This is a genomic window from Mucilaginibacter sp. P1_A3, assembly GCF_056406855.1.
On sequence record NZ_JBFTZJ010000001.1, the window covers coordinates 922,741 to 980,411 of the forward strand.

Consider the following 57,671-nt stretch of genomic DNA (forward strand, 5'->3'; position numbering starts at 1 on the left):
TCAGCAAGCAATTGTTATCGCCCGCGAGGATGCCGCAGGACAAAAACGCTTATTAGCTTACCTTGTATCATCAACCAATCAACAAAACACAGCAGCAGTAAGAAAAAGTCTTGAGCAGCAATTGCCCGATTTTATGCTGCCTTCTGCTTACGTATGGATCAAAGACTTACCAAAAACAAGCAGCGGCAAAGTTGATAGAAAAGCATTGCCTAATCCCGGCCTGGAAAGGCCTGATCTAGCCATTTTATACAAAGCGCCATCCACACGAATAGAGAAGAATATAACAGCGGTATGGATGACGTTGCTGCAATTAGAAAAAATTGGTGTTGATGATGATTTTTTCCTATTGGGTGGAAATTCTTTATTAGCGTTAAAAACTGTTTCGGCGTTAAAACAGGAATTAAATTTAGATGTACCCATCACCAAACTATATCAATACCCAACCGTAAGCGGCTTGGTAAGTTTTTTAAGTGGCAGTGATAAATCAGCCATATTTCCTTCAAAAAGGAAAAATAAAGATAATAGCGCGGATCATGATATCGCCATTATAGGCATGGCTGGAAGGTTCCCGGGGGCAAATACCATTGATGAATTTTGGAAACTACTTTCGGAAGGACAGGAAACCATTAGTTTCTTTAGTGCCAGTGAAATAGATAAATCGATACCGGATAACGTTAAAAACAATCCCGCGTATGTAAAAGCACGAGGGCTTATTGATAAAGCAGATGAGTTTGACGCGGGATTTTTCGGTTTTAATCCCAGAAACGCCGAACTCATGGATCCGCAACAACGGGTGTTTTTAGAGATAGCCTGGGAAGTTTTAGAAAAAACGGGCTATTTACCACAAAAATACACCGGCCCGGTTGGCGTTTTTGCCGGCTGCGGATATAATACCTATTACAATAACAATGTATTAACAAATCCCGAAATAGTTGAGCGTACGGGGCATTTCCAGGTCAGGCTTTTAAATGAGAAAGATTATATAGCCACCAGAACCGCTTTCCAGTTGAATTTAGAAGGACCAGCAGTTGCAGTTTATGCAGCCTGCTCTACCTCACTCTTAGCCATAGCACAAGCAGTAAGCAGTATCCGCAACGGGCAATGCAATGTGGCTATAGCAGGAGCAGCATCTATCACCTCCCCCATCAAAAGCGGGCATTTTTACGAGGAAGGCTCCATCATGAGCAGTGACGGGCATTGCCGCCCGTTTGATGCGGCAGCAACAGGCACCGTATTTAGCGATGGTGCGGGTGTAGTACTATTAAAATCATTAGCGGATGCCAAACGCGATGGCGATAACATTTACGCCGTTATAAAAGGCATCGGTATCAATAATGATGGTGCCGCCAAAAGCAGTTTTAGCGGCCCAAGCGCTCATGGCCAGGCTGGCGCAATAGCGATGGCTATTGATGATGCCGGTATAGATGCCTCAAGCATTAGTTACATAGAAGCACATGGCACAGCCACCCCGCTTGGCGACCCGATAGAAATTGAGGGACTAAACCTTGCTTTTGGTCTGCAGGATAAAAAACAGTTCTGCGCAATTGGTTCTATCAAAAGTAATATGGGGCACTTAACGGCTGCATCCGGTGTTGCGGGCTTGATGAAAACAGCTTTGGCTTTGCAGCATAAGCAGATACCAAAATCGTTGTTTTTTGAGCAGATAAATCCCAATATTGATATCGCTGATAGTCCTTTTTATATTAACAATGAATTGAAAAACTGGGAAGCAGATACAGTTCGTCGTGCCGGTGTTAGTTCGTTTGGTGTGGGTGGAACCAACGTACACGTGGTATTGGAGGAGTTTGAAACTGAGCCTACCCCTATATCAGACGGCAAACCCTTAAAACTAATTAGTTGGTCGGCTAAAACAGAAAGTAGTTTAAACAATTACGCCGGCAAGCTTAGTGGCTTTATCAAACAAAATAAAAACGCCAGTCTTGATGATCTGGCTTATACCTTGCAAACAACCCGTGCCGATTTTAATTTTCGCCGATTTGTTATTGCTGCCGATAATGACGAGTTACTTATAAAACTTAATACACCTCAAACCGAGCCATCAGCTTCAAAGAATTTAAAGAACAAAGCTGAAGGTGTTGTATTTATGTTCCCCGGTCAGGGTTCCCAATATGCCAACATGGGAATTGATCTGTATAAAACCGAACCTGTTTTTGCCGCTGCTGTTGATGAATGCATCAACCTGCTAAAGGGTACAGTACATGAAAACTTACTTGAGGTATTATACCCTATAGTAACTGACAACCAATCAATTGAAAAAATAAAACAAACACTTTACGCGCAACCTGCCATATTTATCTTAGAGTATGCAATGGCCAAACTGTGGATGAGCTTTGGCATACAGCCCGAAGTACTGACAGGCCACAGTATAGGCGAATTTGTTGCGGCACACTTAGCGGGAATATTTAGTTTGGCCGATGCTTTAAAACTGATTTCGGAAAGGGCCCGCCTTGTAAATGGCGTGGAAAAGGGCAGTATGCTTTCGGTAAGGTTAGAGGCCGAAAAACTGGAAGCCATATTACCATCAAAACTATCGATAGCCGCAATTAACTCACGCAAGCTTTGCGTGGTTTCAGGCCCATCAAATGCCATCAATTCCTTTTCGGAATTATTGGCTGAACAGGGCATCCCAAGCAGGTTATTGCTCACCAGCCACGCCTTCCATTCTTCCATGATGGATAGCATAGTTGAACCTTTTGAGGCGGTTGTAAGATCGATAAAATTAAATCAACCCGTAAAACCCATCGTTTCAACAGTAACCGGTAATTGGATGAGCGGCGCTGAAGCTACCGACCCAACTTACTGGTCGCACCATCTCAGGAAAACAGTTCGTTTCGCCCACGCCATTGATACACTACAGGAAAATGAAAACCGACTTTATTTAGAGGTGGGTCCGGGTAATATATTGGGTACATTAACCCGCCAACATATTGCCGATAAAAATGTAACAGTTATAACCGGATTTGAGAAAAACGAAACAAATTCGGAGTATTATCACGTATTAAAAGCATTAGGACAATTATGGTTAAGCGGCGTTGAACCTGAATGGACTGGCATTTATAACAAACAGCAAAACAGCAAAATAGATCTGCCAACTTATGCTTTTGATCATAAACGTTATTGGCTGGAACCGGCCATAACCTATAATACAACGGAAACAATTGCAACAAACCTTATACCACAGCCACAAATTACTACCAACCCAATTATGCAGACAAGGAAAGATATATTAATTGATAAGCTGAGAGCAATATTTGAAGATGCATCGGGCATTGAGATTGATAATTCGGGCACCGATCTGAGCTTTATTGAAATCGGCTTTGATTCCCTGTCTTTAACACAGATAGCCACAAATCTTAAAAAGCAGTTCAATATACCTATCACTTTTAGGAAATTGTTTGAAGAGTATAATAGCCTGGTATTACTGGCCTCCTATCTTGATGCTAACCTGGCCCCCGATGTTTTAAAACCGGAGACCATTGCCCCCCCTTCTGTAGTAGCCGCAACAACTACCGTTCAACAGATATTTAATGCGCATACTCCATCAAGTAACGGTGCAGGCACAAACAATAACGATCTCATTATTAATTTAATATCGCAGCAACTTCAACTATTAAGCAGCCAGTTATCTTTAATTCAGGGCGGTAACGGGCAGGCAGTTTCTGCTCCTGTTTACAGTGCGGCGGCACCTGCAATTACCGCAGTTAAATCGCAACCGGCAACGCATGACCTTACGCCCGAGGAGCAGGTAGAAATAAAAAAACCTTTCGGCGCTACGGCCCGCATCGAAAAACAAACCCTTGTTCTTGACGAAAAGCAATCGGCTTTTTTAAATGATCTTACCATTAAATACAACGCTAAAACCAAAAGCAGCAAAGCTCAGACTCAAAAAGATCGCCCGTTTATGGCCGATCCACGCGTGGTTAGTGGTTTTAGGCCGCTTACAAAAGAGGTGGTTTATCCGTTGGTGGTTAATCGCTCAAAAGGCAGCCATGTTTGGGACATAGATGGTAATGATTATGTAGATGCGTTAAATGGCTTCGGATCCAATCTTTTGGGTTACCAGGCTGATGTACTTAAAAAAGCGGTGCTGGACCAAGTAGAAAAAGGATATGAAATTGGTCCGCAGCATGAGCTTGCAGGTGATGTTTGTAAGCTGATATGTGAGTTTACCAACTTTGACCGCGCCGCGCTTTGCAATACCGGTTCAGAAGCAGTGTTAGGCGCTATGCGTATTGCACGTACGGTTACCGGCCGCTCAATTATCGTTGCATTCAGCGGATCATACCATGGTATTAACGACGAAGTAATTGTTCGCGGAACTAAAAAATTAAAAACTGTACCTGCCGCTCCCGGTATTATGCCGGAGGTAGTGCAGAATATGCTGATTCTTGATTATGGCACCGAAGAATCGCTTAAAATAATTGCCGAAAGAGCGCACGAATTTGCTGCAGTATTAGTTGAACCTGTACAAAGCAGAAGACCTGAATTTCAACCGGTTGAGTTTCTGAAAAAGGTAAGGGAAATTACCCAAAAATCTGGAACGGTTTTAATATTTGATGAGGTAATATCAGGCTTCAGAATGCACCCGGGCGGTGCGCAGGCCATGTTCGGCATTAAAGCAGATTTAGGTACCTATGGAAAAGTAATTGGTGGTGGTATGCCTATAGGTGCCATAGCCGGCATCAGTAAATACATGGACGCCCTTGATGGTGGCAACTGGCAGTTTGGCGATGATTCATCACCTGAAGCGGGTGTAACTTACTTTGCCGGTACATTTGTGCGTCATCCACTGGCCCTTGCTGCAGGCAAAGCCTCCTTACTTTACATGAAAGAAAAAGGACCCGCCCTACAGGAAGAATTAAACGCCAGAACCAAACGTCTTTCTGATGCTTTAAATGCGATATGCGAGAAAGAAGGCATTCCACTATACTCACCATCCTTTGGCTCATTGTGGAAGATAAAATTCAAATATGAACTTGCTTATGGCGAACTCCTGTTTACGTTGATGCGTTATAAAGGAATTCATATATGGGATCTTTTCCCATGTTTTATAACGGCGGCACATACAGATCAGGAAGTAGATCAGATAATTACAGCATTTAAAGAAAGTGTTACTGAATTGATCGAATCCGGTTTTATACCATCAGAAAAAAACAGGGAAACCAATAGTGATCCTATTAAATTACCCGCGGAACCTCCTGTTGCGGGTGCCAAACTTGGCCGCGATAATCATGGCAATCCCGGCTGGTTTATCAATGATATTAATAATCCCGGAAAATTTTTACAGGTTAAATTAAGCAGTAACTGATTTGGACACTTCTTTTACATTCGATATAAGCCCTGTAGATTTTGACCCGTTTGCCGGTCCGGAAATACAATTGGTTGCGCCTGCTACAGAATCCCAGCTGGAGATCTGGACATCATGCCTTATTGGAGGGGATGAGGCCAATTGCGCCTACAATGAGTCATTCTCACTGCTTTTAACAGGCCTGTTTAATTACGATGCCATGCTCCGCGCATTGCAGGATATTACCAACAGGCACCAGGCGCTACGCTCGGCCTTTAGCGCTGATGGCAAATATATGTGCATTTATAAAGAGCTGCAATTAACGGTTGATTACCATGACCTTTCGGCACAAACTGCTGCCGGGCAACAGCTTTTTATTAGTAAGCAAAACACCCAGGTGGCTCTAACGCCGTTTAACCTGGTAACAGGGCCGTTGTTTAAAACTGCTTTAATCAAGTTAAAGGAAAATGAATACCTGTTAACCTTTATTGCCCACCATATTATTTGTGATGGTTGGTCAATAGGGATTATGATGCAGGACCTGAGCAAATTCTACTCAGCTTATGTCAAAAACGAGCCAGTCAAGTTAGGCGATGCTGCTCTTTTCAGCGAATATGCAACGGAACAGCTTACATTTGAGCATAGCCCGGAGTTTAAAGAAACGGAACAATACTGGCTTGATCAGTTTAAAGGCAGCAATCACTACTTAAACCTGCCAACAGACCTACCCCGCCCTGCAGTGCGCACTTACAAAAGCCACCGCGAGGATTTTAATTTAGATACGCTGCTGGCGCTTGACCTTAAAAAGCTTGGCAAAGCAAACGGATCGAGCTTTGTAACTACCCTGTTGGCCGCATTTGAAATATTTTTGCAGCACTTAACCGGGCAGGGCGAGATCATTTTAGGCTTACCAGCCGCCGGGCAATCGGCTACAGGCAATTACAGGCTTGTAGGGCATTGTGTTAACTTATTGGCGTTAAGGAGCCATCCTACAGGAGACCAATCCTTTAAAACCTATTTAAAGATCCGTACATCAGCCATCCTAGATGCTTACGATCACCAACAATATACCTTCGGCAGTTTACTTAAAAAGCTGAATATTGCCCGTGATGCCTCAAGAATACCATTAGTACCCGTGATGTTTAATATTGATATGGGTATGGATGACGATGTTGACTTTTATGGCTTGCAGCATCTATTGCAAAGCAATCCGCGTGAATATGAAAGCTTCGAGATTTTTGTAAATATATCCGGCCGTGATGAATCGCTGGTACTGGAATGGTCATACAATACCCAACTCTTCCAGTCATCCACCATTCACCACATGATGGATGAGTTTGAGTTTTTACTGAGGCAGATCGTCTCTGATCCAAATATCCTGATCAGCAGCATCGAATCAAAAAATGCAGGAGCACTCCTCAATGAGTTAAACACCTGGAATAAAACAGCTGCTCCTTACGATAAAAATAAACCGCTGCACCAGGTTATCAGCGAACGCGCTAAGGAATTTAGTGATAACATTGCTATAAAATTCAATCAAGCTACCCTAACTTATAAGCAGTTAAATCAAAAAGCAAATCAGTTTGCTGCTTTACTACTTGCACAAGGCATTAAAAAGGGAGATAAAGTAGCTTTCGCACTGGACAGATCGGCAGAAATGGTTGTGGTGATGCTGGGCATCATGAAAACCGGGGCTACTTATATCCCGCTTGATCCGCAGTTTCCATTAGGACGTATCAATTATATGCTCTGCGATTCTGGCGCGGCGATATTGTTTGCATCCTCAAAATATAAAAACCATTATCAATCTGGTGCCAAAGAGCTAGTTTTAGAGGACGAATGGCTTAAACTTAACCAATACCCGGTAACAGATCCGGCTGTTGAAGCAAGTGGGGACGACCTGGTTTATATCCTTTATACATCAGGCTCTACCGGGAACCCTAAAGGTGTACAAATAGCGCATAGCAGCCTTGTTAACTTTTTGTACAGTATGCAAAAGGAGCCCGGCATAACCGCTACTGATAAGCTATTGGCGGTTACTACAGTGAGTTTTGATATATCTGGCCTTGAACTGTTTTTACCGCTGATAAGCGGCGCCCAGGTAATTATTGCAAATAGTGATACCGCCAAAGATGGCAGGGACCTACTTGATATTATCAAAACCGAGGGTGTAACCATCATGCAGGCAACACCTTATACCTGGCGAATTATGCTTGAGGCTGGCTGGGATAGCAGTAACCCGATAAAGGTTTTATGCGGCGGCGAAGCCCTGCCTAAAGAACTGGCGAATAGAATTCTTAAACAAGCTACCAGCTTATGGAATGTTTATGGCCCTACCGAGACAACCATTTGGTCGACAATTAAGCAAATAAAGGCGAATGAGGAGACCATTACTGTTGGGCGGCCAATTGACAATACATCAATTTACATTTTAGATAAATTCCTTCACCCGCTGCCACCGGGAACTGTAGGTGAAATTTATATTGGTGGCGATGGTGTTGCCAGGGGTTATCTTAATCGCCCTGAATTAACAAACGAGAAGTTTGTTAACGATCCATTTTCATCAACTTCCGGCGCTAAAATGTATAGCACAGGTGATATGGGTAGATTTAAGGCAGACGGCGAAATAGAATGCCTTGGCCGTATTGATACACAGATCAAAATTCGTGGTTATCGTATAGAGGCCGGCGAGATTGAACACCACCTGGTAAACGAATATAATATTAAAGAGGCCATTGTAATAGCTGTGCCCGATAAAAATGGCATTGATAAACTGGTAGCCTATATCGTTATAAATGATGCTTACCTGGCCGAAAGCAGTACAGCACAAATAAAGGGGTGGCGGGATAACCTGCGATCTTTAGTGCCTGATTATATGCTGCCTGACGATTTCATTACCGTGCCGGCAATGCCATTAACACCCAATGGTAAAATTGATAAAAAGGCATTAGCAAATCAAAACAGCAAACTTGCAGAAAGTATCAATGTTTTCATCGCGCCACGCACCGATGTAGAAAAGTTGGTAGCTGATACCTGGTCTGAATTTTTGGAGATCGGGAATATTGGCATCTATGACAACTTTTTTGAATTAGGAGGGCATTCGCTGATTGCCGTACAGGTAATGACCCGCATAGAGAAGCTCACCGGTAAACGCCTGCCGCTTGCCACACTATTTGAAAACTCCACGGTTGAAAAATTGGCGCTAATGCTGGAGATGGATGGCAAATCCATTGTGTGGGATTCCCTGGTACCTATCAAAACCACCGGCAATAAGATGCCATTATACATAGTTCATGGGGCCGGGCTAAACGTTTTGTTATTCAATACGCTTGCATCAGGCATGCATGCCGACCAGCCCATTTATGGATTACAGGCAAAAGGCCTTAACGGAATTGACGAACCATTGAGCAATATCATTGACATAGCCGCGCATTACAATGCATCCATCATGGCGCAAAACCCTACCGGGCCTTATGCGCTTGCCGGGTATTCTTTCGGCGGTATCATTGCTTTTGAAATGGCCAAACAATTTCAGGCTATGGGTAAAGAAGTAAAAATGCTGGCTATGTTTGATACTTATGCCTACCGCTCGCCATATCATGATCCGTTTGTAACCCAATATTATAAACGGGGCAAGTTTTTTATGCGAAAGCTGGTTTATAACTTATCGTTTCATGAAGGTATCGGGCATACTATAGCGCATAATAGTACCGGCATAAAACGCAGGCTAACCAAAGTGTTATGGAAAATATCAAATGACGAAGAGCAGCAGGGCTTTTTTGGATACTCCAATAGAATTGATGAGATGAATATCCTTGCCGAAAAACGCTATCAGCTGCAACCTCATAATATAGCTGTAGAAGTTTTCAGGGCAGAGCAACGTACATTTTACCTTGATGACTTTGAAAATATGGGCTGGAAGCAATATGCGTTAAAAGGTGTAAATGTGCATAAGATCCCAGGCGGTCATAATACCATATTTAAAGCGCCAAATGATAAAATATTTGCAAGCATACTGCAAAACTGCCTGGATGAGGCAGCCAAAAAATAGCTATTAAAATGGGGGCAGTTACGGTTAACATTCAGTTTTTAGATGCTGTTACATGGTTAAATGAAACTGAATGTACATTTCAACTGAACGATGAGGTTGACCTATGGCGCGTCAACATTTCGGCAAATCAGTCAAATATCGCCAAACTGTTATCGTTGCTGCAACCCGATGAAATTGCCAGGGCCAACCGTTATCTGCAGGAAAAAGATCGAACAAGATTTATTGTAAGCCGTGCTGCATTAAGGCAAATCCTGGGTAAATACACCAATCAATCCGCTGCCGATATAAAATTTAGTATCGGCACGAATAAAAAACCGTATATCAGTGGCACTGATATCAAATACAATGTATCCCACTCGGCCGATTGGGTGCTGATCGCGATAGCAAATACAAATGTGGGAGTTGATACAGAAACAATTAATCCCCTATTTGATTTCACCTTCATACTGGAAGATAATTTCAGTAACGCGGAAATTGATTTTATAAGCCAATCGCCCCAAAACTTCTTTTTACTCTGGACACGTAAAGAAGCCCTAACCAAGGCCACAGGCCAGGGTTTAGATGAGAATTTGAAATATATGCCTTCTTTGGATGGTTTGCATCCGGCGGAGGACAGGATACTGCTAACTGATAGAAACTGGCAAGTAAAAAGTTTCAAAATAGATGGAATGAACTGGGGAAGTGTGGCGTTGGAATCAAAAATTCAGCAATTGAACTTTTTTGATCATATATAATCGCCTTGCAAAATAGTCCTTCGTTGCGTTACCTGCTCTTAAACAATCCGTATTTCAAAATACAGTAAATAGCCCTTACGCCATCTTTCCATCCTATTTTTTTACCCTCCTCGTAGGTGCGCCCGTAGTAAGAAATACCCACTTCGTAAATCCTGATCTTTGGCACCCTCGATATTTTGATGGTTACTTCAGGTTCAAAGCCAAAACGTTTTTCGGTTAGTGAAATACCCTGGATTATCCTGGTATCAAATAATTTATAACAGGTTTCCATGTCAGTAAGGTTTAAATTGCTGAACATGTTTGATGCAAACGTAAGCCACCTGTTACCTATGGTATGCCAAAAGAACAATATTCTGTGCGGGTTACTGCCCATAAACCTTGATCCATAAACAACATCTGCAAAACCATTCACAATAGGTTTCAACAGGTCATTGTATTCTGTGGGGTCATATTCCAGATCGGCATCCTGGATGATAAGATATTCGCCGGTAGCTTTGGATATGCCAGTATGCAGGGCTGCGCCTTTACCTTTATTCACTTCGTGTTTAAAGTACTGAATATCGAGATCAGGATTGGCTTGTTGGTAAGCTTTAATGGCCGATTCAGTATTATCGTTCGAGCAATCGTTTATGATGATCACTTCTTTTTGAATATCATTTGTGAGGCTAACCAATTTAATTTTATCCAGAATTAAATGTATGGTGTTACCTTCGTTATAAGCCGGGATAATAATTGATAATTTTTGTATGCCCATTTATTGTATTTTATCAAGCAATATCCTGTTGCGGATAAGGTAGTAGTATAAAGCTTAGTTATATCTTTATTGAAAATATATTAATGCAAGCCGTATTAAAGCGAATAAAAATTTATTTACAAAAGCCAAAAGTAATATTTCTGCTTGTATTCTTAGTTGTTTTAACCTTGCTGTTTTGGTTTTGTTTGCCCAGCCCGCTGTTTAAAAGCCCAACATCCTATGTAATAGATGATGACGAGGGGCAATTATTGGGTGCATCCATTGCACAAGACGGCCAGTGGCGTTTTCCGTATAATGATAGCGTGCCCCAAAAATTCAAACAATGTATCATTGCTTTTGAGGATAAACGCTTTGAAAATCACCCTGGTTTTGATGCACTGGCATTTAGCAGAGCTATTAAACAAAACATTTCATCAAAAAAGGTAACCAGTGGCGGTAGTACTTTAACCATGCAGGTAATACGGCTTGCAACCCGGCACAAACGTAACGCATGGAACAAGCTACTCGAAATTTTTATGGCGCTGAGGCTTGAGCTCACCTATAGTAAAAGCCAGATATTGGCTCTTTACGCCAGCAACGCGCCATTTGGTACTAATGTGGTAGGTCTGGATGCCGCATCATGGCGATATTTTGGTCGTAATCCTGATCAGCTTTCCTGGGGCGAAACGGCGGCTATGGCGGTTTTGCCAAACTCTCCATCATTGGTGCATCCCGGTAAAAACAAGCTCATCTTATTAAAAAAACGAAATTTATTACTAACCAGGCTTTATAAACAGGGCGTTATTGATAGTTCAACGGCTGCCCTTGCACAGTTGGAGCCCGTGCCCGAAAGACCAATGCCCCTGCCCTCGCTCGCCCCTCACCTGTTGCAGCGTTTTAAAAATGATCATCATGCCAAACCATCCGGAGATACCAGGATACAGACAAGTATAAAATCGACTTTACAGCAACAGGTAAATGATATATTAGAGCAGCATCACCAGGTTTTAAAAGCCAATGACATCAATAATATTGCTGCCATTGTACTTGATGTAGAAACCGGCCAAACCCTTGCCTATGCCGGTAATATCACCCACCACGAAGACCCGCAGATGGAAAGTGATGTTGATGTTATCGATGCTCCCCGCAGTCCGGGTAGCACACTAAAGCCCCTGTTATATGCTTCTATGCTGCATAGCGGGCTGATACTGCCCAATAGCCTGATTCCTGACGTGCCCACACTCATAGCAGGGTATCATCCCGAAAACTTTGACCTGGGTTATGATGGCGCTGTACCTGCTTCGAGGGCATTATCGCGCTCGCTGAATGTGCCGGCGGTAAAAATGTTACAGCAATTTAAATATGAGCGCTTTTATGATTTTTTACGGAAGGCAGGTATCACCACATTAACGAAACCGGCCGACCATTACGGACTATCATTGATATTAGGTGGCGGCGAAAATACCCTTTGGGAACTAAGCGGCGCTTATGCCAATATGGCCAGGGTGCTTAATCACTACTATAAATATAATGGCAAATATGATCCGGCTGATTTTCATAGTCCGGTTTATTACAGGCAGGATATAGCAAAACCAACTTTGGAAAGATCGGGCTTGCTGGATGCGGCTTCTATATATTACACTTTTCAGGCGATGGAAGAAGTAATGCGCCCCGGTGAAGAATTGCTATGGCAGCAATTTAGCTCCACGCAGCGGGTGGCCTGGAAAACCGGCACCAGTTTTGGCTTTCGGGATGGTTGGGCAATAGGAATTACGCCTAAATATGTTGTGGGTGTGTGGGTAGGCAATACCGATGGCGAAGGAAGGCCGGGGTTAACAGGGATCAATACAGCCGCACCAGCCCTGTTTGAGATCTTCAGGTTGCTGCCTGTTTCCCGTGATTGGTTTGAGATGCCGGTAGGCGAAATGGTGAAAGTTAACATTTGCCGGCAAAGTGGCTACCGTGCCGGCCAATATTGCGATAACGTAGACGAAATGCTGGTACCTAAAAGTGGTTTAAAGGCTCCTGTTTGCCCCTACCACCAACTGATTCATTTATCTGCCGATGGTAAATACCAGGTTAATGGCAATTGCGAATCACCTGGTAATATGATCAACAAAAAATGGTTTGTACTGCCCCCCTCCATGGAGTATTATTACAAAGCACGCGACTACCAATACCATGTATTGCCGCCATTTAGGCCAGGATGTACACAGGCCGAAAACAGCAACGCCATGGAAGTGATCTACCCAAAAGATGGTGCTAAAATATATGTACCACTTGAAGCCGATGGCACCCGTGGCCGGATGATATGCAATGCCGCCCACCGCTTACCCGGAATGAAGATATTTTGGCACCTGGATGATCAGTACGTTGGCGAAACAAAGGATTTTCACCAGATGGCTCTTAATCCACCGCCGGGTAAACACATCCTTACTTTGGTTGATGGCAATGGGAATACGATTAATATAGGGTTTGAGATACTGAGTAAGTAAACGCTGGGTACCCGGTTGTAACTGCTGTGTAATCTCATCGGGCAAAACCTGCTACTCAAAACTTAATTATTATATTGCTCCATAAAATTAATATAGCATGCTTGAGCAGTATGATCTGCATAATTTATTGGTGCTTGATATTGAAACGGTACCGCAATATGCCACTCATGATGAGGTGCCCGGGCATTTCCAAAAGCTATGGGAACTAAAAACTCAATATCAACGCAAAGATGAAACTCCAGAGGAGTATTATCAGCGCGCGGGTATATGGGCCGAATTTGGCAAGATAGTATGTATTTCTGCCGGGGTATTCACCAAAGGAAAAGAAAACGTCGGTTTAAGGATAAAATCATTTGCCGGGCATGATGAAAAAGATCTGCTTACCCGGTTTTCTGCAATGCTGTTCAATCAGCCAGCCAATTTAGTATTGGTTGCACATAATGGTAAGGAATTTGATTTTCCTTATATCTGCCGCCGGTTACTGATCAATGGTCTGCCCTTTCCGCCACAATTGCAGCTTGCAGGTAAAAAGCCATGGGAGATAATCCATCTGGATACAATGGAACTATGGAAGTTTGGCGACTATAAAAATTACACGTCGCTAAACCTGCTTACCGCTATTTTTGATATCCCTACACCTAAAGATGATATTGATGGCAGCATGGTTAGTCATGTTTATTGGAACGAAAACCAGCTTGAACGTATTTGTACCTACTGCCAAAAAGATGTTGTAGCCACCGCGCAATTAATAAGACGCTACCGAGGCGAAGAATTAATTAAGGATGAAATGATAACCATAGTAGGGCAATAATGCTGAAAGTAAAAAACCTTGGGATTAGTTTTAAAACAGGAGACGGACTATTTAATGCCGTAAAAAATGTATCCTTTAATTTAAAAAAAGGAGAAACTATAGGCATCGTTGGCGAATCGGGCTCTGGTAAATCTGTGACATCACTTGCGCTGATGCGTTTGCTAAATGAAGACAAAACAGTAATTAGCGGCGAAGTACTTTTAAATGATGTAAGCCTCTGCAAAATTTCTGAAGCTGATATGCGCGATATACGCGGCAATCGGATGGCAATGATTTTCCAGGAACCCATGACCTCTCTTAACCCGGTACTTACCTGTGGTTTTCAGCTTACCGAGGCCATACAACTGCATTTAGGCTTATCAAAAAAAGAAGCAAAAAAGAAAACCCTCGAACTTTTTAACGAGGTACAGCTCCCGCGTCCCGAGGCTATTTTTGACAGCTATCCGCACCAGATTTCGGGCGGGCAAAAGCAACGGGTAATGATCGCCATGGCCCTATCCTGCAATCCGGAGATATTGATAGCTGATGAACCTACCACCGCGTTGGATGTAACAGTACAAAAAACCATCATTGAACTTTTGCTCAACCTTAAAGCCATCAGGCATATGAGTTTGATATTCATATCACATGATTTGGGTGTGATAAAAGAAATTGCTGATCGCGTTATGGTGATGTATAAGGGCGAAATTGTGGAGGAAGCCAAGGTTACCGACTTATTTGAAAACCCTAAACATCCATATACCAGGGGCCTGCTGGCTTGCCGCCCCTCACCTAATCAACATTTAAAAAAACTGCCGGTTGTGGCCGATTTTTTTGACGCGGATAACACTGGTAATAAGGCATCTGTAACGATAGAAAACATCAGGGCTTTATACAACTATCCCGACAAGGAAATTGCCGAAAGAAAAAAGGAATTGTATAAGCAGCAGCCTTTACTTAAAATAGACCAGCTTTCTACCTGGTTCCCTGTTAAAAATGGCTTTTTTGGCGGGTCGCAAAATGTGGTTAAAGCTGTTAACAATGTAAGTTTTGAAGTTTATCCCGGCGAAACGCTTGGCCTGGTTGGCGAATCTGGCTGTGGCAAAACTACTTTGGGCAGATCTATTTTAAGATTAATAGAACCAACCGCGGGCAATATCAACTTTGAGAACACGGATTTGCGAAGTTTAAAAAAGAATGACCTGCGCGAAATCCGAAGGAATATCCAGATCATTTTCCAGGATCCCTACTCCTCTTTAAACCCACGCCTAACGGTTGGCCAATCAATAATGGAACCTTTACAGGTTCACCAGTTTTATGTAAATAACACCAAACGCAAGAAACATGTCTTGGAGTTACTGGAAAGAGTGAACCTGTTGCCAGAGCATTTCAACCGTTTTCCGCACGAGTTTTCGGGTGGGCAAAGGCAACGGATAGTAATTGCCAGAGCTTTGGCCCTGCAGCCCAAATTCATCATTTGCGATGAATCAGTTTCGGCGCTGGATGTTTCGGTACAGGCACAGGTACTCAACCTCATCCGCGAATTACAGCAGGAGTTTAAACTGACTTATATTTTTATCTCGCACGATCTGGCCGTCATCAAACATATATCCGACCGGATGATGGTAATGAATAAAGGAGAGATCGTTGAAACCGGTTATCCCGATGATATTTATTACCACCCCAAAGAGGAATACACTAAAAAACTGATAGCGTCTATACCGCAGGGATGATCTGTTATTGAGTTATAAAACAGTTTATAATTATTATTGCTTATTGAAAGTAAACGTTGTCCCTGATGAGGTTAGTTTTAATACTTTCTTTGTCGCATCTATCGTTCCGCTATAACTCTTTACAGTTTGATCATCAAATACCAAATCAAAAGTAAATGATGTGTTGTTAATTTTGCTATTGTTAACCGTTCCGTTTCTCCCCCCAAATTCCCCCGAGCCTCCAAGTTTGCTATTGTCGTCCTGAAACGTAAATGAATCAGTACCGCTTTGCCAAAAACCTATAAGGTCGCCCAAAAGAACTGCAATACCACCGCCACCGCCGCCACCACTAGACTCTTTGCCGCAGGATGCGGTACAAATAAATGTAATAACGATTAAAATAGTATAGAGTGATGAATTTAACTTTTTCATAATTTATATATTTTAGTTATTAGTGAATATTAGTTTTTTAACCTACTCAGAAATTGTTTTACACGCAGCTCCATAGCATTAAGCTGATCTGTAATACCAGGAACCTGTGCCTCTATCTGTGATTGAATTTCCTTTTTAACCTTGTCCTTATCCTTATCAGGTACCTGGTTTTGAAAATATTTATTGATCTGATTTTTCAGGTCATTTAAAGGGACGATCTGATTTTTTCCAATACCATAAATTAATGAATCAGCTATACCTTCAAATGTTTTTTGGAGTGATGGGTCGTCCCAGTAATCGCCTATTTTTTTTGAATAAGTAGGATAATTGACATACAATTTCTCAAACGCCTGGTTGAACCCGCTTTGGGTTTGCGCGTATTGGGTAAGCGCGTTGATATTAACGAAGGCATATACCCCTATAAATTTAAAAGCAATCATTAAACTTTGCGCCTGCAGGATATAATTTTGCAGGGCACCGCTAATCTCGGGGTAAAACAGATCGATGCCATCCTGCCTTTCCCGGGCCATTCTCAGATCATCATTGCTATAACCTGCTTTTTTAAGATTGGCAGCGATGGAATCAATTTTTACTTGCAACGCTTTTGTTTCGGATTGCCCTTTTTTGGCTGCGTCTTTTAATTGGGCCAATGTTGCCAGGTAACTTTTGATCTGGTCGTTTGACTGAAAACCTTCCAGAACAATCTGCGTCAATAATAATGGATCTTTAGGTACCAGTACCCTTCCACCCGTTGGATACGAAATGATGTAATTTTTATCAGACGGCTGAACGGTAAGTTGGTTGGCGCTGCTGCTTATAGCGGTTGAAAACACGCCCGAATCGTCTGTTGTTGCCGGTTTTCCGTTTATAATTATAGTATAGTTTTTAAGCACCGAGTTGTTGGCCAATAGCTGGCCCTTAAAAACAGTAGTTTGACTATAACCGCTAAACCCGGCCACACATAAGCTTGATATGCAGATGATCGCTTTCATAACTCTTTCAACTGAAGGGTAAGCGGTATTTTTGATGAAAAAATTTGCGTGTTGTTATAACGCAACTTTTTTTCACGGTAAACCCTTACCGGAAACTCGGTGCCATCTTTTACCGGTAAGATAAAACGGAAATTGCCTAAATTATCAGCACTGGTTTTATATAGCCCATTAGCCAACACGATCAACACATTCGGCACAGGTTGACCTCGCATATCTACTACCAGGCCGCTTATAGTTAAGGATTCAGCTTGTTTTTTAAGATGCACTTCAATAGGCGTACGCCCGTCAACAGGAATAGTTACCTGTTGGCTTTGCCGGTAATAACCAATCACGGCGGGAGTAACAGAAATGGTTTTGCCTAACAGATCGGTGGGCAGCTCGGTAAAGGTTACAACACCATTTTCGATCCTTGCAGAATCGGGTTTGTTGAATAAAACCTTCAAAACACCACCGTTTACAAGCTCATTTTTGCTTTCATCACCAAAAACTATGAACTTGATATTAAATGAGTCTGCCTGTGGAGAAAGCTTTAGGCCGAAATATATGATAAGGCAAAAAATCACTGCAGGTCCGCCAAGTTCTAACGTGCCATTATTTACATTGCCGCTATATTTAGCATGCGCTTTTAAAGCGCCAAATAAAAAACCTGATGCAATTAAGGCCACAAAAACCAGTAAAAAAAAATAAACCTGCGGACTTAAATTTGCAGCTTTATTGCTAAAGATCATTAGTATTACTGCGGCGGCCACAAACAACACGAAGCCCAACCCGGTTATAATAACCCAACTTAAAGGTGAAACAGTTTTATTGGTTTCGACTGACATTGTAAGTAATAGGCTGTGTATTATAAAGTTAGATATATTTTTCTATTTATATAATACAAATTACTGATTTCCAATTATGAGTGCATGACAAAGTCAAAAAGCAAATGAGAACGCCAAACGCTGACGGTTATTCACCCTTCAGAGTTTGTACGCTTTCAGGCATAAACAAACCCGCTAACAATAGTGGGCCGGCACATCATATCCTCCCTGTTAACCCCGCTTCCCAAACGCCGAAATTCCGTATCTTTGATCAAATACTTCTGTATGTCTAAAAAGAAAAATAATTCTTCTATAGTTCAGGTACTTACACAAATGGTACTTGATATATTTGAACAAAACGGTAATACCCCACTAAACTATAAACAGGTTTCTGCTAAATTAAACGTTCGCGATCCCGAATCGCGCGAGATTATATTTGATATTTTAAAGGATGAGGCCCAAAAATCAGTCCTTAAAGAAATTGCTCCTGGCAAATTCCAGCTGCTTGAATTAAAAACATTTATTGAAGGCCGGGTTGACCTCACCAACGATGGATCGGCTTTTATTGTTACCGATGACGAATTTGAAAGCGACATTTTTGTTGCACCACGCAAACTCCGTAACGCCTTACATGGCGATAGGGTTAAAGTTTACGTATACGCCATAAGCAAGGGTAAGCGCAAAGAGGGCGAGATCATAGAAATACTGCAACGTGCCAAAATGGAATTTACGGGAATTGTAAAGCTATCAGAACGCTTTGCTTTTTTTATTCCGGATGACCGCAAAATGATGCATGACATTTTTATCCCGATGAGTGAGCTCAACGGCGCCAAAAACGGAATAAAAGCTGTTGCAGAAATAACCGACTGGCCCGCCGAAGCAAAAAACCCAATTGGCCGGATAAAACATATTTTGGGTGCCCAGGGCGAGAATGACACCGAAATGAATGCCATCCTTGCCGAATATGGCTTCCCTCTTTCATTCCCGGCAGAGGTTGAGCATGAATCTGAAGAAATAGGTGATATTATCACCAAAGACGAAATTGCGAGAAGGAGAGATTTCAGGGATATCACAACCTTCACTATTGATCCGTTTGATGCTAAGGATTTTGATGATGCTTTATCTTACAAATTACTCGAAAACGGTAACTACGAAGTGGGTGTTCACATTGCCGATGTTTCGCACTATATCGTGCCCGAATCTGCTTTGGATAAGGAAGCGCTGGAGCGTGCAACGTCTGTTTACCTTGTAGATAGGGTTATACCGATGCTGCCGGAACGCCTGTCAAACGGATTATGCTCTTTACGCCCCAAAGAAGAAAAGCTTTGTTTTTCGGCGGTATTTGAATTGGACGAGAATGCCTACATTATCAATGAATGGTACGGTAAAACCATCATCTACTCAGATAGGCGCTTTACTTATGAAGAGGTTCAGGAAGTTATTGAAACCGAGCAAGGTGATTTTAAAGATGAAATATTAAAACTAAACGCATTGGCGTACAAGCTACGTGATCGTAAGTTTAAGAACGGCGCCATCAGCTTTGAAACTACCGAGGTTAAATTTAAGCTTGATGAAAAAGGCAAACCCACCGGCGTATATGTAAAAGAACGCAAGGATGCGCATAAGCTCATAGAAGATTTTATGTTACTGGCTAACCGTAAAGTGGCGGAGTATGTAAACAAGATGGGCAAAGGAAAGCATAAATACACCTTTGTTTACCGTACACACGATTCGCCTAAACCAGATGCATTGGCAAACTTTGCGCAATTTGCAGCAAGGTTTGGATATAAAATAAATACCAAATCGGATAAAGAAACGGCCAAATCACTCAACTTCCTGATGGAAGATGTGGAAGGTAAAAAGGAGCAGAACGTACTTACACATTTGGCAATCCGTTCAATGGCAAAGGCAATATATACTACAAAAACAAGTAGTCATTATGGTTTGGCATTTGATCATTATACGCACTTCACCTCTCCTATCCGCCGGTATCCGGATGTGATGGTTCACCGTTTGCTTTTCCATTATTTAAATGGCGGGCAATCTGCCAATGCAGAGCATTACGAGAAACTATGCAGCCATAGCTCACTAATGGAGAAAAAGGCGGCTGATGCGGAACGCTCTTCAGTTAAATATAAACAGGCCGAATACCTGCGCGACCAGGTTGGAAACATGTTTACGGGTATTATTTCGGGTGTTACCGAATGGGGTATGTATGTAGAGATAATAGAAAATAAATGCGAAGGTATGATCCGTTTACGTGATATATCTGATGATTTTTATACTTTGGACGAAAAAAATTATTGTATCATAGGTCAGCGTAAAAAGAAAATTTACCAACTGGGTGATGAAGTAAAGATCAGGGTTAAAAATGTTGATCTCACCAAAAAACAAATTGATTTTTCGTTAGTACAGGACTAAGTTGATGGGTTGATTAATTTAATCAGCCTGGTCAACCACACAACAAAAAAATGAAACAACTTACAGACCTACAGGTATTGATTAGTAAAGCTGTAGACGCGCTAAAATTCCCTGACTCTCCTGCCGAACTCTATGAACCAATAAGTTATATATTGGATCTGGGTGGTAAACGCCTTCGCCCCAGCCTGCTTTTGATGGCTTGTGACCTTTTTGGGGGTGATGTAGATAAAGCTATTGAGCCGGCCCTGGCAATAGAGGTATTCCATAACTTCACGCTGATGCATGATGATATTATGGATAAAGCTCCACTTCGCCGCGGCAAAAAAACCGTACACGAAAAATGGAACGCTAATGTGGCCATCCTATCCGGAGATGCTATGATGGTAGAGGCCAATAAGCTGATGATGAGGGTTGACGACGCCATTTTACGCCGGGTGATGGATGTATTTAATGAGACAGCCACAGGCGTATGTGAAGGCCAGCAGATTGACATGAGCTTTGAGCAGCGCAATAATGTGCTTATTGACGAATACCTGGATATGATCAGGCTTAAAACCGCCGTATTATTAGGCGGAACTTTAAAAATAGGTGCCATTATAGGAGGTGCTTCCTTAAATGATGCTCAGCTGCTTTACAGTTTTGGCGTTAACCTGGGCATCGCTTTCCAATTACAGGATGATATCCTGGATGTTTACGGCGATCCTGAAAAGTTTGGCAAACAGGTTGGCGGAGATATCCTATCCAACAAAAAAACATACCTGCTTATTAAAGCGCTTGAACTGGCCCGGGATGAGCAAGCCGATAATCTGAACAGCTGGCTAAACCTGGAACAATTTGATGCTGCAGAAAAAGTATTAGCAGTAACAGCAATTTATAACCAGTTAGATATAAGGCAATATGCCGAATATGCCATGCAAACCTATGCAGAAAAGGCTTTTGACGCGCTTGATCAGATCAACCTATCCGAAGACCGTCGCCAATACCTGAGGCAGTTTGCCGATAGTTTGCTGGTGAGGGAGTATTAATTATATTTAAGGGATGAAAAGGATACTATTTATTATAATTGGAATAGTTGTTTGCCAATCTGCAAAGGCACAATTTATTGACACTACAAAAACGACACATACAGAGAAGGTTATCCATTTTATAATGGATCCTGAATTTCCTGGTGGTCCGGATAAGATGAATCTTTGGATAAGTAATAATATAAAGTATCCTGAACAAGCAAAAAAAGACAAAATTAAAGGGAATGTAATAGTTACTTTTATCGTTTACGAAGATGGTAGCCTGAATGATATTAAAATAGTACAAAGTCTTTCTAAAGAGACCGACGAAGAAGCAATTCGAGTTGTGAGCCATATGCCAAAATGGAAACCAGGCATGAAAGATCGAAGGCTAATGAAATATCTATATACTTTACCTGTGAAGTTTAAATAGCATAGTTAGTGAAGCTATTGCAGATAGTTTGCTGGTGAGGGAGTATTGATTATATTTAGGGTATGAATAGAATACTATTAACTATAATTGGAGTAATTGCTTTTGTTACTACAAACGCCCAAACCCTAACCTCCGGCGGTAAACTCAAACCCGAGCAAGCCATTATGGATGTAAGGCATTACACCATTGCCTTAAATGTTGATCCGGCTCAAAAAACTATTGATGGTTATACTACTATCGATGTGATCATGGCACAACCTACTCACGTATTGCTTTTTGATCTGTTAGATTCCTTACAGATCAGCAATGTGTTAGTCAATGGGAAAAAAGAGGCATATACTTATAAGAACAACCTCATCACCATAAACACAACGAAAGAATTGCCTGCCGGTAAGGCAAATATAAAAGTAATTTACGGCGGTAAACCGCATGTGGCCCGTCGCCCGCCTTGGGATGATGGCTTCATTTGGTCAAAAGATTCCACAGGGCACCAATGGATGGCCATTACTGCCGAAGGAACGGGTGGCAAATTATATTTCCCATGTAAAGATCATCCGTCTGATGAGCCTAATGAAGGCGTAGATATGATTATCACTGTTCCCAAAGAACTCGTAGTTGCAGGTCCGGGTTTATTACAAAAAGTCACAAAGCAAAACAACACCGCTACTTACCATTGGAAAACCAATTACAGCATCAATAACTACAGCATAATATTTAATGCCGGCGATTATAAAGTAGTAAGCAGACCATACAAAACCATTGATGGGCATATAATACCCATCCAGTTTTATGTATTAAATGAGGATGCGTCAAAGGCTAACCGTCACCTGGATATTTTTGAACGTACAATTCACATCCAGGAAAAATATTTTGGTGAGTACCCATGGGTTAAAGAAAAAATAGGAATAGTTGAAACGCCGCATTTAGGTATGGAGCACCAAACCATGAATGCCTATGGCAATAAGTTCAGGTATTCGAAATTGGGTGGGCAGGATTTTGATTGGCTGATGCACCATGAATTTGGCCACGAATGGTGGGGCAACAAAGTAACAGCCAAAGATTGGGCCGATTACTGGATTCACGAAGGGATCTGCACCTTTGGTGATGCTATGCCAATAAGGGAGCTGGAAGGCGAGCAAGCCTACATCAAACACTTTCAGCAGGCCGCATTAGCATTTGGTAATAAAATCCCCTTAGTGATAGGTAAAGATATTGATGAAGAAGCCGCCTACAACGGCGATATCTACGGCAAAGGAGCATTCTTTATGCACACGCTGAGGTATATCATGGGCGACACCGTCTTCTTCCCTACCCTGAAAGGTTTCGTAACTGATCCTAAATACACGTACAGCAACCTGGTAACCACTGCCGATGTACAGGAATATTTTAGTAAAGCGGCAGGTATTGATCTGAAACCATTGTTTGATTTATACATCTATTCTATCAATAAACTGGAAGTGCATGTAAAAGCGCAGCGTGGCGATAAGTATCTCATCCAGCTTTTAAATATTGATATGCCCTTACCAATAGATATCACCGCTGATGGCGTTACAAAACGTTATATATTGGATAAAAAAGGAACAATCATTGTAAGCAAAACTATGCCGGCTATTGATCCGGATACTTATTATTTAAAGAAGCTGATCTTAGAATAATCCTTAGAAGCTGTTTAAAAATAGAGAAAAAGATCGTCATTGCGAGGCACGAAGCAATCCCCACCTTACAGAGTAGCTTTACAAATCCGATCTGCACAGTTTGGGATTGCGAGTTTTACTATCCGGGGGATATTGAATGGAAAATGACGTTTGAAAAGTTCGTGATCCTGAGGAACGAAGAATCTATTAGCAGACTGTATCCGGCGAATAACAGATCCTTCACTGCGTTCCAGGATGACAAAAGCTTCTTAGTAAATATGTCATAGGTAGGTACGAAATTTCGCGAAACCATCTGTTCGCGCCAAAATTCAATTGCCCAAAACAAATTAACCAAAAAAAGCCCTGATCAAATTGACCAGGGCTTTTCTATATTCTTAAAGCGCTTGCTAATTACTCAGCTGCTGCTTCTGTATCTTCTTTTTTAGCTTTTGGAGCCGCTTTTTTAGCTTTTGGAGCTTCTTCGGCTGCAACTGCTGCAGGTGCTGCTACTTCAGCAACTTCTTCTGCAAAAGGAACAACAGAAACGTATGAACGGTTGTCAGCTTTCTTTCTGAAAACTACATGACCAGCAGTTAATGCAAATAATGTATGATCCCTGCCGATACCTACGTTAACGCCTGGGTTGTGTTTAGTACCACGTTGACGAACGATGATGTTACCTGCAATTGCTGGCTGACCACCGAAAATTTTGATACCTAAACGTTTGCTATGCGACTCGCGGCCGTTTCTGGAACTACCGGCCCCTTTTTTGTGTGCCATTTTTTAATATCTTTTATGGAATTGAAGAACAACTCCGGTTAAACTTTAAATTATAATGTAATACCGGTGATCTCGATCTTGGTAAATTGTTGACGGTGACCGTTTTTCTTTTTGTAACCTTTTCTTCTTTTCTTTTTGAAAATGATCACTTTATCACCCTTTAAATGAGACAAGATCTTAGCTGAAACTTTAGCACCTTTCAAATCAGAACCTAATTTGAATGAACCTTCATTTTCTGCTAACAATACACTGTCAAATTCAATACTAGCGCCTTCGTCACCTTGTAACCTGTGTACAAAGATCTGCTGGTCTTTTGCAACCTTGAATTGCTGTCCGGCTATACTTACTATTGCGTACATGTTTGTTAATTATTGTTTTAAAATTCGAGGTGCAAATATAGGGATTGATTATTTAATAAACAACATACCTATACTTTATTTTTTCAGCCTGTTTTCGGCTGTTGTTAAACTTTGATCTATCTCCTTGATCAATTGTTTGTTGGCATCAATTAATTTAGGGTCGCCAGCAAAATTTGAATCAAAGGTAACCTTCTTGGTTTTGGTTTTATATTTAAACTCAATAATATAACGCGTAGGTTTATCTGCAGATGTAGTATCGCCTCTTTCATTTGCCGGGAAGTCCCAAAAGCCCAGGTCTGCCGCTTTGTGGTGCAGGTATAACAGATCATCATCAGTAAGTCTGATATGTACTTTTACTAAGGAGTCCCTTTTGTTAAGGTATTGATAATCTCCTGTTTTTGAACTGAATTGATTGATCAAACTATCTTTAGGGCCATACTTAATAGATATCGACTGAAAATCAGAATATCGGTATGGTGCGTTCTTAATCATCATACCATAATAGTAAAAACAGTATAACAGGAACGGAACTACAATTGTAAAAATTAAAAATATTTTTTTAGTACGACTGGTCATATATCAATTAGTGAATTTGCGAGTTAGTGAATTAGTGATTTTAGAATTATTTATTATATTTTAATCGTCATTGCGAGGTACGAAGCAATCTCTAAACCATACAGAGCGGCTCTGTTAATCGGGGATTGCTTCGTACCTCGCAATGACGCTTTATTATTTGCGTTGCGGGTATTATTCCAGCTCTCCCTCCCATTTACTTACCACTGCAGTTGCCATTGCATTACCCAACACATTTGTAGCCGATCTGCCCATATCCAATAATGGGTCAATGCCTATCAGCAGGAACAACCCGGCTTCTGGTATATTAAACATCGATAAGGTGCCCGCAATAACAACCAGCGACGCCCTGGGCACGCCAGCTACACCTTTACTGGTAAGCATCAGTACCAACAGCATAGATAATTGGTTCCCCAACGACAAGTCAATATCGTAAGACTGCGCCAAAAACAACGAGGCAAAGGTCATATACATCATTGAACCATCGAGGTTAAATGAATAACCTAATGGTAAAACAAAGCTTACAATTTTATTGCTGCATCCAAAGCGTTCCAGTTCAAGCAAAACCTTGGGATAGGCAGCCTCGCTGGTTGAGGTACTAAAAGCAACCAGCATAGCATCCTTAATATTATTTATCAACCTAAAAACCGGCCTGCGTAATACTACAAAGCCAGCCAATATAATGATCAGCCAAAGTAACACCAGCGAAAAATAAAATTCACCAATAAAAATACCATAGGTTGATAACACACCAAGTCCCTGTTTAGCTATTACTACCGTAATAGCACCAAATACAGCAACGGGCGCCAGCTTCATTACATAACCTGTTATTTTTAAAATAACATGGGCAATGGCATCCATGGCTTTGATCACTATTTTCCCCTGTTCGCCAATAGCAGCGGTAGCAACACCAAAAAACAGGGAGAACACTACTATTTGCAGTATTTCATTATCGGCCAAAGCTTTAATAAAACTTTGAGGAAATACGTGCCCTATAAATTCGGTTAATGACAATGCCGATTTTTTTATACCGGTAGTTAAATGACTATCCGGCAATGGCAGGTGCATGGCTTTACCGGGTTGAAACAAGTTTACCAGCAGCATACCCAATAACAACGAAACCAGGGTAGCGCTAACAAACCAAAGCATGGTTTTACCGCCAATACGGCCAACCTCCTTTATATCCCCTACCTTGGCAACACCAACAACCAATGTGGTAAACACCAACGGCGCTACAACCATTTTAATAAGATTAAGGAAAATCTTACTTAAAATAGTGTACAGTTCCAGCTTGTCCTCGCGAAGGTTATTGTTATCCAGTTGTATTTTTGCCTGCGTTTTTCTTTGTAGCTTTAGGTTTCTAAAAACTTCGGTTGTTGTATCTGTAGATGCAAGCAGGTTTTTATCGATGGTTTTTATAGCAGCATCTGCAGTACTGATGTTGGCATTGATGGTGTTAATTACATTTGTATTGTAAATATATCCCATTACAACACCAGAAATAAGAGCTATAAAAATATAGAGCGTTAGTTTGCTTTTTTTTTGCATCGATTTTATTGAGGGTGTAAAAGTACAAAATTTACTGTTTTAAGAGTTATGAATCAGGACACAAGAATCAAAGCTTTTAAATTAAGCCGGTTTGCTTGGGGAAACTTGTCCGTAGCTTAATTCTTGTCTCTTGATTCTAATTAGTATTTTGCCTAACTTTTAACACAGTATGACGGTTACCACTTACGGATTACAGCACATAAAAAAAGAAATTCAGCACATGCCGCTTGAGCAGTTGTCTGAGTTAATTCTTCGTTTGGCCCGTTATAAAAAAGAAAACAAGGAGTTGCTGGCTTATTTATTATTTGAGGCATATGACGAAACCGCCTTTCTTGAAAAAGTGAAAGCAGAGGCCGGGTTTATGTTTAGCCAGTTACCGGCTTTAAGTTACCATGCAGCTAAGGGCATGCGTAAAATTTTACGGTTACTCAGCAAATACACTAAATTTACAGGATCAAAAGGGGCGGAAATAGAGTTGTTACTGAACTTTTGCAGCAATTACCTTGAATACGCTGACAGGCGTACATCCTACAAACCTATCCGTTTAATTTTGACAAGAACAGTAGAGAAAATAAAAACGCTGATAAACAAGTTGCATGAAGATCTTCAATTTGATTACGCTGAGAATTACAACAATTTAATCACCGATGCAGAAAAAAAACTTTCCTGGTTTAAAAAGAGTGATTACTTGTTGTAACATATTTAACCATCGTCAATCTAAACTATAAAAAATCTATTAATTGTGGCCAACAAAGAAGCAGCGTTCAAGCAAATATATGAAGCTAATTCTAAAAAGATATTCCATTTGTGCTATGGTTATACCGGCGATGATGATGCCGCGAATGATCTTTTACAGGAAACCTTTTTAAAAGTATGGCAAAACCTCGACAAATTCCGCAACCAGGCCATGATCTCCACCTGGATATATCGCATTGCTGTAAACACGTGTTTAACCTACCTGCGATCGGAAAAGCGACAGGCAAAAGACGAACTTACTGATCAAATAGCTGAAACTAAGCGAGAGGAATTTTCTGAAAAGAATGAGCAGGTTGCTTTACTATATAAGTGTATATCAAAATTAGAAGAATCAGAAAGAATAATCATAACATTGGTACTCGACGAAGTACCCTACCCCGAAATAGCAGATGTTTCGGGCATATCGGAAGGAAATTTGAGGGTGAAAATTTATCGTATAAAACAAAAGTTAACAGAATTATATAACCAGTATGAAAGACTTTGATCATTTGATGTCGGTTTGGCAGGGACAGCCAAAGCAAGATCAGCTTTCAGTGGATGAGGTGCTGAAGCAGGTAAAGAAGGGGATTCGCAGCATAACTAATAAGTTGTACTGGACTATAGTGGCTATGGTGGCTATCACCATATTTGCAGCCATTGTTACATTTTTTCTGGCATTTAAGTCGGGAGTTACTACGGCGGGTATATTAATTGTATTGGTTACCATGCTCATGTACCTTTCATTAACTGTAAGGCATTATCATATACTCAGCAAGCGCGATGCTACAATAAATCCAGCTGAGTACCTTGAAAGCTTAAAGGAATACCAAAAAAACCGGTCGAAAGTTATCGGCTGGTTCTACTACATTTATATATTGATGATAAGCGCCGGGCTTGCGCTTTACTTTATTGAAGTATTGGAAAGCTCATCGCTTGTATTTAAAATAGTCACTTATGGCTCTATTATCGTCTGGTTTTTATTCACCACGTTTTATTTAAAGCCAAGGATGTTTAAGAACGAGGAAGAAAAGCTTAATCTGATGATAGATCGCCTGGTACGCCTGAAAGAACAATTTGATTAATTATTATTGTACCGAAATTTTCATTTTAAAATGACGGACAATTCTATTACACTTCAAAAAGTAACCGCGGCTGATGTTGACACCTTGCTGACCATTAGTAGGGATACATTCTTTTATTTTTTTGCTCCGCTGAATAAGGCTGACGATATGGAAGCCTATGCAGTCAAAGCATTTACTACAGAACGAATACGCGCCGAGATCGAAAACCCCGGCTCTCAATTTTTCTTTGCGCTGTTTAACGGCCAAATAGCCGGCTACCTTAAATTGAACTTTGCCAATGCCCAAACTGAATTTAAAGATCCGGATGCCCTTGAAGTAGAACGCATTTATGTATCAAAAGAGTTTCACGGTAAAAAAATTGGCCAGTTGCTTTTAAATTTCGCTATTAAAACAGCAGTTGATCATCATTTTAAATACATCTGGCTTGGCGTTTGGGAACACAATCATAACGCCATCGGCTTTTATGAACACCATGGTTTTAAGGTATTTAGCAATCATAAATTTTTATTAGGAAATGATTTGCAGAACGACCTGTTAATGAAGAAGGAATTAGCCTGAAAAGCATTTTACTTCCCCTGATTGATCAACATATACATTACCTGCTCCCTTAATTGCCTGCTAATGGGGATTTGGTATTGCCCAACATTTAAAGTATTCCCCTCAATAGAGCTAACCTTATTGTAAGCAACGATATAGGATTTATGTGTTTGCAGAAACCTGCTTTGCGGCAGCTTATCGGCAAACGCTTTTAACGTACTATGGGTGATGATCTTTTTACTAAGGGTTTGTATCACCACATAATTTTCCATGCCCTGCACAAAAAACACTTCATCAAAAATAACTTTTTCCAGTTTGCCTTCGCTTTTTACAAACAGGTAACCAGCCTCGCTCCCATTACTTTTTTGGTCAAAATAATCTTTAGCCTTAAAGGCAGCCTTCATGAAGCGTTCAAAAGAAATAGGCTTAAGCAGGTAATCCAATATATCCAGGTCGAAACCATCGGTGGCATATTCTTTAAAAGCGGTAGTAAATATCACCTTTGGCGGATTTTGAAGCGACTTTAAAAAATCCACACCCGTTAAATGCGGCATTTGGATATCCAGAAAAAGCAGGTCAACCGGTTGTTGCTTCAACACATTGTTCAGCTCCATGGCATCCTCGCATTGAGCCTTCAGGTCAAAAAAGCCTGCTTTTTCTATATATCCCTGCAGGCCTTTTCTTGCAAAAGGTTCATCATCGGTTATAATACAATTAATCCGGCCCATCCTATTAAAATTTCAATTCAACTTCGGCTATAAACCTATTTTCATGTCGGTTAACAACCAGCTTATTTTTATCGGGATAAAGTAATTGCAAGCGTCTTTTTAAATTTTCCAACCCTATACCAGTATAATTATCTTTGGCTTGTAATTGCGCCGGCACGTCGTTATCAACAACAAAAATAAATACGCCATCTGTAATTTTTGCAGTGATATTAATTTCATAGTCGCCGCCTGCATACTTAAACGCATTCTCAACCAATGGCAATAACAGCAATGGATATATTGACTGATCGGTCAGCTTCGTATCAAAACAAACATTTAAGCACAGCTTATTGCTTGCCCTTATTTTTTGAAACTCAATATAATTTTGCAGGTATTCCAATTCCTGCCTTATGGGTACCTGCTGTTGCTGATCATAAAGTTGATACCTAAGCAAACTGGAAAGCAATTCGGTACTCTTTTTTGCTGCCGGCACATCCTCATCCATTTGGAAATAAATGGTGTTTAAAGCATTAAACAAAAAGTGCGGATGATATTGGGCTTTCAAAAACTTAAGTTCGGTTTCTAACTGATCGGTAGTCAACTTTTCCAGTTGTACCTTGTTGGCAATGTAGGCCTTTAACCATGTGCTGCTACGCGCTATGCCATAATAAATAATGGCATATAAGGTTGGTATCATGGTGAGGTCTGCCAGATCACCCCAGGATAGGCCGTCGTCAGTCAATGCAGCCATTGGAGTAAATATCAGGTTCACCAAAACCAGGTTAGCAAACACCAGTATAATTAATTCTCTTACTACTCCCCTATAATTAAATTGCAGTGGCCAGCGCCTGTCATAAAACCGAAAGAGCCACTCAAATATATATATGCCCGCATAGCCCACCAATACACTGCAGCTCATTTCAAGGACATTTAAACCCCAGTCTCTTTTCCAAAACATTTCATCATGTTCAGTGTCATGCAGCAGCCTTACGGTAAAATATACCAGCAGGCCATACAACGCGGGGGAAATATATTTCCGAAAGAATTTCATATCATTAAATTACAAGTCACATGCAGCAAGCGTTACAACCGGTTTTACTTCTTTAAGATCCATTTCTGTTACGGAACCAGCTTTATCCTTTGGTTTCATGCCGAATAAAAAGCGGGTTAAAGCATAGGGGCGTACCAATAAATGATAAATAAGCACTGTTATAAAAAAGGTGATCCCAACGGTATAAATATACTTAGATAGGATGCTTTCGTTAGGTACCTGCACAATATAATAAACTATTAAAACTATTACCGTTTGGTGCAGAATATAAAAAGGATAAACCGCCTGGTTTAAATAGTTTAATGTTTTATGCGTACGGTTAAGATATTGCTTACCATAGCCAACCAGTGCCAAAACCCATCCCCATGCAATTATTGGCCTTAAAGCGGTAAAAGCATAGCTAAAGAGCACATTTTGAAAGGGCCAGCGGGCCTCACCGGGTTCAATTCCATTCCACCTTAAACACTCCCACAGCATCAGGCTCAAAAAGCCGATGGTTAAAGCAAAGCGGCGGTTCCGTTGCAGGCTATCCATCAGTTTCGGCTGCACAATGCATATAAAACCCGCCAAAACAAAAAACAACCAGTAAACAAAATAGCAGCCATCATGTATCAGGTCATTGGTTTCGGGCAATTGCCAGCTTAATAGGGTAAACCAGACTACACCGGGCAGCATTAACAGGTAAACCCATTTCCCGTTGGCTAATACAGCAAGTTTTTGTTTAAAACCATCACTTTTAGCTGATACCATCCAGGAAAATAGAGGGGCAAACATTAAATCGTAAATAAGCAGATAGGCGATAAACCACAGGTGATGCCAGCTAAAACTGCCTTTAGGATAAGGTATAAAATTAAATACAGTTGGATAAAAATCCCAAAAGCTTCCTTTGTACCCATGCGCCAGCCGCTCCATATAGATCTGTGGCGGCACAATGATAAACATGCCCACCAAAAGCGGTATGAACAACCTGCGGAAGCGTAAACCGATGAAGTTTAAAGTAGATCGCCGCTGCATCATGTAGTAACTCACCGTACCAGAAATAAAAAAGAGCAGCGGCATGCGAAAAAGGTGCAAAAAATGATTTGATTCCATCATTAAGTTACTGGTCTCTGCATTTTTAATATGCCATCCATCTTCGGCAACATAAGGCATGGCCGAGTGAAAAAATAATACCCCCAGTATGGATAAAATCCTTAACCAATCCAGGTACGTTTGACGTTGCGTGGTTTCCATAAAGTTTTCTTTTTTTATCAAAAGAAACAACTCCAGCAGCCGCTATAAAATTAGTTTGACCAATGGTATTAATGCTTTGACCAATGGTAAAAATTCCACTGAGGCAGCCAATCACAATGCCGGCCTCCATCCGCTTTCTCTATCAAAATAACGGCAGAGCGAGGTTAGTATTCAATCTTTCAAAAACGGATTGAAATTCCTTGTACCAATTTCCATTCCGGCTGCCCGGCAAACGGTTTTATCGCCAAACTTAAAGTTGATATTATCCATAGCCTGGTAAAGCCTGATGCGCTCTTCATTATCCTCAAACAGGTTAATCTGGTATTTCCCGGTACATAAATCACTTAATTTAACCCCTATCAACCTGATGGGCCGGTGTTGATTCCAGGCTTTTTTAAGTAGATTTTTTACGCCGGGCAGTAATATATGCTCGGCCGCGGTAAAGGCTATTTTTTGTTGTTGCGTGTGTGTTTCAAAATTGGCATAACGTATCTTGATGGCCACACAAGAAGCGAGCTTATCCTCCCGGCGCAGTTTGGATGATAATTCTTCTGTCATAGATACCAGGATGGTTTCTAACGTACGCAGGTCATTCACATTTACATCAAATGTATGCTCAATAGATATGGATTTACGATCGCTATGCGGAATAATTTCACTATGATCAATCCCATGTGCCTTTTCCCACAGATACGTGCCCGCCTTGCCAAAAACCGTTTCCAGGAAACGAATATTGGTACGTTGAAGATCGCCAATTTTTTCAATGCCGTACTGATACAATTTTTGGCTGGTGCTTTCACCCAGGCCGGGAATTTTACCGATTGGCAGCGGGGCCAGAAATCGTATTTCTTCCCCGTGTTTAATATAAAGCTGGCCGTTAGGTTTAGAGGCGTTAGTAGCCATTTTAGCTACCGTTTTGCCAGATGCCATACCAAATGAGATAGGTAACCCTGTTTCCCTGATCACCCTTTGGCGCAGATTACACGCTATCTGGTAACAATCATAAAAACGATCCATCCCGGTGAGGTCGATATAAAACTCATCAACGGACGACTTTTGGTAAAGCGGCACCGAGTCCCGGATAATCTCCGTTACCTCACGTGATGCCTCTGAATAGCGCCCATGCGTACCATGAACTATAATAGCATGCGGACAAAGCTTCATAGCCTGTTTCATAGGCATGGCAGAGTGAATACCAAATTTACGCGCCTCATAACTGCATGAAGCCACTACTCCCCTTTCTGCCGAGCCGCCAATAAGCACAGGCTTGCCAATGAGCGCCGGATTAAATTTGCGCTCCACAGATACAAAAAATGAATCTAGATCGATATGTACGATATGCCGCTTTTGATCCATGAAACAAAAATGCTAATAAATTTTGCATTTTACTAATTTAATTAGTATTTTTGAAAACACAAAAACACATGATTATGCGGATGTATGAGGACTATCTGATGCTGCTATCACCGCCCGAAACGGTGAAACAGGAAATTGCCCGCTACAAAAAAGCATCGGCAAAACTTATAGGTGATTTCAAGAGCATGGATTCGCCGGCACATATCTCTATTATGCACATGGAACGCCAGAAGCCGTTTATGGAAGATAGAAGTATGCAGATGATGGAAAGCAGCTTAGCGGCACTCCCTCCCGTGCTGCTGCATGTAGATGGGTTTAACTATTTCCCTCACCTGCATAACAAAATGACCATTTACGCCCATATCCGTTCTACACCATCGGTTGAGCAGTGGTTCAGGCATTTAAAGGCCGTTCTGAAGATTAAAAAAACACTTTTGCCCCATATTACTATTGCCAGGAACATCCCGGAGGATGACTTTAATATCCTTTGGCCAAACTTTAAGCACAGGCACATGGTAGAGCCATTTTGGATCAACGAACTGAAAGTTGTAAAACGTGAAACTTTTGGCTATTTACCTAAATGGGAGTCCTTTAAAACATTCCGATTTAAAAACCCAGTTGGGTTTGAACATCAAATGGGTACGCTTATTAAAAAACATATTCAACCGGGAAACCAGAATCAAATCAATCTTTTTTAAACCTAAACTTTATCACTACCATTTAAACCTTATCACTACCATTATTTATTTTATTACTTAACCCTAAAATCACAAATGAAAAAAGTTCACTTAACACTGATGTTATTAGCCGGCCTTACAACATCAGTACTGGCCCAAAAATTAGAGAAACCTGAAATTGACAAGATCAAAGGCGATACAACCTGGAGAACTTCAGATGAACGTATCTATACCCAGCTTGGCCTTGTTACGGGGCGCTTGCTTTACGTGTACACACAAAAAATAGGCAAAAGCTATGTGCTTGCATTCAGATTAGATAATGTGAATGGCCCGCGTGTATTTTCGATAGGTCCGGCCGACATAACCAACATTAAATTTACCGATAACAGCGTTCTTGACCTTTCGCCAACTGTTGGCGGCGATCCACATGTAAGTTATAATACGGAGGCCAACAGGGTTATTACCTTGATATATTACGATCTGGCAAAAGAAGATATAGAAACATTAAAAACAAAGTCGATATCAATTATCCGGATTGCGACCGAAGGCGCCGGAAACTTCGATTATGAGATAAAACCTAAAAATTCAAATCTGGTAAAAAAGGACCTTGAGTTAATATTGACAAAGTAATGCAATCAGCCCATAACGATGGCTTTGAAATCGTAGGTGTTTGGAGGATATAAAAAGGCGGGGGCAACGTGCCATTCCTTCCTCGGGGAAGGAGGAGATAGGGGTTAAATCAGGCGTTCAAGCACCGTTGTATGAGGCATGTCGCCCCCCTCCCTACCATTGTGCACTTTTTAACCCCACCCTGCCATTTGGAGAGAATTAAAGGACTGTTAACAAACCTTACGAACACCGATCATTTGAAATGCATCCTTATGAAAAAGATTGCCCTCATATTTTAAAACGTTTTCACATATATGCAATGGCAAATGCGGCTGAAATAAGCCGCATTTGTTATTATCCTTTGTCCTTGTTCACACCGGATTGTCTCCAACTAAATCATCCCAATCATACAAAGGCCCCTAAATAATCCCAGAAATGGAGTTTAAGGAAATGATAAAACATGATACGCTTTCATCAAATGGTATTTTATTGGCGCAATTGAAAAACTATCAGCTTCACTATCAGTAGCTAAGCTTTTTTTAACAATTTATTAACCAAAAACGTATCATTTTTCTATATTTGCGCCGGGGTAAGTCTTTTACGGCCAGCTCCTCTTGAACTCCCCCAGGGTGGGAACACAGCAAGGGTAGAGAGTTGAGCGGCGCGATAAAAGTAGCTTACCCTTTTTTTATTTTTCTATTTTTGCCAATTGGCAACAGGCTTAAAACCTTTCCACAGGTTTTGCATTCTATCAAAGTCTTAATATAAATTAAATGCTCGATATACTCATCATAGGTGGTGGCCCTATAGGCTTAGCTTGCGGACTTGCAGCACAAAAAGAAGGTTTAAGTTTTGTTATTATTGAAAAAGGCTGCCTGGTCAACTCACTGTACAATTACCCTTCAACCATGACATTCTTCTCCACATCAGAAAAATTGGAGATTGGCGGAGTGCCATTTGTAACTGTACATAATAAACCAACCCGTAATGATGCACTTGAATATTATCGCAGGGTGGCCCAATCAAACCACTTACCCCTTAATTTATTTGAAGAAGTTACCAATGTAAAACCCGAAGACAACGGTTATACCATCACCACCAGCAAAGCAACTTACCGTGCTAAAAAAGTGATTGTATCAACCGGCTTTTATGATATCCCTGTTAAACTCAACATTACAGGTGAAGACCTGCCCAAAGTGAAACATTATTACTACGATCCGCATTATTACACATCGCAAAAAGTAGTGGTTGTGGGTTCAAGCAATTCCGCCATTGATGTGGCTTTGGAAACCTACCGTAAGGGTGCCGAAGTAACGCTTGTAGTGCGTGGCCCGGAGATCAGCAGCAGGGTTAAATACTGGGTAAGGCCGGATATCATTAACCGGATAAAGGAAGGTAGCATCAAAGCATACTTTCACTCCAACCTGGAAGCGGTACGGGAGCACGAGGTGGATATAAATACACCCGATGGCCTGATCACCATTCCTAATGATTTTGTGATGGCCATGACAGGTTATAAACCCAATTTTGGTTTCCTGAAAAAGTTGGGCATCATTTTATCCGAAGACAAGTGCATCCCACAATATAATCACCAAACTATGGAAACCAATTTACCGGGCCTATACCTTGCCGGTGTAGTTTGTGGTGGAATGGATACCCATTTATGGTTTATTGAAAACTCGCGCATTCATGCGGATATGATCCTGAATGATATTGTACAGAAAGTGAATAGTTGATTAAGTAAAGCTTATTTCAGTTGTTTGCAGCTACATTTGCAGCATTAAAAAGTCTTCTTAAAATGCCATAATTGATCTTCAAACTTTCAAATTCTCAAATCTTCAAATTAACTTCCATCAACTAAATCATTTTTTTCTTGTATAAGTAAAAATTTATGCGATAATTTGCACCCAAATTAAAAACACAGTAATACAATCGAAAAAATGAATCAACCAAGCTTAAATAAGCCCGCAATAAGAGCAACATTTGCTCCGGTTGCCGCTGCTTTGGGTTCAACTGTTTTTTTATGCTGCCCTCCCCGACGAAGGCCCTATATGCCACGGGTTTGAATTAATTTCTCGCACTAAGCCCTCACAAAAGAGTTATTAAACTTCTTTTAAGAAAAGCCATCTAATTATTAAGGCCTTTAAAAGCCAATTAATTTAACGGTAATCATCTATTTAAATGACCATACAAGATTTTGATATTCAGGTTGCTACAGCACAGCATGTAGATTTTGCCCCAATGATATGTGATGAAATGGCCGAATCGGCCAAAGCGCGCGGAACGGGTATTGCACAACGTTCACCAGAATATGTTGCCAACAAAATGCTGGAAGGCAAAGCAGTTATTGCATTACATAAAGACGGTACCTGGGCCGGTTTCTGTTATATTGAAACCTGGAGTCATGGCGACTTTGTGGCCAATTCCGGTCTTATTGTTAACCCGCAGTTTCGTAAAGTAGGCTTGGCGAAAGCCATTAAACATGCCATTTTCCAGCTTTCACGCAAAAAATATCCAAACGCTAAAATATTTGGATTGACTACAGGTTTGGCGGTAATGCGTATCAACTCAGAAATTGGGTATGAACCTGTTACCTATTCTGAACTTACCCAGGATGAAAATTTTTGGGCCGGCTGCAAAAGCTGCGTTAACTACGATATCCTGATGAGCAAAGATCGTAAGAATTGCATGTGTACCGCCATGCTGTTTGATCCCGCCGAAAAACAAAAACAGGACGAGGAGAAAATGAAAAGAATTACGCACAAAGCTACCTTGCTTGAGCGAATTGAAAATGCTATTAAAAAGCGGATGGGGCAAGATTAGGTGAAAGGGCGATAAGCCAGGTTGATAAATAAACTGATAAAAAGCACATACAAATTGAAAACATAAAAAGCTTTAAGCCTTTCGCTTTTAGCTTTAAGCCCACAAAAAATGAAAAAGAAAGTAGTATTAGCATACAGCGGCGGATTAGACACCTCATTTTGCTGTATATATTTAACACAGGACCTTGGTTATGAAGTTCACTCGGTAATTGTTAACACGGGCGGCTTTAGCGACGAAGAGTTAAAAGGAGTTGAAGAACGCGCTTACCAAATGGGCGTTACATCACATCACGTAGTGGATGAAACAACTAATTTTTACAATACCTGTGTTCGTTTTTTGATTTATGGCAATGTTTTAAAGAACAACACTTACCCGCTTTCGGTAAGTGCCGAGCGTGTGAGCCAGGCAACCGCAATTGCCAACTACGCGAAAGAAATTGGTGCTGAATTTGTAGCACACGGCAGTACCGGCGCCGGTAACGACCAGGTGCGTTTTGATATGATCTTTAATATCCTGGTTCCGGAAGTAAAGATCATCACCCCTATCCGCGACCTGAAATTAAGCCGCGAAGCAGAGATCCAATACCTGAAAGATCATGGTGTAGAAATGAACTTCGAAAAAGCAAAATACTCTATCAATAAGGGAATTTGGGGTACATCAGTTGGTGGTAAAGAAACGCTTACTTCAAACTTAGGTTTACCAGAAGAAGCATGGCCTACACAGGTTACCGAATCGGAAGTTAAAAACCTGGAATTGGTATTTGAAAAAGGCGAGCTGGTTGGCATTGATAATGAAAAATATGATCATCCAACCAAGGCAATCCAGGCATTACAGGCAATTGCGCAGCCTTACGGCATTGGTCGTGATATTCATGTCGGCGATACCATTATAGGTATTAAAGGCAGGGTTGGTTTTGAGGCAGCCGCGCCGATGGTTATTATCAAAGCCCACCATACTTTAGAGAAACATGTGCTTACTAAATGGCAGCTTTCATGGAAAGACCAGCTATCTGCATTTTATGGCAACTGGCTGCATGAAGGTCAGTTTCATGACCCAATTATGCGCAACATAGAAGCATTCCTGAGCGATACTCAGCTAAATGTAACTGGTAAAGTGTTTGTACAATTGCACCCTTATCGCTTCCAGGTAATAGGTATTGAGTCTGCTCATGACCTGATGTCGAATAAATTTGGCAGCTATGGCGAAATGAATAACTCATGGTCTGGTGAAGACGTTAAAGGTTTCTCCAAAATATTTGGCAACCAGGTGATGATCTATCACAAGGTTAATCAAGATGCGAAATGATAAACACCATCTTTTCAAAAGGCGAATGTTTAAAGCATTATAAATGGGGCGACGACTGCTACGGGTGGACATTTATTGATACCGAAGAGCTATCTGTAAAACAGGAATTGATGCCGCCTGATACTGCCGAGCAATTGCATTACCATGAAAGGGCTAAGCAGGTATTTTTCATTTTAAAGGGACGAGCGACTCTCCATATCAATGGAGAAACAACGGTTTTAAAACCAGAGCAAGGCATCGAAATATTACCGGGTCAAAAACACTTCATTAGCAATAACGACAGAAGTGACCTGGAATTTATTCTATATTCTTATCCATCAACAAATAATGACAGGATCAACATTAAATAAAGTACGGGCAGGTATCATTGGCGGGGCAGGTTATACTGGTGGCGAAATGCTGCGCATCCTTATCAACCATCCCAATGTAGATATTGCTTTTATTCATAGTAACAGCAATGCAGGCAATTACGTTTACGAGGTACATACCGATCTTTTTGGTGATACCGACTTAAAATTCGCGGCTGAGTTTTCTACCGATGTTGATGTGCTTTTTCTTTGCGTTGGTCATGGTGATGCTAAAAAGTTTTTAGAAGCGAATGACATTCCCGATGCAGTTAAGATCATTGACTTAAGCCAGGACTTTAGGTTAAGTCAAAATTCAAAATTTAAAACTAAAAACTTTGTATATGGCTTGCCCGAATTAAATCGGGAGGCGATTAAAACAGCTGATAACATTGCCAATCCGGGTTGTTTTGCTACCTGCTTACAATTAGGATTGCTTCCTTTAGCATCTAAAGGATTGCTGAATAACGAAGTTCATATCACAGCAACAACGGGCTCAACTGGTGCCGGCCAAAGTTTGGCCGCTACCTCGCATTTTACATGGAGAAACGATAACCTTTCTGTTTACAAGGCCTTTAGTCACCAGCATTTAAATGAGATTGGGCAGTCATTAAAACAATTACAACCTGATTTTGGTAAAGCGATTAATTTTATTCCATATCGGGGCGATTTTACCCGTGGAATCATAGCTTCCATGTATACAGAAAGTGATTTGAGCGAAGAAGAAGCTTTATCACTTTACCAGGGTTATTACGACGGGCATCCATTTACACATGTTACTAACCGCAATATTGATTTAAAGCAAATTGTAAATACCAATAAATGCTTTATTCAAGTTAAAAAACACGATAATAAAATATTTATTATCAGCATAATGGACAACTTACTTAAAGGCGCTTCGGGCCAGGCAGTACAGAACATGAATTTATTGTTCGGTTTGGACGAGCGCACAGGACTACGACTTAAGGCGACTGCTTTTTAGCTAAAAGCCGAAGGCTGAAAGCAAAAAGCTGTTGCCCTGAAAAATAACTATGAGGGATTACAAAAAGTATGAAGTATGGAAAAAAGCACATGAACTTAATATGTTCATTTACCTAACAGTACTTCCAAAATTCCCTAAAAGTGAACAATATGATTTAATGAGTCAAACAAAACGAGCTTCATATTCAATTCCCTTAAATATAGTAGAAGGGTGCGGAAGAAATACAGAGCGTGATTTTGCTCATTTTTTAGATCAGTCGTTAGGTTCGGCACATGAACTTGAATATTGCTGTTTAATGTGCAAAGATCTCTCGTACATCACTGAAGATTTGTTTCAGCAAACAAATAAGTCAATAAACGAAGTTAAGGCAATGCTGATAGGCCTGATTAAAATACTTAGAAAATAAAGCTTTATGCCTTTAGCCTTTAGCTTTCAGCTTAAATGATATGAAACTATTTGACGTATATCCAATCAATCCAATAAATATAGTAAGAGGGCTGGGCAGCCTTGTTTATGATGCCCAGGATAATGAATATCTTGATATGTATGGCGGTCATGCCGTTATATCTATCGGCCATACCCATCCTCATTATGTAAAACGACTGGAAGATCAATTACATCAATTAGGGTTTTATTCAAACTCCATTGAGATCCCTATTCAAAAAGAGCTGGCGCAAAAATTGGGTAAGGTATCCGGTAAAGAAGATTACCAGTTATTTTTATGTAACTCAGGTGCAGAAGCTAATGAGAATGCTTTAAAACTGGCGTCTTTTTATAACGGTAAAAAGAAAGTTATCGCGTTTACAAAAGCCTTCCATGGCCGTACGTCGTTAGCTGTGGCCGTTACAGACAATCCCAAGATTGTTGCGCCCATCAACCAAACCGACAACGTAATCTTTTTACCATGGGCCGATGAAGCAGCTTTAGCGCAGGCTTTTGCCGATAACGAAATTTCATCTGTAATTATCGAAGGTATCCAGGGCGTTGGTGGTATCCAGGTAGCCCCTGAAAGCTTCCTGCAAAAGATCCGTTCGCTTTGTGACGAATATAATGCTGTTTTTATTGCCGACTCTGTACAATGCGGTTACGGACGTACCGGTAAATTCTTTTCACAGGATTTTGCAGGTGTTGATGCCGATATTTACAGTATGGCAAAAGGAATGGGTAATGGTTTCCCGGTTGGTGGTATCATTATCTCGCCAAAAATACAGCCTGCTTATGGCATGTTGGGCACCACTTTTGGTGGCAACCATTTGGCTTGTGCAGCTGGTTTAGCGGTGCTTGAGGTAATGGAGCAGGATAACCTGATGCAAAATGCTGCAACCGTTGGCGAATACCTGATAAAAGAGCTTAAAAAGCTGGAACAAGTTAAGGAAGTTAGGGGTCGTGGTTTGATGATAGGTATTGAATTGCCGGAAGAATTGGCGCATGCACGTAAAGAACTTTTATTTAAACATCATATTTTTACCGGTGAGGCCAAGCCAAATGTAGTAAGATTACTGCCGGCACTTAACCTGACTAAAGCACATGCCGATAGGTTCCTGGAAGCATTTGTAAATGTTTTAAATCAATAAGCTCTTTCTAAATCATCCCCTGTTGGCGGCGACTTTTAACTAAATATTAATTTGCAAAATCATTATTAAATAAGGCTCATGAAATTATTTTCTTCTGTAAATGATGTTACTGATATCAACGCACTTGTAAAAGAGGCATTGGCTCTTAAACAGAATCCTTATGCTCATCAGCAATTGGGTAAAAATAAAACACTGGCTTTAGTGTTTTTAAACCCAAGTTTGCGTACACGTATGAGTACTCAAAAAGCAGCGCTTAATTTGGGTATGAATGTGATGGTGCTTAATATAGATAAGGAAGGCTGGGCATTAGAGCTGCGCGACGGCGTGATCATGGACGGATCAACAGTAGAGCATATCCGTGAAGCTGCCGGTGTTATGGGACAATATGCAGACATTATAGGCGTGCGTTCATTCCCTGGCCTGCGCAACCGCGAGGAAGATTACAGCGAAATGATTTTTAACAAGTTTGTGGAGTTTTGCAAAGTACCGGTGGTGAGCCTGGAATCGGCCACCCGCCACCCCTTGCAAAGCTTAGCGGATTTAGTAACCATAACAGAATTAAAAACTACTGAGCGCCCAAAGGTTGTATTAACCTGGGCGCCTCATATAAAACCGTTGCCACAGGCGGTTCCTAATTCATTTGCTGAATGGATGTGTAAAGCCGATGTTGATTTTACTATAGTTCAACCTAAAGGATATGAGCTTTGTGCCGATTTTACACAAGGTGCCAAAATAACCTATGATCAGGACGAAGCTTTAGCTGGCGCTGATTTTATCTATGTCAAAAACTGGTCGGCATATGAGCCTTACGGTAATATACTGGGTAAAAATGAAGAGTGGATGCTAACTACCGAAAAGCTGAAGGCAACCAATGATGCCAAAGTAATGCATTGCCTGCCTGTACGCCGCAACCTGGAGTTATCAGATGAAATATTAGATGGCCCAAATTCAATTGTTGTACATGAAGCCGGAAACCGCGTTTGGGCTGCACAAGCTGTGTTAAAGCAGATGTTGGAAAGTTTGTAACTTGGATAGACTTATACAAGTCTTGTTTCTTGAATCTTATATCTTGACTCTTTTCTATGTATATTCCGTCTTTCAATAAATTCCCCAACCAGCAGGAAGCCATCAGCTTTATGCAACGGTATAGTTTTGCAACCATAGTTACGGCAGAAGATGATGTGCCGGTAGCCTCACACCTCCCCTTTTTGGTTGAGCTTCGCGGCGATAAAATAGTTTTGCTCTCGCATTTTGCAAAAGCAAATCCCCAGGCTGGTCAAATTATAGGTAAATCTATTTTGGTAATATTTACCGAGCCTCACGCCTATATATCACCCGCAAATTACGAGAAAGAAACCAACGTACCTACCTGGAATTATTTAGCAGTACACGCCTATGGCAAAGCAACACTGATACCAGAGGGTGAAGAAACAGCTACCCTGCTTAGCAAAATGATAAGCAACTACGAGCCGGGCTACCTTCAACAATGGAATAGTTTACCTGAAGAGTACAAACAAAAAATGATGAAAGGTATAGTAGCTTTTGAAATTGTTGTTGATGACCTGCAGGGCAAACAAAAGCTAAGTCAAAATCGCTCGGCTATAGAGAGAGATAATATCATTAATTCTTTAGATAAAAGTCAAGACACTAATGAGAGCGAGATCGCTAAATATATGTCAAAATTAAAATAGGCTTAACCTATAAATTTGGCGGACCTGTTAATCATGGCATTAAGCGTTAAACCCTGCACAATTACCGAAAATATCACAATAAAATAACTGCCGGATAATATCAAGTGGCGGTAAGGTGTATCGGGCAATGTTAAAGCCAGCGCAATGGAGATCCCTCCTCTTAGTCCGGCCCAGGTCATTACATTGATATTGCTATAGTTTACCTTTAAAGAGTGGCGCAAAAAGGTAAGCGGCAGCATAATGCTTAGCCAGCGCGCCAACAATATAAATACAATAGATATACTTCCCGTAACCCAATAATTATTTACAAATGGTAAGTTGATAAGCTGCAGGCCTATCATTACAAACAGGATGGTATTCAGCATTTCATCTACCAATTGCCAGAATTTCTCCAGCGACTCGTGTGATTTTTCTTTATTATCCTGGTTTATGGAGTGGCTGCCGGCAAACAGGCCCGCGGTTACTATCGATAAAGGTATCGAGAAACTAAAAATGGTTGCCAATACCGATAAACCCATAACCAGCGCCAATGAAATTAATACGATGGTTTGAAAATCCTTAACCGATTTCATTAATCGCTGGGCAACGTAACCCAGGAATGCACCGGCCAATATCCCCCCCAAAACTTCTTTAACGATGAGCAACAAAACTTGTGATGCCTCGATATTGCTCTCTCCAACTTTTGTTATCTCCAAAATAATTACGAACAGGATCAGCCCTATACCATCATTAAACAACGATTCGCCCGAGATAATGGTTTCGAGGTGAGCCGGAAGTTTGGAGTTTTTTATGATCGCCGATACCGCCACCGGATCTGTTGGTGAAACCAATGCCCCAAATAACAAGCAATACATAAGGGGCATATGAATATGAAAAAAAGGCGCCAGGAAATACAGAAGAAATCCGAAAACAGCAGTTGATATGATTACACCTAACGTACTTAATACAAATACAGGGCGCATCTCTTTTTTCAGCTTTTTACCATCAAGGTTAAAAGCGCTTGAAAAAAGCAGGAAACCCAACATAACATTAAGTACTACTTTGGAGAAATCGATATTCTTGGTAAGCGTAGTTAAATATTTGGCAGTATGAGGATCTAACTTATCAACAACCAATATAACTATCGAAACAATGGTTGCTATCAAAACGGTTCCAATAGTACCTGGAAGTTTAACAAAGCGCGCATTTATATACGAGAAAAAGGCACTTACAATAACCAACAAAGTAATTACAACAAACAGATCCATAGGCATTTAATAATTCAGTAAGAAAACAAACGCCATAATGTTTTAAAAAATAACGCCTTTTTACTTCGACTCGGGATCTGTCATGCGGGTTTCTAAATTAAAATACCGCACAATCAACCTGTTATCGCTGTTCTTGGTGAAATAATTAATAGCCCAACTAAAAAATACCGTTCCTTTATTGGTAAAACCGGCTAAGGACATTAAATGCACAAATCCCCAAAGTAGCCATGCAAAAAATCCCTGGAAATGAAGCCTCCCCAAATCGGCCACGGCCTTGTTACGGCCTATGGTAGCCAGCGAGCCCTTGTCTTTATATTTAAACGGAACAGTGGGTTCATTTTTTAAAATTCGAACCAGATTTTTGGAAAGCCATTCGCCTTGTTGCATAGCCGTTGGTGCTACACCCGGATGCCCGTTTGGCGTTTCGGGAGTGATCATGGCGGAAACATCACCTATGGCAAAAATATTGGCATAACCATTTACCTTGTTTATTTCATCTACCTGTATCCGGTTTCCCCTCACAATACTTTGTTCTGGCAAACCTGCAGGCACCTCACCCTTTACCCCGGCAGCCCATAAAACGTTGCGGGTGAGTATGGTAGTGCCATCGTCTATTTTAAGCAGCGCACCATCGTAACTCTCTACGTGTACGTTGTTAAAAATAGTTACATCCATATCCTTCAGGAACTTTTTGGCTTTGGCAGATGCCGCGGGCGAGAAAGCAGCAAGTAACTCCGCCTTACCTTCTACAAGGTAAACCTTCATGCTATGCTTTCTTAAACCATGGTAATCCTTCATCAGTATCAGCTGCCGCATTTCTGCCAGTGCACCAGAAAGCTCAACACCTGTGGGGCCTCCTCCTACTACTACAAAGGTCATTAGCGCCGCCTTTTCTTCCGGATCTTTGGTTATTAATGACATTTCCAGGTTTTGAAGAATCAGGCTGCGTAAGTTTAGCGCCTCGGGTATATTCTTCATGGGCATGGCAAAATGTTCAATTTCCTTATTGCCGAAAAAGTTGGTATTTGATCCGGTAGCTAAAACCAGGTAATCATAATATACAGTGCCCACATCAGTTGTAAGAGTATTGCTCTCAGGATGAATTTCCTGAACCTCAGTTAGCGCAAAACGAAAATTATCCTGTTTGGTAAAGATCCTGCGAATAGGGAAGCCGATAGAATCGGCAGCAATTGAACCTGCAGCAACCTGGTAAAGCAAAGGTTGAAAAGTATGGTAATTATGTTTATCCAGCAATAAAACATCTACTGGCGCATTTTTCAAATTTTTAGCTAATTCAAGTCCGCCAAATCCACCGCCAACAATTACTACACGGGGCTTGGCACTTTTCTTTTTATCCATAAGTAAATTTTACAACAAGTTTAATGCCTTAATTTCAAGTTTACTAATTATTTCATAATCAAATTGTAAACTTATAATACTGTAAGTAAATAATCATTTTTTAGTCATTTCAGTAAAAAATACACGATAATTTCCTATTTTTAACAGATTTCTATTTAAAATGGTAGTAAATTGGCAAAGCTGGTGTTAAATTAATGTGAAGAATGAACAAAAGTGTGACAGATCCTATAAAATCGACTAAAATAACAACTAAAGAAAGCCTGTATGTTATAAAAATAGGTGGAAACGTTATAGATAACTCAGAAAACCTATATCATTTTTTAAGGGATTTTGAAAAGTTAGATGGATTTAAAATATTGGTACACGGCGGCGGTAAAGTTGCTACCCAAGTCGCTGAGGATTTGGGCATTGAGGCTCGATTGGTTGATGGCCGGAGAATAACTGATATTGAAACGTTAAGAGTGGTAACCATGGTTTATGGCGGCCTGATTAATAAGAATATAGTAGCGCAGTTACAACGCTTTGGTAATAACGCCATAGGTTTAACCGGGGCCGATGGTAATTTTATACGTGCCAAAAAACGCCCGGTAAAAACTATAGATTATGGTTTTGTAGGAGATATCGACGAAAACTCCATCAATCCGGATAATATAAGCCGTTTGATGGAAGCAGGCTTTACCCCTGTTTTTTGCGCTATAACACATGATGGCGAAGGCCAGCTATTAAATACCAATGCCGATACAATAGCATCAGCGTTGGCGGTTAACCTATCATCATTATATGAAACAACCTTAATTTATTGTTTCGAAAAAAGGGGGGTTTTACAGGATATTGATGATGATGATTCGCTGATCAGGGAAATTAACCCTGCGCATTATGAAGAATTAAAAACACAACGGATTATACATAGTGGAATGTTGCCAAAACTGGATAATGCTTTCACCGCTATCGCATGCGGTGTACAGGCAGTTATCATTGGCAAAAGCGACGAATTAGGGAATTTAAAGAATAACAAACCATTTGGAACACGTTTAAGTAAAAACGCATGAATGCATCACAGCAAATAGCCATTTTAGGCTCTGGAAATATAGGGCTGTCATTAGCCAAAGGGTTGGTAAAAGCTGGTATCTGCAAGCCCCAGCAAATTACGCTTACGCGCAGAAATGTGGCAGCACTGGCAGAATATGCACAAGAAGGCTACGCTACAACTGATAACAACTTAAAAGCGGTTAAAAAATCAGATATCATCGTATTGGCCGTACTTCCACAACAACTTAACAAATTATTGGATGAAATAAGGCCATCTATAAAGCCCGAAAAACAGCTGTTGATATCTGTTATTTCGGGTGTGAGCTGTAATGATATTCGCCAGCAGCTTGATCTTAACGTACAGGTGATTCGCGCTATGCCAAATACAGCTATAGCCATTGGGCATTCCATGACTTGTATTGCTACTGATAACGGTACCAATAAAAACATCAACCTGGTTAAATCACTTTTTGATACAGTTGGTGTAAGCATCCAGATCAATGAGGAACTGATGACCTCAGCCACCGCGCTTTGCGCCTGCGGCATCGCTTTTTTCCTGCGCTCCATTCGCGCCGCATCACAGGGAGGTACCGAAATTGGTTTCCACGCGGGTGATGCCTTAAAAATGGCTGCTCAAACAGCCAAGGGTGCCGCCGACCTGCTGCTACAATTGTCATCACACCCCGAGCAGGAAATTGATAAAGTTACTTCGCCAAGCGGATGTACCATTGCAGGTTTAAATGAGATGGAACATAACGGTTTTAGCTCGGCAATGATAAAGGGTATTAAATTATCCGCCGAAAAAGCCGGTGATCTTTACAAGAAGGACGTTCATTGATTTTGATAACCAGGCTATCAATTTGATAACCCTCTTAAAATACTAACCAATTATAAAAACCTAATATTCAATTTCTTAAAAGTGCCTATACCAATGCTATCGCATTGGTATAGTTTTTAGCACATACACTTATACAGTGTTTATTTTTTAGCATGTTAACAGTAGAAAAAATCGGCGGCACATCAATGACCGCATTGGGCGATGTTATTAAAAACATCGTTCTGTTTGAACGCAGCGGGCAGCAATTGTACAACCGCATATTTGTAGTATCTGCATTTTCGGGAGTGACCAACCTCCTGTTGGAGAATAAGAAAACCGGTGCTCCGGGGGTTTATCACCGCCTGGCAACCTACAAGGATTTTCATAAGCCCTTAAATGCGCTTATTGTTAAGCTAAAACAGATCAATAAAAGTTATGAAAGCCTTGGCCTAAACATTGCCGAAGCCGATGCGTTTATTGAGCAACGCCTTAAAGATGCACAAACCTATCTTGAAAATATAGCTAATATCCTGGCATCGGGTTATGTAAATAAAGATGATATTTTACTGGCGGCACGGGAGATCCTGGCATCGATAGGCGAAAGTCATTCGGCTTTTAACTTTGCCAATATCTTGCAAAACATGGGTATCAATGCCACGTTTGTTGATTTAAGCGGTTTTCATGATCACCGGTCCTTTACCATAGATCAACGGATCAAAAAAGACTTACAAAACATCAATTTTGAGGATACAATCTCTATTGTAACAGGTTACGCCAAGGGCACAGAAGGTATTATGCGCGAGTTTGACCGCGGCTACTCTGAGGTTACCTTTAGCAAAATCGCTGTAGCCGTAAAACCGCAGGAAGCCATCATCCACAAAGAATATCATTTATGCACTGCCGATCCTAACCTGGTTGGTGTTGAAAATTGTTTTCCGGTGGGTAATACTAATTATGATGTAGCCGATCAATTAGCCGACGTAGGTATGGAAGCTATCCATCCAAAGGCATCAAAGCCATTGGAGATTAATGATATAGACCTGCGTATCAAAAACACTTTCCAGCCAGAGCACCCCGGCACACTGATAACCCGCGAATACATTTGCGATAAAAAGCGTGTTGAGGTAATTACAGGTACCGAAAGAGTGATGATGATAGATATTTACGACCCATCAATGGTGGGCAATGTAGGTACCGATTTCCATATCATGCAGCTGTTTTACAAATACGGCGTTAGCTATACTTTTAAGGCCACCAGTGCCAATAGTATCTCCATTGTGATATGGGATAAGGACTACAACAAAAAACTGATACAGGAACTGGAAGATGATTACGAAAAGGTAACCGTTGAGAAGATGGCCATGGTTTGCCTAATAGGCTCCAACATGGATCAGCCCGGCTTACTGGCCAAATCAGCAACAGCCTTAGCCAAGCATGGCATCAATATAAAAAGCTGTGGCTTTGCCCTGCGTAAAGTAAATATCCAATTCCTGGTAGCCCGTGAAGATTTTGCGGAAGCCATTAAAGCGCTAAATAAGGCAATGATATAGAAGGCTAAAGGTAAAAGGTGAAAGGCAAAAGGTTATTTTACACCCTCTAATTCCTTTCACCTTTCTCCTTCCACCTTTCTCCTTTCTCCTTTCACCCTTCACCTCTCACCTTGTTTGTAACTTTCCCGTGGCTAATTTTAATAAACCGGCTATTTTGAGCATATTTAATGCTTAACAAGGTTGACATGGGTAGAATTTTACTAATTATTTGTTTATCTGCAATCTGCTTTAATGCATCTGCCCAAAAGACCTCTAAAAAACCATTAGATCATTCTGTTTTCGATGGATGGCAAAGTATAAGCGATCAGCGCATCAGCAATGATGGTAAATGGGTTCTATATGTTATAAAACCGCAGGAAGGCGATGCCGAGCTGGTGATCACCAGCTCAAAAAATACCGGCAATGTTCATATCTCAAGGGCTGATACTGCACGTTTTACCAGCGATGGCAAATTCGCAGTGTTCCGCGTGAGGCCGTTTTATAAAGATACCCGCCAGGCTAAGATCAAGAAGAAAAAACAGGCAGAATTCCCCAAGGATACCCTGGGGTTTATCTCGCTTGCAACCAAAACCATTACAAAAATCCCCGCTGTGAGGAGTTTTAAAATTGCCGAGAATGCTGATGTTATCGCCTATCTCGCCGCAGGCGATACATTAAAAAAGCCTGCATCAAATGATACTTCAAAAAAAGCGATAAGTACAACCATTGCGCCGCCTACCCGCGAGGGGACTGACCTCACCGTAAAACAATTAACAGGCAACACAAACCGCACCTTTAAATATGTTACCGATTACCAGGTAAGTAAAAACGGTAAACTGGTAGCATTTGCTGTTACTGCTCCGTTAAAACAAAAGGAAACCATCTCGGGATTATATGTGTTTGACATTGATAAAAACACGGTTAAAGCCATCAGCACAGGCAGGGGCAATTATCATAGTATCACTATTGATGATGCCAGCCGGCAGGTAGCTTTTGCGGCAGAGAAAAATCCAGAGAAAGCCCTGGTGAAACCATTTAAACTATATTACTATAACTTAACCAGGGACAGCGCTACGGTGATTGCCGCTGAAGGCCTGGAAACTATGCCCGCCAAATGGGCGGTGAGCGGAGACGGAAAGGTTTATTTTAGTAAAAGCGGTGCTAATTTATTCTTCGGCACTGCCCCTATCCCTAAACCTGCGGATACCACCATTGTTGATTTTGAAGTGGCCAAACTTGATATCTGGAATTACAAGGACGATTATCTACAGCCGCAACAACTTAAAAACCTGCAAACCGAATTGAAGCGAAGTTACCTGGCAGTTATCCGTCCCGAAGATCCGGAATCTAAACAAGTGCAATTAGGCAGTAAGGCCATACAGGAAGTTTTTGTAGCCGAAAATAAAAACGCCCGGTATGTTTTAGGAGTAACCGATACCGGCGCACGTGTACAATCGCAATGGGAAGGCGATACCAAACAACAGGCCATTTTAATCGACACAAAAAGCGGCAATAAGAGATTGATCAGCTCGGGGGTAAAGGCCCGATACAGAATCTCCCCGGATGGCCGGTATGTAATCTGGTTCAATTTTAACGACCAGCAATGGTACAGTTATACCATCAGTACCGGTACCAAAACCAACCTTACAAAGTCAATCGGCACCAAACTGGGCGATGAATTGAATGATGTCCCCAATTATGCCTCTGATTATGGTTTGGCCGGATGGACAAAGGATGATAAAGCGGTACTGATATATGACAGGTATGATATCTGGAGCATTGACCCTGCGACTGGTGTTGCAACCAATTTCACAAATGGCATTGGTCGTAAAAACAAATTGATCATCAGGTATAACATGACCGATCCCGAGCAAAAATTCATTCCATCAAAACAGGTAATGTGGCTATTGGCCCAGGATGAGGAAACCAAACAATGGGGATATTTTGTAAAAACTCCCGAAAGCAAAAGTGCCCCCGAAAAGGTGAACATGGGTAAATTAAGCTATAACGATTTAACTCGTGCTAAAAATGCGGCCATTTACATTTACACTAAAAGCAATTATGAGCTGCCTCCCGATCTTTACGTATCAACAGATTTAAAAAAAGAGATAAAGCTAAGCGACATCAATCCTCAACAGGTCCAATACAACTGGGGTACGGCAGAGCTGGTTACGTGGGCTACTCCAAAGGGCTATAAATCAAAAGGCATTTTATATAAACCAGAGGATTTCGACCCGAATAAAAAGTACCCGATGATCGTTTACTTTTATGAAAAACTATCTGAGGGCCTTTATAATTATATAGCTCCCGCCCCAACCCCTTCGCGTTTACCTATTTCTTTTTTTGTGAGTAACGGGTATTTAGTTTTCGCACCGGATATCAGCTATGAAAACGGCCATCCAGGCGCGTCAGCCGTTGAATTTATTAACTCGGGTGTTGAATCATTAAAGAAAAACACGTGGGTTGATGGCGCTCATATTGGCCTCCAGGGACAAAGCTGGGGAGGTTACCAGGTGGCATACCTAATCACCCAAACCAATATGTACGCCGCAGCATGGGCAGGTGCACCAGTGGTAAACATGACATCAGCATATGGGGGCATCAGGTGGGAATCGGGCGTTAACCGGCAGTTCCAGTACGAAAAAACACAAAGCCGCATAGGTGCTACGCTTTGGGAAAAACCAGAACTGTATATTGAAAACTCACCACTGTTTCAGTTACCCAAAGTGCAAACCCCGGTAATGATTATGAGCAATGATGCCGATGGCGCCGTTCCGTGGTACCAGGGAATAGAAATGTTTACTGCCTTGCGTCGCCTCAATAAGCCTGTTTGGCTATTGCAATATAATGGCGAAGCCCATAACCTGGTACAACGCCAAAACCGTAAGGATATCACTATTCGCGAACAGCAGTTTTTTGATCACTATTTAAAAGGCGACCCTATGCCGGTTTGGATGGCTAAAGGTGTGCCTGCCGTGGATAAAGGAAAAGATTGGGGTTTTGAGTTAGTGAAATAGCATGACAGATAGGGTGTTGCATACAATTTTAACAAAAGCTATATAATGCAAAAAACAGGCTGATTTAGCCTGTTTTTTGCATTATATATTGTGGTGAATTATATCTCTCTGTTCAAATCCCATTTCTCCAGGTAATCGGCAACCCTGCGTACAAATGATCCGCCCAATGCACCATCAACTACACGGTGATCATAGGATAACGACAGGAACATCATATGCCTTATAGCGATAACATCACCCTCGGGAGTTTCAATTACGGCCGGCTTTTTCTTGATGGCGCCAACCGCCAGGATAGCTACCTGTGGCTGATTGATAATTGGCGTACCCATTACATTACCAAACGAACCAACATTTGTAATAGTAAAGGTTCCGTCTCTTACATCATCCGGTAATAGTTTCCCGATACGGGCCCTGTTTGCAAGATCATTAACCGCTTTGGTTATTCCAAGCAGGTTTAATTGGTCGGCCTTTTTTATTACAGGCACAATAAGGTTACCACTTGGCAAGGCAGTTGCCATGCTGATATTAATATTAGCTTTTTTTATGATCTGCGTACCATTTACCGTAATATTGATCATCGGGAAATCCTTGATCGCTTTAACAACAGCTTCAATAAATATCGGGGTAAATGTTATTTTTTCGCCCTCCCGCTTTTCAAAGCTGTTCTTTACCTTTTCGCGCCACAACACCAGGCTGGTTACATCAGCCTCAACAAAAGAGGTAACATGCGGCGAGGTTTGCTTACTCATTACCATATGATCGGCAATAAGGCGGCGCATCCTGTCCATTTCAATTATTTCATCACCACCCGAAACCGAAGTTGCCGGCAATGACTGGGCTATACCAGCTTTTTCTGTTACAGGTTCGGCAGCTTTTTGCAGCGTTGCAACTGGTGCCGGTTCATTTACAGGCAAAGTTTCCCTTTTGGGTTCAACAGAGCCATTGGCACTCATCCCGGGAGCGGCCTCTGCAGATCGTTCTGTATTTTTAGCTGTCGCAAATACATCTGGCTGTATCACAGTTTGCGCAGCAGGCGATTGCTTATGTTGAATATAACTTAACAGATCATCTTTAGTTAACCGGCCTTCCGAACCAGTTCCGGGTATACGATCAAGTTCATGCACGCTGATACCTTCCTGGCTGGCAATATTGCGTACCAGTGGCGAATAAAATCTGCCTTCGCTTTTGAACGTTTGCTCCTGGGCCGAAGTGCTTAATTGCTCCAACTGAGCAATACCCGGTATATCAATAGGTGTATTGGATTCTTGTTCTGGCGCTACAGCCTCTTGAACTTCAGCAACCGGAGTTACGGGAGCTTGCTCAGTTACTGTAACAGATGGTGCTAAAGAGGCTTCATGAACCGGCGGCGCAGGAGCTATTTCGGGCTCAAGGGCAGCTTCTTTTTCTTCAGTTTCTATAATTGCGATTACCGCACCTACCTGCACTACATCATCAACCTGGTAAAATTGTTGAACCAATTTACCAGATACCGGGGAGGGCACATCTGAATCAACTTTATCAGTTGCAATTTCCATTACTGCTTCGTCGGCATCAACATGATCTCCTGGGCTTTTATTCCATTTAATTACGGTTGCTTCCGCAACGCTTTCACCCATTTTTGGCAATAACAGTTGGTATTTGGCCATTTTTACAGTTTATACTTTTGCTCAAAATTATGAATTTTGAGCCTTAATCTGCAACTTCTGTTAGTAAAGTATTCAACATTGATAAAGCCATTACAGCACTCCGTTCAATGTTTTGTTGCCTTTTATTGCCGAATGTGTATTTCTTTATCAACATTTTACCCCTGCCCGAAACCGCAATCCACACTGTACCAACGGGTTTGTCAACAGTACCGCCATCCGGCCCAGCCACTCCTGTTACGGATATGGCAAAATCCGACTTGAAATTTAATAGGGCGCCGTCTACCATTTCTTTCGCGGTTTGTTCACTTACAGCCCCAAATTTTTCAATGGTTTGGTGTTTTACCCCCAATATATGTTCTTTTAACCCGTTGGAGTAAGTAACTCCGCCGCCCAAAAACACTTTTGACGAGCCTGGATGCTGTGTAAATAAATGCGAAATATATCCACCGGTGCAACTTTCGGCGATGGATAAGGTGAGACCTTTTTCGGTCATCTTATCCAGGATAGCTTTTTCTAAAGCGATATCTTTATCAACCACAAAAACAGCACCTATCCGTTCAATGATCTTACCGGCAAAAACATCAACTTGTTTTTGAAGTAATTCCTCGTCTTCGCCAAAAGCGCTTAAACGTAACCTTACCTGGCCCAATTTAGGCAGATAAGCCAATTTAATAAAATGCGGGAGTTCGTTTTCGATATCGGCTATCCGTTCGGCTAAAAATGATTCCCCCTCGCCCACTGTTAAAAGTGTTGTATGAATGATGGATGGCAGCTTAAAATTAGCCATTATTTTAGGTAACACCTCACCTTCCATCATGTACATCATCTCGAAGGGTACGCCGGGCATTGAAATATAAATAACACCTTCATGGTTAAACCACATACCCGGTGCTGTGCCGTTCTTGTTTAATATGATCTCGCAATTAGCAGGAACCTGCGCCTGTAGCCTGTTAACATCAAGTAAAGGGCGGTTGTATTTAGCAAATATGCGCTCCACGTTTTCAAGCGCCTCCTTGTTTTCAACAAAACCAACACCAAAATATTCGGCCAGTGTTTTCTTGGTGATATCATCCTTTGTTGGCCCTAAACCACCGGTAATAAATATAATTTTTGCACGTGTGGCAGCTTCGGCCAGGGCTTTCAGTATATGATCTTTATCGTCAGATACCGATGAAATTTGTTTAACCCTGATACCTATTTTATTCAACTCCCTGGCCATCCAGGCCGAGTTGGTATCAACAATTTGCCCAATAAGTATTTCGTCGCCTATGGTTATAATCTCTGCCAGCATATTTATTAATAAAAATTCCTGCTACTTGAATAATCGTTTCGTTTGCTCAGTTTTAAATCCTGTAAAATGGTTGATTTAACTTTTAAGGTAACATTATATGATTTTAAATAACCAAATGGCACCCATTGAAACGAAAGATCCCAGCAATGCAAATCGCGATAAATAGAAAATGATGTTGCGCTACTTAGTTTGGCTGCCTTAAAATCATAGTTAGTAGAGTACTGTATTTTCCATTTTTGCGTGATGCTTACATCACCGCTGATCATGAGCGTATTACTTGTTGATACCTGGTTAAGAAAATTACTATAGCTGTAGCTATAATTTAAGGAGATATTCCATGGCACATTAAAATCCACATAGGAGTTAGGATCGCTGTTAATCAACGCTAACCGTTGAGCTTGTTGCGCACCTATATTTTGCAAGGTGTTAACATTAGGCGTTCCCGGAGCTTTTGCCGAAGTGGAATTTAAACTGCCGCTCATAGAAATACTAAGTGCGTTTAATTGCGGAAACTGACCGTTAGACCATCGGTATTTATTAACAAGTGTACTAGTACGCACTATAGTATTATTTGAAATAGAATCACGAACGTTAACTACATAAGGGTTAAATGATCCGCTGAAACTAACATTCACCTTTTGTTTAAACAATGCGGTGTGACCAGAAAATTGAATATTTGACAGTTTAAGTGAGTCGGCAGCGAAGTTATAAAAGGTTGAAAAAGACAAGCCCTGCAGTAGCGTGATCTTCCTATCTGTACCTGATGTATCTGTACTTTTAGCTTTTAATTTGGCCTCAATGGTGTTATCCAATGCAAAGCTGATACCTGCCTGCTTACCGCTTGATGGGTAGCCGTAAACCCCGTTTTCAAAAATAGAGTATTTTTGATAGGTGTAAGGATAAGGGATACTTGCCGTACTTACCGCAGTTTTATAATATCCATAGCTTGGGTCCGAAAAATCGGGCGTATAACCAAACCCGAGGGATGGCGTCATTACGTGCCTGATAGCTTTTAAATTACCATGCTTAAAATTCATGGTTCCGTATAACTTGGTTGATAAACCGGTGCTCAGGCTATAATTACCGGCACGTTTAAACCCTTGCAAGGTATCAACAAGTAGCACATCTGAACTGGAAATACTGCCACGCTCAAATCTTTTGTTAACTGATTGAAAATACCAGCGTTCGGTATAATTTACACTACTGTTAAACTGAAAATATTTAAGCACATTTAAACCCAAACTTACCGGGATCTGGTGTTGAAAGCCATTTTGCAAACGCTTGGTAACGGTGCTTTTAAACAGCTCCGATTCGGGAATATCATTTACTTTATTGGTAGCGTTCAAGTTATAACTAACGGTTATTTTTTGATACCATTTTTGTTCTCCCACCCTATCTTTTGAATCGAACGGGTTGATTGACGACATACCAAAGGCTATTGTAGGTAACTCAATGGTGATTGTTTTACGGGCGATATCCTGGCTGTGTCCGATACCTACACTTAAGTTAAAAGGCGTACCGGCCCATGTTTTCCCGTAAGATATACTTGAACGCAAACTGCTTTGCGCGGCAGTCACTACGTTATAATTTGAGGTTGACGGGTTGCGGGAAAAATAACCCGAAGTACCTGCATTTACCGATGCGCTGAATGTTGAACCGGGATTGGCATTAGGATCCTGTGAATGAGTCCAGTCAATATGAATATCCTTCACCGGGGGATCGCCGGGTAACTGGTAGTTATGCGAGCCATAACTCAAAGATAAGTTACCAGTGTATTTATAGCGTACCAGGTACCTTGCAGTGGAGTTTACTTCATATGACCCTTTGGAGTAAATTGTACCCGTTGTGGTTAAATCCATATAATCGCTAAGGCCCAGGTAGTAACCAAAACCTGCCAGTTTAAAGCCCAGCTTGGCATCTTCGCCAAAAGTAGGTAATATAACTCCGGAGGTTCGCTGGTTGGGCTTCGGAAAAAAACCGAAGGGAATCGCCAAAGGCAGGGGTACTCCCTCTATCTCCAAGTAAGCCGGACCGGATATGATCTTATTTTTTTCGCCAATACCCTTGGTTATCACAATACCAAAGTGTGTATCGGGATAAGGCAAATCGCAGGTACTGAAAATTACATTGCGATAAGCAACCTCGGTTTCATTTAATTTTTTTGCCTGCCCGCCAGATATAAAGTTACCTTCCTGCTCTGATGCGGGATTATAAAGTTTTCCTTTTTT

At 41.2% G+C, this 57,671-nt stretch carries 46 protein-coding genes and 1 other RNA gene (2 of these 47 only partly in view); 30 read left to right on the forward strand and 17 right to left on the reverse strand.

Annotated elements, in window-relative coordinates; all coding sequences use genetic code 11:
• The 3 genes in view from AC1D0K_RS03705 to AC1D0K_RS03715 are tightly spaced (at most 8 nt apart) and all read left to right on the forward strand, a layout consistent with a single transcriptional unit that may run on beyond the window.
• Window positions 1-5,329, forward strand: partial view of an amino acid adenylation domain-containing protein gene (locus AC1D0K_RS03705; RefSeq protein WP_477462998.1) — the 3' portion only. It extends 1,316 nt beyond the left edge of the window; only the last 5,329 of its 6,645 coding nucleotides appear in the window; its start codon lies off the left edge, out of view; the stop codon is at window positions 5,327-5,329.
• Between the two features lies 1 nt (window position 5,330).
• A complete protein-coding gene (locus tag AC1D0K_RS03710) occupies window positions 5,331-9,359 on the forward strand; it encodes an amino acid adenylation domain-containing protein (protein ID WP_477392979.1) in 4,029 nt (1,342 codons plus the stop codon).
• A gap of 8 nt (window positions 9,360-9,367) precedes the next feature.
• Window positions 9,368-10,093, forward strand: coding sequence for a 4'-phosphopantetheinyl transferase family protein (locus tag AC1D0K_RS03715; RefSeq protein WP_477392977.1), 726 nt, complete (start codon window positions 9,368-9,370; stop codon window positions 10,091-10,093).
• A gap of 28 nt (window positions 10,094-10,121) precedes the next feature.
• Here the strand turns inward: AC1D0K_RS03715 and AC1D0K_RS03720 are convergent, their stop codons facing one another.
• Window positions 10,122-10,847: a glycosyltransferase family 2 protein gene (locus tag AC1D0K_RS03720; protein ID WP_477392975.1), complete on the reverse strand. Its 726-nt coding sequence runs from the start codon at window positions 10,845-10,847 to the stop codon at window positions 10,122-10,124.
• 83 nt (window positions 10,848-10,930) lie between these two features.
• On the opposite strand from AC1D0K_RS03720, the gene pbpC reads away from it, so the two are divergent.
• From pbpC to AC1D0K_RS03735, 3 genes are all read left to right on the forward strand, one after another.
• Complete coding sequence (pbpC, locus tag AC1D0K_RS03725; protein WP_477392973.1) at window positions 10,931-13,321, forward strand: penicillin-binding protein 1C; 2,391 nt, start codon at window positions 10,931-10,933, stop codon at window positions 13,319-13,321.
• Between the two features lie 97 nt (window positions 13,322-13,418).
• Window positions 13,419-14,132, forward strand: coding sequence for a 3'-5' exonuclease (locus tag AC1D0K_RS03730; protein WP_477392971.1), 714 nt, complete (start codon window positions 13,419-13,421; stop codon window positions 14,130-14,132).
• Window positions 14,132-15,844 carry an ABC transporter ATP-binding protein gene (locus AC1D0K_RS03735; protein WP_477392969.1) on the forward strand — a complete coding sequence of 571 codons (1,713 nt, stop codon included), beginning with the start codon at window positions 14,132-14,134 and terminating at the stop codon, window positions 15,842-15,844. The genes AC1D0K_RS03730 and AC1D0K_RS03735 overlap by 1 nt, the downstream gene beginning before the upstream one ends.
• A 33-nt stretch (window positions 15,845-15,877) precedes the next feature.
• Here the strand turns inward: AC1D0K_RS03735 and AC1D0K_RS03740 are convergent, their stop codons facing one another.
• The 3 genes from AC1D0K_RS03740 to AC1D0K_RS03750 are packed head-to-tail and all read right to left on the reverse strand — an operon-like array spanning window position 15,878 to window position 18,071.
• A complete protein-coding gene (locus tag AC1D0K_RS03740; protein WP_477392967.1) occupies window positions 15,878-16,255 on the reverse strand; it encodes a hypothetical protein in 378 nt (125 codons plus the stop codon).
• 29 nt (window positions 16,256-16,284) lie between these two features.
• On the reverse strand, window positions 16,285-17,247 hold the full coding sequence (locus tag AC1D0K_RS03745; protein ID WP_477392965.1) for a hypothetical protein: 963 nt from the start codon (window positions 17,245-17,247) through the stop codon (window positions 16,285-16,287).
• On the reverse strand, window positions 17,244-18,071 hold the full coding sequence (locus tag AC1D0K_RS03750) for a hypothetical protein (protein WP_477392963.1): 828 nt from the start codon (window positions 18,069-18,071) through the stop codon (window positions 17,244-17,246). Before AC1D0K_RS03750 ends, AC1D0K_RS03745 begins: the two co-directional genes overlap by 4 nt.
• A gap of 264 nt (window positions 18,072-18,335) precedes the next feature.
• Between AC1D0K_RS03750 and rnr the strand changes: the two genes are divergently transcribed.
• From rnr to AC1D0K_RS03770, 4 genes are all read left to right on the forward strand, one after another.
• Window positions 18,336-20,471: a ribonuclease R gene (gene rnr / locus AC1D0K_RS03755; RefSeq protein ID WP_477392961.1), complete on the forward strand. Its 2,136-nt coding sequence runs from the start codon at window positions 18,336-18,338 to the stop codon at window positions 20,469-20,471.
• Window positions 20,472-20,521: 50 nt separating this feature from the next.
• Complete coding sequence (locus AC1D0K_RS03760) at window positions 20,522-21,496, forward strand: polyprenyl synthetase family protein (RefSeq protein WP_477392959.1); 975 nt, start codon at window positions 20,522-20,524, stop codon at window positions 21,494-21,496.
• 13 nt (window positions 21,497-21,509) lie between these two features.
• The gene (locus AC1D0K_RS03765; RefSeq protein WP_477392957.1) at window positions 21,510-21,908 is read left to right on the forward strand and encodes an energy transducer TonB; all 399 of its coding nucleotides are present in this window, start codon (window positions 21,510-21,512) and stop codon (window positions 21,906-21,908) included.
• Window positions 21,909-21,970: 62 nt separating this feature from the next.
• Window positions 21,971-23,563, forward strand: a complete 1,593-nt coding sequence (locus AC1D0K_RS03770) for a M1 family metallopeptidase (RefSeq protein ID WP_477392955.1) — start codon at window positions 21,971-21,973, stop codon at window positions 23,561-23,563.
• A gap of 390 nt (window positions 23,564-23,953) precedes the next feature.
• Here the strand turns inward: AC1D0K_RS03770 and rpmA are convergent, their stop codons facing one another.
• The 4 genes from rpmA to AC1D0K_RS03790 form a co-directional block, all read right to left on the reverse strand.
• Window positions 23,954-24,322: a 50S ribosomal protein L27 gene (rpmA, locus tag AC1D0K_RS03775; RefSeq protein WP_477392953.1), complete on the reverse strand. Its 369-nt coding sequence runs from the start codon at window positions 24,320-24,322 to the stop codon at window positions 23,954-23,956.
• A gap of 50 nt (window positions 24,323-24,372) precedes the next feature.
• A complete protein-coding gene (gene rplU / locus AC1D0K_RS03780; RefSeq protein WP_295717044.1) occupies window positions 24,373-24,681 on the reverse strand; it encodes a 50S ribosomal protein L21 in 309 nt (102 codons plus the stop codon).
• A gap of 75 nt (window positions 24,682-24,756) precedes the next feature.
• On the reverse strand, window positions 24,757-25,176 hold the full coding sequence (locus tag AC1D0K_RS03785) for a hypothetical protein (protein ID WP_477392949.1): 420 nt from the start codon (window positions 25,174-25,176) through the stop codon (window positions 24,757-24,759).
• Between the two features lie 252 nt (window positions 25,177-25,428).
• Complete coding sequence (locus tag AC1D0K_RS03790) at window positions 25,429-26,802, reverse strand: dicarboxylate/amino acid:cation symporter (RefSeq protein WP_477392947.1); 1,374 nt, start codon at window positions 26,800-26,802, stop codon at window positions 25,429-25,431.
• 169 nt (window positions 26,803-26,971) lie between these two features.
• Here AC1D0K_RS03790 and AC1D0K_RS03795 point away from each other — a divergent pair, with 169 nt between their 5' ends.
• The 4 genes from AC1D0K_RS03795 to AC1D0K_RS03810 are packed head-to-tail and all read left to right on the forward strand — an operon-like array spanning window position 26,972 to window position 29,177.
• Window positions 26,972-27,499 carry a hypothetical protein gene (locus AC1D0K_RS03795; protein ID WP_295715289.1) on the forward strand — a complete coding sequence of 176 codons (528 nt, stop codon included), beginning with the start codon at window positions 26,972-26,974 and terminating at the stop codon, window positions 27,497-27,499.
• Window positions 27,500-27,544: 45 nt separating this feature from the next.
• On the forward strand, window positions 27,545-28,042 hold the full coding sequence (locus AC1D0K_RS03800; protein ID WP_184543351.1) for an RNA polymerase sigma factor: 498 nt from the start codon (window positions 27,545-27,547) through the stop codon (window positions 28,040-28,042).
• Entirely contained in the window at window positions 28,029-28,619 is a 591-nt protein-coding gene (locus AC1D0K_RS03805; protein ID WP_477392943.1) for a hypothetical protein, read from the forward strand. Before AC1D0K_RS03800 ends, AC1D0K_RS03805 begins: the two co-directional genes overlap by 14 nt.
• A gap of 30 nt (window positions 28,620-28,649) precedes the next feature.
• Window positions 28,650-29,177, forward strand: a complete 528-nt coding sequence (locus AC1D0K_RS03810; RefSeq protein WP_477392941.1) for a GNAT family N-acetyltransferase — start codon at window positions 28,650-28,652, stop codon at window positions 29,175-29,177.
• Between the two features lie 8 nt (window positions 29,178-29,185).
• On the opposite strand, the gene AC1D0K_RS03815 is transcribed toward AC1D0K_RS03810, so the two are convergent.
• The 4 genes from AC1D0K_RS03815 to dinB all read right to left on the reverse strand — a co-directional run bounded on the left by AC1D0K_RS03815 (window position 29,186) and on the right by dinB (window position 33,503).
• Window positions 29,186-29,884 (reverse strand): LytR/AlgR family response regulator transcription factor, encoded by a 699-nt coding sequence (locus AC1D0K_RS03815; protein ID WP_477392939.1) that lies wholly within the window; start codon window positions 29,882-29,884, stop codon window positions 29,186-29,188.
• 4 nt (window positions 29,885-29,888) lie between these two features.
• Window positions 29,889-30,914 carry a sensor histidine kinase gene (locus AC1D0K_RS03820; RefSeq protein ID WP_477392937.1) on the reverse strand — a complete coding sequence of 342 codons (1,026 nt, stop codon included), beginning with the start codon at window positions 30,912-30,914 and terminating at the stop codon, window positions 29,889-29,891.
• Window positions 30,915-30,923: 9 nt separating this feature from the next.
• Window positions 30,924-32,147: an acyltransferase family protein gene (locus AC1D0K_RS03825; protein WP_477392935.1), complete on the reverse strand. Its 1,224-nt coding sequence runs from the start codon at window positions 32,145-32,147 to the stop codon at window positions 30,924-30,926.
• A 171-nt stretch (window positions 32,148-32,318) separates the two neighbouring features.
• Window positions 32,319-33,503: a DNA polymerase IV gene (gene dinB, locus AC1D0K_RS03830; RefSeq protein ID WP_477392933.1), complete on the reverse strand. Its 1,185-nt coding sequence runs from the start codon at window positions 33,501-33,503 to the stop codon at window positions 32,319-32,321.
• A 50-nt stretch (window positions 33,504-33,553) separates the two neighbouring features.
• On the opposite strand from dinB, the gene AC1D0K_RS03835 reads away from it, so the two are divergent.
• The 12 genes from AC1D0K_RS03835 (at window position 33,554) to AC1D0K_RS03890 (ending at window position 43,508) form a co-directional block, all read left to right on the forward strand.
• Window positions 33,554-34,201 (forward strand): 2'-5' RNA ligase family protein, encoded by a 648-nt coding sequence (locus AC1D0K_RS03835; RefSeq protein WP_477392931.1) that lies wholly within the window; start codon window positions 33,554-33,556, stop codon window positions 34,199-34,201.
• Between the two features lie 75 nt (window positions 34,202-34,276).
• A complete protein-coding gene (locus tag AC1D0K_RS03840) occupies window positions 34,277-34,810 on the forward strand; it encodes a hypothetical protein (protein ID WP_295715309.1) in 534 nt (177 codons plus the stop codon).
• 566 nt (window positions 34,811-35,376) lie between these two features.
• An RNA gene (gene ffs, locus AC1D0K_RS03845) (signal recognition particle sRNA small type) lies at window positions 35,377-35,475 on the forward strand.
• Between the two features lie 87 nt (window positions 35,476-35,562).
• A complete protein-coding gene (locus tag AC1D0K_RS03850; RefSeq protein ID WP_477392929.1) occupies window positions 35,563-36,525 on the forward strand; it encodes a YpdA family putative bacillithiol disulfide reductase in 963 nt (320 codons plus the stop codon).
• A 445-nt stretch (window positions 36,526-36,970) separates the two neighbouring features.
• Window positions 36,971-37,612: a GNAT family N-acetyltransferase gene (locus AC1D0K_RS03855; protein ID WP_295715313.1), complete on the forward strand. Its 642-nt coding sequence runs from the start codon at window positions 36,971-36,973 to the stop codon at window positions 37,610-37,612.
• Between the two features lie 108 nt (window positions 37,613-37,720).
• Window positions 37,721-38,917 (forward strand): argininosuccinate synthase, encoded by a 1,197-nt coding sequence (gene argG / locus AC1D0K_RS03860; protein WP_477392927.1) that lies wholly within the window; start codon window positions 37,721-37,723, stop codon window positions 38,915-38,917.
• Window positions 38,914-39,267: a cupin domain-containing protein gene (locus AC1D0K_RS03865; RefSeq protein ID WP_477392925.1), complete on the forward strand. Its 354-nt coding sequence runs from the start codon at window positions 38,914-38,916 to the stop codon at window positions 39,265-39,267. The genes argG and AC1D0K_RS03865 overlap by 4 nt, the downstream gene beginning before the upstream one ends.
• Complete coding sequence (argC, locus tag AC1D0K_RS03870) at window positions 39,245-40,243, forward strand: N-acetyl-gamma-glutamyl-phosphate reductase (protein ID WP_477442464.1); 999 nt, start codon at window positions 39,245-39,247, stop codon at window positions 40,241-40,243. Before AC1D0K_RS03865 ends, argC begins: the two co-directional genes overlap by 23 nt.
• Before the next feature lie 49 nt (window positions 40,244-40,292).
• Window positions 40,293-40,649 carry a four helix bundle protein gene (locus tag AC1D0K_RS03875; protein WP_295715321.1) on the forward strand — a complete coding sequence of 119 codons (357 nt, stop codon included), beginning with the start codon at window positions 40,293-40,295 and terminating at the stop codon, window positions 40,647-40,649.
• Window positions 40,650-40,689: 40 nt separating this feature from the next.
• On the forward strand, window positions 40,690-41,817 hold the full coding sequence (locus AC1D0K_RS03880) for an aspartate aminotransferase family protein (protein ID WP_477442466.1): 1,128 nt from the start codon (window positions 40,690-40,692) through the stop codon (window positions 41,815-41,817).
• Between the two features lie 78 nt (window positions 41,818-41,895).
• Entirely contained in the window at window positions 41,896-42,843 is a 948-nt protein-coding gene (locus AC1D0K_RS03885) for an N-acetylornithine carbamoyltransferase (protein ID WP_295715324.1), read from the forward strand.
• Window positions 42,844-42,899: 56 nt separating this feature from the next.
• Complete coding sequence (locus AC1D0K_RS03890; RefSeq protein WP_477398728.1) at window positions 42,900-43,508, forward strand: FMN-binding negative transcriptional regulator; 609 nt, start codon at window positions 42,900-42,902, stop codon at window positions 43,506-43,508.
• A gap of 2 nt (window positions 43,509-43,510) precedes the next feature.
• On the opposite strand, the gene AC1D0K_RS03895 is transcribed toward AC1D0K_RS03890, so the two are convergent.
• On the reverse strand, window positions 43,511-44,755 hold the full coding sequence (locus AC1D0K_RS03895) for a cation:proton antiporter (protein ID WP_477398730.1): 1,245 nt from the start codon (window positions 44,753-44,755) through the stop codon (window positions 43,511-43,513).
• Window positions 44,756-44,815: 60 nt separating this feature from the next.
• Window positions 44,816-46,114, reverse strand: a complete 1,299-nt coding sequence (locus tag AC1D0K_RS03900) for an NAD(P)/FAD-dependent oxidoreductase (RefSeq protein WP_295715331.1) — start codon at window positions 46,112-46,114, stop codon at window positions 44,816-44,818.
• Window positions 46,115-46,317: 203 nt separating this feature from the next.
• Here AC1D0K_RS03900 and argB point away from each other — a divergent pair, with 203 nt between their 5' ends.
• From argB to AC1D0K_RS03920, 4 genes are all read left to right on the forward strand, one after another.
• Window positions 46,318-47,163 carry an acetylglutamate kinase gene (gene argB / locus AC1D0K_RS03905; protein ID WP_477398733.1) on the forward strand — a complete coding sequence of 282 codons (846 nt, stop codon included), beginning with the start codon at window positions 46,318-46,320 and terminating at the stop codon, window positions 47,161-47,163.
• Window positions 47,160-47,981 carry a pyrroline-5-carboxylate reductase gene (gene proC / locus AC1D0K_RS03910; protein ID WP_295715335.1) on the forward strand — a complete coding sequence of 274 codons (822 nt, stop codon included), beginning with the start codon at window positions 47,160-47,162 and terminating at the stop codon, window positions 47,979-47,981. The genes argB and proC overlap by 4 nt, the downstream gene beginning before the upstream one ends.
• Window positions 47,982-48,133: 152 nt before the next feature.
• Complete coding sequence (locus AC1D0K_RS03915) at window positions 48,134-49,510, forward strand: aspartate kinase (protein WP_295715337.1); 1,377 nt, start codon at window positions 48,134-48,136, stop codon at window positions 49,508-49,510.
• A gap of 185 nt (window positions 49,511-49,695) precedes the next feature.
• Window positions 49,696-52,506 (forward strand): S9 family peptidase, encoded by a 2,811-nt coding sequence (locus AC1D0K_RS03920; protein ID WP_477442469.1) that lies wholly within the window; start codon window positions 49,696-49,698, stop codon window positions 52,504-52,506.
• 98 nt (window positions 52,507-52,604) lie between these two features.
• On the opposite strand, the gene AC1D0K_RS03925 is transcribed toward AC1D0K_RS03920, so the two are convergent.
• The 3 genes in view from AC1D0K_RS03925 to AC1D0K_RS03935 are tightly spaced (at most 43 nt apart) and all read right to left on the reverse strand, a layout consistent with a single transcriptional unit that may run on beyond the window.
• Window positions 52,605-54,152, reverse strand: a complete 1,548-nt coding sequence (locus tag AC1D0K_RS03925) for a dihydrolipoamide acetyltransferase family protein (protein WP_477399351.1) — start codon at window positions 54,150-54,152, stop codon at window positions 52,605-52,607.
• Between the two features lie 43 nt (window positions 54,153-54,195).
• A complete protein-coding gene (locus AC1D0K_RS03930; RefSeq protein ID WP_477399353.1) occupies window positions 54,196-55,443 on the reverse strand; it encodes a competence/damage-inducible protein A in 1,248 nt (415 codons plus the stop codon).
• A 5-nt stretch (window positions 55,444-55,448) separates the two neighbouring features.
• Window positions 55,449-57,671: the 3' portion of a putative LPS assembly protein LptD gene (locus tag AC1D0K_RS03935; RefSeq protein WP_477399355.1), read on the reverse strand. It continues 627 nt past the right edge of the window; the window shows 2,223 of its 2,850 coding nt (coding positions 628-2,850); its start codon lies off the right edge, out of view; the stop codon is at window positions 55,449-55,451.

Coding starts and splice junctions, on each gene's coding strand:
- AC1D0K_RS03770 (WP_477392955.1), top strand. CDS start 21,971: ATGAATAGAATACTATTAACTATAATTGGAGTAATTGCTTTTGTTACT.
- dinB (WP_477392933.1), bottom strand. CDS start 33,503: ATGGATCAAAAGCGGCATATCGTACATATCGATCTAGATTCATTTTTT.
- AC1D0K_RS03715 (WP_477392977.1), top strand. CDS start 9,368: ATGGGGGCAGTTACGGTTAACATTCAGTTTTTAGATGCTGTTACATGG.
- argG (WP_477392927.1), top strand. CDS start 37,721: ATGAAAAAGAAAGTAGTATTAGCATACAGCGGCGGATTAGACACCTCA.
- proC (WP_295715335.1), top strand. CDS start 47,160: ATGAATGCATCACAGCAAATAGCCATTTTAGGCTCTGGAAATATAGGG.
- AC1D0K_RS03865 (WP_477392925.1), top strand. CDS start 38,914: ATGATAAACACCATCTTTTCAAAAGGCGAATGTTTAAAGCATTATAAA.
- AC1D0K_RS03915 (WP_295715337.1), top strand. CDS start 48,134: ATGTTAACAGTAGAAAAAATCGGCGGCACATCAATGACCGCATTGGGC.
- AC1D0K_RS03825 (WP_477392935.1), bottom strand. CDS start 32,147: ATGGAAACCACGCAACGTCAAACGTACCTGGATTGGTTAAGGATTTTA.
- AC1D0K_RS03930 (WP_477399353.1), bottom strand. CDS start 55,443: ATGCTGGCAGAGATTATAACCATAGGCGACGAAATACTTATTGGGCAA.
- AC1D0K_RS03735 (WP_477392969.1), top strand. CDS start 14,132: ATGCTGAAAGTAAAAAACCTTGGGATTAGTTTTAAAACAGGAGACGGA.
- AC1D0K_RS03855 (WP_295715313.1), top strand. CDS start 36,971: ATGACCATACAAGATTTTGATATTCAGGTTGCTACAGCACAGCATGTA.
- AC1D0K_RS03740 (WP_477392967.1), bottom strand. CDS start 16,255: ATGAAAAAGTTAAATTCATCACTCTATACTATTTTAATCGTTATTACA.
- AC1D0K_RS03805 (WP_477392943.1), top strand. CDS start 28,029: ATGAAAGACTTTGATCATTTGATGTCGGTTTGGCAGGGACAGCCAAAG.
- AC1D0K_RS03730 (WP_477392971.1), top strand. CDS start 13,419: ATGCTTGAGCAGTATGATCTGCATAATTTATTGGTGCTTGATATTGAA.
- AC1D0K_RS03880 (WP_477442466.1), top strand. CDS start 40,690: ATGAAACTATTTGACGTATATCCAATCAATCCAATAAATATAGTAAGA.
- AC1D0K_RS03760 (WP_477392959.1), top strand. CDS start 20,522: ATGAAACAACTTACAGACCTACAGGTATTGATTAGTAAAGCTGTAGAC.
- rnr (WP_477392961.1), top strand. CDS start 18,336: ATGTCTAAAAAGAAAAATAATTCTTCTATAGTTCAGGTACTTACACAA.
- AC1D0K_RS03925 (WP_477399351.1), bottom strand. CDS start 54,152: ATGGCCAAATACCAACTGTTATTGCCAAAAATGGGTGAAAGCGTTGCG.
- AC1D0K_RS03750 (WP_477392963.1), bottom strand. CDS start 18,071: ATGTCAGTCGAAACCAATAAAACTGTTTCACCTTTAAGTTGGGTTATT.
- pbpC (WP_477392973.1), top strand. CDS start 10,931: ATGCAAGCCGTATTAAAGCGAATAAAAATTTATTTACAAAAGCCAAAA.
- argB (WP_477398733.1), top strand. CDS start 46,318: ATGAACAAAAGTGTGACAGATCCTATAAAATCGACTAAAATAACAACT.
- AC1D0K_RS03810 (WP_477392941.1), top strand. CDS start 28,650: ATGACGGACAATTCTATTACACTTCAAAAAGTAACCGCGGCTGATGTT.
- AC1D0K_RS03885 (WP_295715324.1), top strand. CDS start 41,896: ATGAAATTATTTTCTTCTGTAAATGATGTTACTGATATCAACGCACTT.
- AC1D0K_RS03765 (WP_477392957.1), top strand. CDS start 21,510: ATGAAAAGGATACTATTTATTATAATTGGAATAGTTGTTTGCCAATCT.
- argC (WP_477442464.1), top strand. CDS start 39,245: ATGACAGGATCAACATTAAATAAAGTACGGGCAGGTATCATTGGCGGG.
- rpmA (WP_477392953.1), bottom strand. CDS start 24,322: ATGGCACACAAAAAAGGGGCCGGTAGTTCCAGAAACGGCCGCGAGTCG.
- AC1D0K_RS03795 (WP_295715289.1), top strand. CDS start 26,972: ATGACGGTTACCACTTACGGATTACAGCACATAAAAAAAGAAATTCAG.
- AC1D0K_RS03890 (WP_477398728.1), top strand. CDS start 42,900: ATGTATATTCCGTCTTTCAATAAATTCCCCAACCAGCAGGAAGCCATC.
- AC1D0K_RS03895 (WP_477398730.1), bottom strand. CDS start 44,755: ATGGATCTGTTTGTTGTAATTACTTTGTTGGTTATTGTAAGTGCCTTT.
- AC1D0K_RS03820 (WP_477392937.1), bottom strand. CDS start 30,914: ATGAAATTCTTTCGGAAATATATTTCCCCCGCGTTGTATGGCCTGCTG.
- AC1D0K_RS03840 (WP_295715309.1), top strand. CDS start 34,277: ATGAAAAAAGTTCACTTAACACTGATGTTATTAGCCGGCCTTACAACA.
- AC1D0K_RS03720 (WP_477392975.1), bottom strand. CDS start 10,847: ATGGGCATACAAAAATTATCAATTATTATCCCGGCTTATAACGAAGGT.
- rplU (WP_295717044.1), bottom strand. CDS start 24,681: ATGTACGCAATAGTAAGTATAGCCGGACAGCAATTCAAGGTTGCAAAA.
- AC1D0K_RS03790 (WP_477392947.1), bottom strand. CDS start 26,802: ATGCAAAAAAAAAGCAAACTAACGCTCTATATTTTTATAGCTCTTATT.
- AC1D0K_RS03815 (WP_477392939.1), bottom strand. CDS start 29,884: ATGGGCCGGATTAATTGTATTATAACCGATGATGAACCTTTTGCAAGA.
- AC1D0K_RS03900 (WP_295715331.1), bottom strand. CDS start 46,114: ATGGATAAAAAGAAAAGTGCCAAGCCCCGTGTAGTAATTGTTGGCGGT.
- AC1D0K_RS03850 (WP_477392929.1), top strand. CDS start 35,563: ATGCTCGATATACTCATCATAGGTGGTGGCCCTATAGGCTTAGCTTGC.
- AC1D0K_RS03785 (WP_477392949.1), bottom strand. CDS start 25,176: ATGATGATTAAGAACGCACCATACCGATATTCTGATTTTCAGTCGATA.
- AC1D0K_RS03745 (WP_477392965.1), bottom strand. CDS start 17,247: ATGAAAGCGATCATCTGCATATCAAGCTTATGTGTGGCCGGGTTTAGC.
- AC1D0K_RS03875 (WP_295715321.1), top strand. CDS start 40,293: ATGAGGGATTACAAAAAGTATGAAGTATGGAAAAAAGCACATGAACTT.
- AC1D0K_RS03920 (WP_477442469.1), top strand. CDS start 49,696: ATGGGTAGAATTTTACTAATTATTTGTTTATCTGCAATCTGCTTTAAT.